Raw genomic sequence first — 57,671 nt, forward strand, 5'->3', positions numbered from 1 at the left:
CCGTCTCGTGATGCAGTACGCGACGTGAGCCCGGCCGCCTCGTCCTCCGGACGTCCGTCCGGTATCCGACCGCCCGCACGCACCCGGAACCGCAGCGCGCACCCCTGCGTACCCTGTCCCCGTGTCAGCCTCCCGCCTGCGTCGCGTCGCCGTTCTTGTGCTCGAAGGCGCGAAGCCGCTCGATGTCGGCATCCCCGCGCAGGTGTTCACGACGCGCGCGAGCATGCCGTACGAGGTGCGGTTGTGCGGTGCGGCGCCCGGTCTCGTGACCGGCGGCGACGGTCTTTCGTACCACGTCGCCCATGGCCTCGACGCGCTCGTGTGGGCCGACATCGTGTTCATCCCCGGCTACCGCTTCCCGGACCGTGACGATCCGCCGCGGGCCGTCGTCGACGAGCTGGTCGCCGCCCACCAGCGGGGCACCCGGCTCGCCGCCATCTCGACGGGTGCCTTCGCGCTCGCCGCGACGGGTCTGCTGGACGGCAAGCGCGCCACGACGCACTGGCACTACACGCGGGCGTTGATGGCGAGGCATCCGCTCGTTCAGGTGGACGAGAACGTGCTGTTCATCGACGAGGGCAGCGTGCTCACCTCGGCCGGCGCCGCCTCGGGCATCGACCTGTGCCTGCACATCCTGCGCGGCGACCTCGGAGTCGCCGCGTCGAACCACGCGGCCCGGCGCCTGGTCGCGGCCCCCTATCGCAGCGGCGGTCAGGCGCAGTACGTGCCGCGCAGCGTGCCCGAGCCGCTCGGCGAACGCTTCGCCGCCACGCGCGAGTGGGCGTTGCACCGGCTCGGCGAGCCCCTCACCCTCGAAACACTGGCGCGGCAGGCCGCGGTCTCGCCGCGCACGTTCTCCCGGCGCTTCGTCGAGGAGACCGGTTACACGCCGATGCAGTGGGTCATGCGCGCCCGCATCGACATGGCCCGCGAGCTGCTGGAGCGTTCGCAGCGCGGCGTGGAGCAGATCGCCGCCGACGTCGGCCTCGGCACGGGTGCGAACCTGCGGCTGCACTTTCAGCGCATCCTCGGCACCACGCCGAGTGAGTACCGGCGCACCTTCGCACAGGGCGAGTAGACCGACCACTGGCGAGACCTTTTGAACCGTGGCGATCACGCCACTGTCAGCGGGGCGAGCCGCGAGCGAGCCTGGTGGCAAAGGGAAGGGACACCACTGATGACTCGCATCGCCGTCAACGGATTCGGCCGCATCGGACGCAACGTGCTGCGCGCACTGCTCGAACGCGACAGCGACCTCGAGGTCGTCGCCGTCAACGACCTCACGGAGCCCGCCACCCTCGCGCGGCTCCTCGCCTACGACACGACGGCCGGCCGACTCGGCCGTCCGGTGACCGTCGACGGGGACGCACTCGTCGTCGACGGCCGGCGCATCACGGTGCTGGCCGAGCGTGAACCGGCACAACTGCCGTGGGCCGAACTCGGTGTCGACATCGTCCTTGAGGCGACCGGCCGTTTCACGTCGGCCAAGGCCGCCGGCGCCCACCTCGACGCGGGCGCGAAGAAGGTGCTCGTCAGCGCCCCGTCGGACGGCGCCGATGTCACGCTGGCCTTCGGGGTGAACACGGAGGCCTACGACCCTGCCGTACACGCGGTCGTCTCGAACGCCTCGTGCACGACCAACGCGCTGGCACCACTGGCCGCGGTGCTCGACGAACTCGCCGGGATCGAGCACGGCTTCATGACGACCGTGCACGCCTACACGCAGGAACAGAACCTTCAGGACGGCCCGCACCGGGACCCGCGCCGCGCCCGAGCCGCGGGTGTCAACATCGTGCCGACCACGACGGGCGCCGCCAAGGCGATCGGCCTGGTGCTGCCGAACCTGGACGGCAAGCTGTCGGGCGACTCGATCCGGGTGCCGGTTCCGGTGGGCTCCATCGTCGAGCTCAACACGACCGTCGCCCGCGACGTGACGCGCGACGACGTGCTGGAGGCATACCGCTCCGCGGCGCAGGGGCCGCTCGCCGGCATCCTCGAGTACTCGGACTTCCCGCTCGTCTCCTCAGACATCACCGGCAATCCGGCCTCGGCGATCTTCGACTCGGCCCTCACCCGCGTCGAGGGCCGCCACGTGAAGGTGGTCGCCTGGTACGACAACGAGTGGGGCTTCTCGAACCGCGTGATCGACACGCTCGAGCTCCTCGCCGCCCGCTGACCCGCGAACTCCGGGTCGCTGCAAGCCGGTTGACCGGGCTCCGGCTCTCGACACCGACCGGCACGATCGGGCACAGTCCTACAGCACGATGACGGATCCGGTCGCCGCCGCCGAGCACCGCACCGCGGGCGGGCCCTCCCGCAGGACCTCGATCCGAGGGCTTGACGGACGTCATGACGGCGCCTGGGCGGGGCACTCGTAGGCGCATGAAGGCGATGCCGACAAGGCGCGTGCTGCCGGCCACCGTCGTACTGACGGTCCTCTTCGTCGCCGTGGCATGCGGTGACCACGGACGCGGGGAGTCCAACGGCTCGGCCGCGGCCGGACTTCCCGGCCTTGTCGCATCCGGTCGTCACCTTGTCATCACGACCGACAACGGGCTTCTGTTACGTCCCACCGACGGCCGCCGAGTCACCGTCGACGACCGTGTCGCCGGTGACTGGTCGCGCCGTGACGGGACTTGGACCCTCGACCTGTCGTGCGGGGAGCGGGCCCGGAGCGAGGGCGCCTGCCCCCGCATGCCCCACGTGAAGGTCCCGGACGGCGTGCGCGTCACGGTCAGTGCCCGCAACGCGGGCGTCGACGTGGCGGGCATCGCCGCCGCGCTGGACCTGACGACCGTCAACGGCGACATGACGGTCACCCGCTCCGGACGCGACGACGCCGCGGTACGGCTGTCCACCCGCAACGGCTCGGTGCACGCGACGGCCCTCGACACGGACCGGCTCTACGCGGCGACCACCAACGGGGACGTGATCCTCGCGTGCGCCACCGCGCCGTCGAGCGTCACCGCGACGACCACGAACGGCTCGGTCGGCCTCAGCGTCCCGCACACAGCCCCTGCCTATGTGGTCACCGCGGGCACGGACAACGGTCGCGCCACGGTGGCCGTCCCCACGCGGGATGCCCGCCACGGCCCCAAGATGACCCTGACCACGGTCAACGGTGACGTGGACGTACGCCGGGACTGAACCGGTCGGCGCAGTGCCGCCATGGGCCCGGACGGGTGCTGGGTGCCCGCCACAAGCCCTCCACCTCGACCTGCGGATCACGGTGGCGGGTGTGGGTTCCGCATGCCTGGGCCGAGCGTGGTCAGCCCACGCACAGCACGAGGAGGCAGATCTGTGACGGCGAGGTCGCGGCCGGCTCCGTATTCGCCGGTGTTGTCCCCGAGTCCGTGCCGTCGGTGGCGGCGGGTGCGGGCGTCTGCGCAGGCGCCGTGTCGGCCGTGTCGGCCGTGTCGGCGGTGTCGGTGCGGTCGGACGCCGTCGCGGCGGACTGTGGCTGCGGGGCCGCAGGCGTCGCCGTACGAGGAGGAGCAGCGGCGTCCGGCTGCACGTTCGACGGCGTGGTGGGCAGCGACGAGGTGGCGTACTCCCGGTGCGGAAGGCCGGGCACGGGCGAGTGTGTGGGCGGCGTGGGCGAGGAACGGTGTGCGTCCGGCTCCGCCGATGTCGATCGCGCGTCCTGCGCCGCCTGCTGTTCGACGGCACTCGTTCCCGGGTCCGTCGCCGCTGTGGCCGTGTGCGCCCGGTCGCTGGACTGCCGGTGCGTCGAGGCCAGGGTCAGGCCGCCGCCGACGAGCGCGACGGCGGTCGCGACCACGGCCCGGCGTTGGTTCTTCTTCCACCGGGCACGCTGGCGACGCCGTGCCGCCCGCCCCTGCGGCACGGCCGGCACGCCTTCGAGATCACCGGTCTCGGTGGTCTGCGGGACCCTCTCCAGGTCGCCGCCGCCCGCCGCCTCGTCCACACCGCCACCAAGTCGGCCCTCGTGCCGCGTGTCCCAGGCCGCGGACTCCGACGCATCTGCCGCACCCGTCATCGCCGAGGCGAACAGACCCCGGTCGATGTGACCGTCGGCGATGGCCGGAGCGATGTCCGGCGCGTAGGCGCCGCACCCGGGGCACACCAGGGCGCCATTGAGATGCCTGCGGCACGTGGAGCAGTAGTCCATCTGCGGTCTTCCTGAGTCGGCATGCCGTCGACCCGACAAGGGGTCACGGCCCGGTCACGTTCGCACGTGGAATCGAGCGTTCAGTAACACTAACGACGCCTTCGAAAGGCAATGTGCAGACAGCGTGAGGCTCGTGCAGGGATTCTGGCGGTTTACGCGTGGGTGCGGTGGGGGCCGAGTCGGCGCGGCCCGTCGGTTCGTGAGGCGAGCCCCGTCGATGACCGGATGACGTGGAGGCCGTGGATGACCTGCCCGTGACCCCGCCCATGGCGACGGCGCCTGTCCTCGCGGCGTGAACGGCGAAGAGGCCACGGCCCCTCTGCAGCGGACCAACCGGTCAACGTGCCTGGCGCGCACCGCCGTCAGGATCACGGCAACACCGCCGATCAGTTACGTCTGGTCGCCGTCCGGAACCTGGATTCAGCCACCTGAGAAGAACACCTCGCTCGCACATTCAGTGGGAAAGTCGCAGCACTTGTGCCCGAATTCTGAATATCTCGCGGGCGTGTAACACGGCGGCCGATGCCTGACGCAGACGTAAACGGACCCGTGCGGCGAGTCGCGCTCGGGGCGCGGAAAACAGCGCTGTACTCCGCCTTGCACGATCATGCGTCAGATGGGAAACACGTGAGCAATCCCGACCCGATGTCCGGATACCAGTCCTACGACCAGCCCTCGACCCGGCCGCCGCGTCACCCCCAGCAGGACCGGACCGTCACACGACGCGCGGCCCTGGCTGTCCAGACGGTCGCTGACATCGCCGCCTGCTTCCTGGGCCTGTGGATTCTGCTCCATCTGCTCGGGGCCAACGAAGCCAATGTGTTCGTGGAGTTCGTGCATGGCACGGCAGATCGGCTGGCCTGGTGGTCGCAGGATGTTTTCACCGTGGACACAGAGGGCCTTCGTGTCCTCCTCAATTACGGCCTGCCCGCACTGCTTTATGTGCTGGTGGGACACGGGATCGCCGCACGGCTCAACCGCGAATGACCGCATGTCCAGTGAAAACGTGCGAGTGCACGACGACTTCCCTGCGCCGCCCAGGACTTCGGGCCTGGTCAAGCGGCCCAGAACCACAACACCGAGAAGGATCAGCGCTATGACACCCAACTCAGCCGAGAACGATCACCTGCCCGTGTACGAGAGCTTGGTGCGTGAACGCGGGGATGCCGTGGCGGAAGCTCGTCAGGTGGCCGAAGAAACGCAGCACCAGGTGACGCAGGCACTGAACTGGCATGGCCCGGTTCAGCCGGAGTCCGCGTCCTGAGCGAGTCGGAGGGAGGCCCAGGCGGATGCCCCGCGCCAGTAGCGTGGCGATCATGGCGGACTGGGAAATCCGGCCGGCGTCGCCGGCGGACGTCGAGGCAGTGGCCGAATTGCGCGCCGTGGTGTTACGGGCGGACCTGGAACGGCTCGGTCGGTACGACGAGCATCGAGTGCGGCAACGACTGCGCGACGGGTTCGACCCCGCGTACACCTGGGTGATCGAGGTGGGCGGCGTGTTCGCCGGCTGTGTGGCGCTGCGGCCGGCCAACGACGCTCACTGGCTGGAGCATTTCTATCTGGCGCCGCATCTGCAGGGCAGCGGTATCGGTTCGGGTGTGCTGCGCGAGCTGTTGGGGTGGTGCGACCGCGACCGGGTCCTTGTCCGGCTGAACGTACTGCAGGGCAGTCCGGCCCGAAGCCTGTATGTGCGCCACGGGTTCACTGTCGAGTCCGAGGACCCGGTCGACGTGTACATGGTGCGCAAGCCGGCATGAGAGGCCGGTCTCATCGCCGGTTTTCCGGCGAACTGCCCCATGCCCATGCCGGCTGAGAGTTGAGCGAGCTCACGGGAGTCAGCGCGGTCGGCGTAGTCCCGCGATGTCGCGGGCCGCCATCGGTGACGCGACAGCCGCCGGATTCCGGCACATCGTCCTCGGATGCCGGCGCCCTACCCCGCCGACGTCGCACGGTGGGTCACCGACGAGCTCATCAGCACGCCGGCCTGACCACCTCCGTAGTGAAGCGCCGGGAATCCGAGGATCCGGTCCGGGATCAGAGGTCGAGCACCAGCCGGGGCCCGCACGAACGCGAGACGCAGATCAGCATGGTCTCGCCCGCGGCGCGCTCGTCCTCGTCGAGCAGGGAGTCCCGGTGGTCCGGGGTGCCCTCCAGCACGTCCGTCTCACAGGTGCCGCAAGTGCCTTCCCGGCAGGAGAACAGCACCGGGACACCCGCCTCCTCCGCCACTTCGAGCACCGAGCGGTCCGGCGGGACGGTGAGCGTGCGGCCCGACCGGCTGAGCACCACCTCGAAGGCGCCGGCCGGAGCCACCTCGACCGCCGGCGGGCGGACCGGGGCGAACCGCTCGATGCCAAGGGTCCCGGAGGGCCAGCCCGCACACTGCTCCTGCGCGGCCCGAAGCAGCGGCTCCGGACCGCAGGCGTGCACCAGCGTGCCCTCGCGGGGCGAGCCGATGAAGGTGGCCAGGTCCAGCAGGCCGTAGGTGTCCTGCGGCCGGATCAGCACCCGGTCCCCGTAACCCTCCAGGCGGTCCACGAACGCCATGGACCCGCGGGTGCGGCCGCCGTACAACAGGCGCCAGTCCGCCCCCGCGGCCTCGGCGGCCTCCACCATCGGCAGGATCGCGGTGATCCCGACCCCTCCGGCGATGAAGAGATGGTGCTCGGCCGCGCGGAGGGGGAAGTTGTTCCGCGGCCCGCGCACCCGCAGGGCCGAGCCCTCGCCGAGACGGTCGTGGACGTACGACGAACCACCGCGGCCGTCCGGTTCGCGCAGCACCGCGATCTGCCAGGCCGCCTCGTCGGAGGGGTCTCCGCACAGCGAGTACTGACGGATGAGGCCGTTGTCCAGCAGCACGTCGATGTGGGCACCCGGCGCCCAGGTGGGGAGCGGTTCGCCGTCCGGGGCCCGCAGGACGAGCGAGACGACACCGTCGGCGGCCTCGATGCGGGCGTCCACGACGAGGGTTGTTTCGCTGGGGTCCGGCTGGGACCGCGGTGCCTCGGTGCCCCGGAGGACCTGGAGCGGTGGGTTGGTCATGTGCGTCAACCTGAGTCTCGTACGGGTGGGGGACGAGGGCGGGAGGTCAGGAACCTCAGACGCCCGGTACGTGCAGCAGCAGTGCGTCGCCCTGGCCGCCGCCTCCGCAGAGCGCGGCGGCCCCGGTGCCTCCGCCGCGTCGGAGAAGTTCCTGGGCGAGGGTCAGGACGAGCCGGGCGCCGGTCATGCCGACCGGATGACCGAGGGCGATCGCTCCGCCGTTGACGTTCACCTTCTCCAGGGGGACGCCGAGTTCGCGTACGGAGGCCAGGGCGACCCCGGCGAACGCCTCGTTGATCTCGAAGAGGTCGAGGTCGGCGGCCTTCAGCCGGCCGTCGCGTTCCAGCGCGTCGCGGACCGCCCCGGCCGGCTGCACGAGCAGCGAGGGGTCGGGGCCCGCCACGGTGCCGTAGGCGCCGATCTCGGCGAGCGGTGTCAGACCCTCCCGGCGGGCGCGGTCCGCGCTCATCACGACGACGGCCGCGGCTCCGTCGGACAGCTGTGAGGCGTTGCCCGCGGTGATCGTGCCTTCGGGGGAGAAGGCCGGCCTCAGGCGCCCCAGGTTCTCCGCGGTGCTCTGCGGCCGGATGCCCTCGTCGGCCGCCACGACCGTCTCGCCCCGTCGCCCGGTCACCGTGACCGGGGCGATCTCCGCGGCGAACGCGCCCGACTCCTGGGCGCGGTGGGCCCGCTCGTGCGAGAGCGCGCTGTACTCGTCCTGCTCCGCACGCGTGAACGCGAAGGGCCGCTGGTAGCGCTCGGTGGCCGCACCCATGGACACCCCGTCGAAGGCACAGGTCAGCGCGTCCCGGTCGAGCGCGTCCTCGACGGTCGCCGCCCCGTACTTCCACCCCGTGCGGGACCCGCGCAGCAGGTGCGGGGCCCCGGACATGGACTCCATGCCGCCCGCCACGACCACCTCGTGGCGCCCCGAGGCGATCATGAGATCGGCCAGGGCGATGGCGTGCAGCCCGGACAGGCACAGCTTGTTGACGGTGCTCGCCGGGACGGAGAAGGGGATGCCGGCGGCCACCGCGGCCTGCCGGGCCGTGTTGGGGCCCGCCCCGGCCTGGACGACATGGCCCATCACGACGGCCTCCACGTCGGCGGGGTCCAGCAGCGCCGCTGACAGCGCGGCGCGTATGGCGTGGGCGCCGAGGTCTGCGGCGGACAGGCTGCTCAGCCCGCCCATGAGCTTGCCGACGGGCGTTCTCGCTCCGGCGACGATGACGGATCCGGGCATGTCCGGGACCTCCTGTGGGTGTGGGTGGGTCAGAGGACGGCGTCGACGGAACGTTCCGCGACCAGGTGGGCGGTCTCGTTCACCGAGTGCAGAACGATCCGTCCCCCGGGCATCCGCCGCACCCTGCTGACGGAGGTGTAACCGGGGTGGAACCAGAACATCCGGGGTATGTCGAGCACCGTCGCGAGATAGGTGTTGGTGATCCCGCCGTGGCACACGGCCGCGATCCGCTGTCCGGGGTGGGCGTCCAGCATGGTGTTCATGGCGCCCACCGCCCTCGCCCGGAAGGCGTCCCAGTCCAGGTCCGGTACGAAGTCCTCGTAGCGTCCCTCGGCCAGCGCCACCGAACGGGGGTCGTCCGCGTTGATCTGCTCCGGCGGCGTATAGGGGTGCGAGACGTCGGTGTCCCACTCGCGCAGGTCCTCCAGTACGGCGGCGGTCATGCCCGTCAGCCGTTCGAGGGGCGCCGCCGTCTCACGGGCACGCTGGTAGGGGCTGACGTAGAGGGCGTCGATGCCCTCGGCGGCCAGCCAGGGGGCCAGGCGCTCGGCCTGGGCGATGCCCTCGGGCGACAGGCCCGGGTCGAACACGCCTGCGCGGGGGAGGCCGTGCCGGACGAGCAGGAGTTCCGTCATGAAGGGTCCTTCGGCATGCGTACGAGTGAGTTCGTACGAGAGTGAGTTCGCACGAGGAGTGAGTACGTGTGAGGGGTCAGGGGGTGGCAGCGGTGCTCAGCCGGCGATCGTTCGGTCGGAGTCCCAGTAGGGGCGGCGCATCGCCCGCTTGTCGAGCTTGCCCATGGCGTTGCGAAGGAGTTCCGGGACGACCTCGTAGGTCTTCGGGCACTTGTACGCGGCCAGCCGCTCGCGGCAGAACGTGTGCAGTTCGCCGTCGGCCGGCCCGGGTCCGTCGGTCACGACGACCAGGGCCCGCAGCGATTCACCGAAGTCCGGGTCGGGCACGCCGATGACCGCGACCTCGGCGACCTGCGGGTGCTCGCGCAGCACCGCCTCGCTCTCCGCCGGATACAGGTTCACCCCGCCGGAGACCACGACGTCCGAGGCCCGGTCGGTGATGAAGATGTAGCCGTCCGGGTCGACAAAGCCGATGTCACCGAGGGTGAAGACGCCGGGCGCGACGTAGGCGGCCTTGGTCTTCTCCTCGTCCGCGTGGTAGCGCACGCCGCGGCCCTCCGGAGCCCGGAAGGCCAGCAGCCCGAGCTCCCCGGCGGGCAGCGGGCGGCCGTCGTCGCCGGTCACCAGGACGTCGAAGGGTGACTGGACGCGTCCCACCGAACCGGGGTGCTCCAGCCACTCGGTGCTGTTGATGCGCGCGACCGTGCCCGCTTCGCTGGCTCCGTACGACTCGGTCAGCACCGGACCGAACCAGTCGATCATGGCGCGCTTCACCTCCGGAGGGCACGCGGAGCCGGTGTGCGCGACCTGGATCAGGCTGGAGACGTCGTAGCGTTCGCGTACCTCCGCCGACAGGGCCAGCAGGCGGGTGAAGTGGGTCGGCACCATCACCGAGGAGGTGACCCGCCATCGCTCCACCCGGTGCAGGAAGGACTCCGCGTCGAATCGGCCGAGGATCACCACCGGCTGGCCGGCCGCGAGGTGGCGCAGTGAGGTGAGCGGCCCGTTGTGCTGGAGCGGGCCGCACACCAGGTGCGGTCCCGGGGGGAAGCCGGGCCGGGCGGCCACTGCCTCCAGGTAGGCGGCGCTGTCCGGCACCGGGCCCTGCACCCAGCGCACCTCGGTGCCGCGGGCGCGTCCCGTGGTGCCCGACGTGTAGACCAACGGCGGGCGGGCGGGGCGGCCGAGGGGCACCGGCACCGGCTCCGCCTCGGCCAGCCACTGGGTCCAGTCCAGGGCGCCGTCCTTGGCCGGCGTCCCGTGGACGACGACGGGGAGGCCGAGTTCCGCGCCCGCCTGCCGGGCGGCCGACTCGCCCGCCGGTCCGCTGATCACCGCCTTCGCACCAGCGTCGGTGAGCAGGTCGACCAGCTCCCGGGCGGTCAGCTGCCGGGAGACGGCCACCGTCCCGACGCCGGCCCGCAGACCGGCCAGATGGGCCACCAGCGTGGCCACGGCGTTGTCGCCCAGGACGGCGACCCGGTCCGCCGGCTCGGGCGCGACCTCCAGGAAGCGCCCGGACAGGCGTGCCACCTGGTCGGCCAGTCCGGACCAGGACAGGCTTTCCTCGTCGTCGGCCAGTGCGGTCGCGTTCGGCAGTTCGCGGGCACGCAGGTCGAGTGGCTGTAGGGACATGGATCCTCCGGCGCTCCTGGTTCGCCCTCTCCCTCGCTCCACCGGGTGCACCCCGTCTGCCCAGCGGCCGGGCAGCGGGAGAGGCGACGCCAAGACTGTAGCGTTTATCAAGAAAGTACGGAACACTCTGACCCGAGACGGAGGCACCCACCCTTGTTGGGCAGGTGTGCAGCTCTGATCCGAGTCTCCCTTACTGAAGCAGTCATCTGGTAAGTGCCGTCTGGACCCGTGTGCCGAGGAGGTCACCATGCCCCAACCGAACGTGGACGAGTGGCGGGGCGAGGTCCGGCAGTGGCTGACCGCGACCCTCCACCCCCGACGGGCAGCGGAGACCACCGGTCACACCGCCGCCGATCTCGCCGTGTTCCACAACCTCACGGACGAGGAGGAGCGACAGCTGCTCGACCGCTGCCGCGCCTACCAACGCGCCCGGCACGAGGCCGGCTACCAGGCCCTCACCCTCCCCGAGGAGAACGGCGGCCAGGGGCTGACCGCCGCCCACGCGGCCCTCTTCGCACAGGAGGAGTCGGCGTTCGACGTACCGCCGTCCACCGAGCTGATCAGCGTCACCGTGCGGCTGGTCGCCATGTCGGTCTCCCTGTTCGGGACCCCGGAGCAGCGCGAGACCTACGCCCGCGCCTTTCTCCGTACGGACCTGCTGGCCTGCCAGCTCTTCAGCGAACCCGGTGCCGGCTCCGACCTGGCCGCCCTGCGCACCCGCGCCCGCCGGGACGGCGAGGACTGGGTGATCGACGGCCAGAAGGTGTGGACCTCGGGGGCCCAGTTCGCCGAGTACGGCCTGCTGCTCGCCCGTACCGACCCGGACGTCGTCAAGCAGGCCGGCATCACCGCCTTCCTGGTCCCCATGGACAGCCCGGGTGTGGAGATCCGCCCGATCCGCCAGATGAGCGGCGGCGCCTCCTTCAACGAGGTGTTCCTCAGCGGCGTACGCGTGCCCGACGGACTGCGGATCGGCCGCCCCGGCCAGGGCTGGGAGGTGGCCAACGCCACCCTCGCCTTCGAGCGCACCGCCTCCGGCTCCGGGAACCGGCGCAAGGGCGGCACCTTCGACGACGTACTCGCCCTCGCCCGCTCGCTGAACCGGACCGGGGATCCGTTGGTACGCCAGCGGCTCGCCGACCTGTACGTGCGCAGCGCGCTGCGCGCCGCCACCGTGGACCGCGTCGCCCGGGCGAGCGCGGCCGGCGGACGGCCGGGACCCGAGGCCTCGCTGACCAAGCTCATGGCCTCCGATCTGCTCACCCGCACCGGACAGGTGGCCGCCGAACTGATGGGCGCCCGCATCAGCGCCGACACCGGCGAGCCCGGCACCTTCGCCTGGACCGAGCACCTGCTCGGCGCCCCCGGCTACCGGCTGGCCGGAGGCACCGACCAGATCCAGCGCAACCTGATCGGCGAGCGGGTGCTGAAGCTGCCGGGGGAGCCGCGGGTCGACAAGGTGCCGTTCTCCGAACTGTCCGGCAACTGAGCCGCGGGTGGACACCACCCGCAACGGCGAACACCCGTAACTAGCGACATCCGCAACAAGCGACATCCGCAACAACGACACCCGCAACGACCGAGGAGTGACATCGATGGATCTGGGACTGACAGGTGCGAACGCGCTGGTGACCGGTGCGAGCCGGGGCATCGGCCGGGCCATTGCGGGAACCCTCGCCGCCGAGGGCTGCGCCCTGGCGCTGTGCGCCCGTGGTGAGGAGGCGCTGGCCAAGGCCGCCGCCGAACTGCGCGGCGAGGGAGCGACCGTGTTCGCCGAACCGGTCGACGTCACCGACCCGGCCGCCCTCGCGGGCTTCGTGGAGCGGGCGGCCGCCGAACTCGGCGGACTGGACCTGCTGGTCTCCAACGTCTCGGCGGGCAACGTCAAGGGCCCCGAGTCGTGGGAGGCCAGCCTGCGCGGCGACCTGATCCCGTTCGCGGGACTCGTCGAGGCGGCCCTGCCGTATCTGGAGGCCTCCGACCGGGCCGCTGTCGTGGCCATCGGCACCACCAACGCGTCCGACACCGCCCGCCCGGCCGGAGCGAACTCGTACTCCGCCCTGAAGGCGGCCGTCGTCCAGCACGCCTCCGCCCTCGCCCACGCGCTCGCCCCGAAGGGCATCCGCGTCAACACCGTCTCGCCCGGACCCATCGACTTCCCCGGCGGCGCCTGGGAGACCATCCGCACCAGCCGCCCGGAGGTGTACGAGGAGGTCCTCGCCAAGCTGCCGATCGGCCGCTACGGCACCGCGGAGGACGTGGCCGCGGCAGTGGCGTTCCTGCTGGGCCGTACCGGCTCCTTCTGCGTGGGAGTCAACCTCGTGGTGGACGGCGGGCTGCTCACCCGCGTCCAGTACTGAGTCGTGGCGGGCCCGGCCGGCCGCCTGGACGCCGTGCTGGTATGCGGCGGGAGGTGGCACGACTTCGACTACGCGCGGCTGAGGCTGCTTCAGATGCTGGGTGAGCACCCCCGGGTGCGCACCACCGTCCATCAGGACTACGACTGCCTGCCGGCACTGGAGCAGGCCGACCTGCTGGTCACCTACACCTGCGATGTGCGGCCCCGCCCGTCCCAACGGGACGCGCTGGCACGGTTCGTGGCGCGGGGTGGGCGCTGGCTCGCCCTGCACGGCACCAACTCGGTGATCGAGGCGCCGGCCGACGGTGGGCCGAGGGTCTTCACGACGCCCCGGCTCCTCGGGGAACTGGCCGGGGTGCTCGGCAGCCAGTTCCTGGCCCACCCGCCGATCGAGCCGTACGAGGTACGGGTGACCCGGCCGGAGCATCCGCTGGTCGCCGGCGTCGAGCCGTTCACGGTGACCGACGAGCTGTACGTGTGCGAGCTGCACGGGGAGCTTGAGGTGCTGCTGCACGCCGAGTACACGGGGCCGTGCCGCGGGTTCGCCGAGGGTGACTCGGCTGCGCTCGACGAGGAGCCCCGTCCTGTCCTGTACCTGAAGCGGCACGGGCTGGGCGAGGTCTGTTACTTCACCCTCGGGCATTGCCGTGGCCGGTACGACGTGCAGGACCTGGGCGTGGACGACACCGGGCGGGTGGACCAGGGGCCCTGGGAGACGCCGGAGTTCCTGACGGTGCTCGGGCGCTGCGTGGAGCGGATGGTGGGCGAGCGGGCGCAGCCCTAGGATCTCGCCCCCGCCGCCCCCTTCCCGTCCCTGGGGGCTTCGCCCCCAGACCCCCATGTCGCGCTTCGCGCTCGTCCTCAAACGCCGGAGGGGCTGAAATCAGCCCCTCCGGCGTTTGAGGAGCGGGGGTTTGGGGGCGGAGCCCCCAAAGGTCGGGACCCCCCGTTCACCCGTGGGGCAGCACGACCGCACGGCCGTTGATCTCCCCCGCGTGCAGGCGCTCGTACGCCAGCGGGGCGTCCTCGATCGAGAAGGTCTGCACGTGGGAGGAGACAAGTCCCCGCCGCGCGAGTTCGACCACGTCGATGAGCTCACCCCGGCTGCCCCAGTAGGGCGCGGAGGCGGACACCTCGAACGGCAGACCACCGCCGAAGCCGACCGCGAGCGTGCCTCCCCCGATGCCGACGACGGTCACATCGCCCTCCATCGCCACCGCCGCGGCGGCCACCGCGAGCGTCGCCTCGGCCCCCACGAAGTCCAGCACCACCTCGGCCCCGATGCCGCCGGTCAGCTCCCGCACCCGGGCCGCCGCCTCGCCGTCGGAGAGGAGCGTCTCGTGCGCGCCGACGGACTGCGCGAGCTCCAGTTTCTCCTTGCTGACATCGAGCGCGACCACCCGGGCCGGCGTCAGGGCACGCAACAGCTGTACCGCGAGATGGCCCAGGCCACCGACGCCGATCACCACCGCCGTACTGCCCGGCACGAGCTTGGGCAGGGACGCGCGGATCGCGTGGTACGGCGTCAGGCCGGCGTCCGTGAGCGGGGCGGCCTGAACCGGGTCCAGCCCGTTCAGCGGCACCAGATGGCGCGGCGAGTCCACCACCATGTACTCCGCGAGAGCGCCCGGCGAGCCGAGCCCGGGCGGCATGATGCCGAGGCCGGCGGCGTGCGGGCAGCAGTTCTCCTTGCCCTCGGCGCACTTGCGGCAGCGGCCACAGCCCCATGGGCCGTACACCGCCACCTCCTCGCCCTCGGACACGCCGGTGGCCCCGCTGCCCAGGGCCGCGACGATGCCGACACCCTCGTGACCGAGCGTCATCGGCAGCGGGTAGGGGAACTGTTCCTCCGGCCAGCTCATGACCGCCAGGTCCGAGTGGCACAGCCCGGCGGCCGTGACCTTCAGCAGCACCTGGCCCGGTCCCGGCTCGGGCATCGCAACCTCGACGACCTCCGGGGCGCTGCCCACGGCGCGGTACTGAATCGCCTTCATGTCAGGCCTCCTGGTCCGGGGCGGGCACTCTGGGAGCCTCGGCGACGCCACCCGGCTTCCGACGGCGAAGCACGGCCGGCAGCGCGATCCGGCCGCCCGTGAGGACGAGCGCGACGATCAGGACCGAGCCGGTGAACAGGCTCGCGGCCCACTGCGCGCTGGTGGCGAGCCCGAGCCCGGTGATGCCGGTGCCGAGCAGGAGCACCGCGATCACGGTGCCCCAGGCGTTGAAGCGGCCCGCGCGCAGTTGGGTCGCACCGACGAAGGCCGCCGCGTAGGCCGACAGCAGGTACGGCGTTCCCGCGGTCGGCGACCCGGATCCCACGGAGGACACGAAGACGACTCCGGCGAGACCGGAGAGCAGCGCGGACGCCACCAGGGTCAGGAATCGCAGCCGGTCGGTGCGTACGCCCTGCAGCCGTGCCGCGTCCGCGTTGAAGCCGGTCGCGTACAACCGGCGTCCGGTGGCGGTGTGTTCCAGCAGGAACCAGATGGCCGTCGCGGCGAGGACCAGATACAGCACCGGCAGCGTGATGCCGCCCGCGTCGAGCTGGGCGATGCTCGCGAACGGCTTGGCCAGCAGCTTCACGCCGGTGATGGAGCTGTCGTTGGTGACCATGGTGATCAGGGACTGGATCAGTGCGCCGGTGGCCAGAGTCGCGATGAACGAGTCGACCCGCAGCACCACGACCACGATTCCGTTGATCAGCCCGATCAGCAGGGCGGCGGTCATCGCCAGGGCGATCGCGGTGCCGGCGCCGAGACCGGTGGTGACCATGAAGTAGGCGGTCAGCACACTGGTGAGGGACATGGTGAAGGCGACCGACAGGTCGAAGACGCGTGCGGCCAGCGGAAGGACGACGCTGAGCGCGACCAGCCCGGCGACGGCGTTGCCGTTGAGGACCTGCTTGACCGTGGTGACGGTCGGGAACGTGTCCGGCGCCCACACGGAGAAGAGCACGGCGATCAGCAGCCACACGTAGACGGCGCCGATGTTCCGGAAGGACAGGGCGGCCACTGCGCGCCGGCCCAGTGCGCCCGGTGCCGCCGCGGCGGACACCGCGGGGACGTCCGGTCCGGTCGGCCGGAGCTCCGCGGGCCGGGTCGGGGTGGATGTCATGTCACTCGGTTCCTTCCATGGCGTGGACCAGCGCGGGCTCGGTGATGTCCGGGCCGCTGATCTCCCGTACGATCCGGCCGTCCCGTATCACCAGGACACGGGTGCACAGCGCGAGCAGGTCCTCGGTGTCGGAGGAGGACACGATCACGCCCATGCCGGCGTCGGCCTGACGTTCGATCAGGTCGTACAGCTGGAGGCGGGTGGCGATGTCGACGCCCGCCGTGGGTTCGCACAGCACGAGCACCGGCGGCTGCTGGGCCAGGCAGCGGGCCATGACGACCTTCTGCTGGTTGCCGCCGCTCAGCGTGGTGATCCGGGCCCCGCGCCCGGCCGTTCGCACGCCCACCCGCTTGATCCATTCCTCGGCGAGCGAGGATTCGCGGCGGCGGTGCAGCCGTCCGGCCCGGGCACGCAGCCGGTCGAGCAGCGGGAGGGTGAGGTTCTCCCCGACGGAGAAGTCGCCGATGACGCCCTCGCCCGCCCGGTCCGCGGGGACCAGCGGGATACCGAGCCCACCGGCGTCCTTGGCGCCGGCCCACCGCTGGGAGCGCTCCGGCAACCGCACCTTGCCGCGCACCGGGCCGGTGTACGCCCCGCACACCGCGTACGGCACGACTTCGTGGCCGGAGCCCACCAGACCGGTGATGCCCAGCCGTTCCCCCTTGGCCAGGGTGAAGCCGATGCCGCGCAACGGGCCGGCCCACAGGTCGCGGACCTGCAGGACGGGCTCGGGGGCGGCGGAAGGCAGCCGCGGCCGGTAGGTGGTCTCCATCTCCTCGCCCGCCATCAGTTCCGCCAGCGAGCGGGGGGTGAGTTCGGCGACCCGGCGGGTGGCGATCCGGCGTCCGCCGCGGATCACGGTGACCCGGTCGGCCAGCGCGAAGATCTCGTCCATGCGGTGCGAGACGTACAGGACGCTGGCCCCGGTGGCACGGATCTCCCGCACGATGTCGAAGAGCCGGGCCACCTCGCCGGGCGGCAGCACGGCGGTCGGCTCGTCGAGGACCAGGACGCCACGGCGGCCCTCCCAGCCCTGCAGGGCGGCGGCGATGGCCACCACCGCGCGTTGGACGGGCGTGGCCGTCGACAGGGGGCGTCGTACGTCGATGCCGAGGCCGAACCGTTCGACCAGCGCGGTCGTCCGGCGCTCCATCTCCGACCAGTGGATGTTGCCGAGGGCCGTGCGGGCGAAGCCGCGGCTGAGGGCGAGATTGTCGGTGGCGCTCAGCTCGCCCACCAGTCCCAGCTCCTGGTGGACGAAGCGGAGCCGGTCGTGCCGGGAACCGGTGACCTGGCCCAGGCCGAACGGCTCACCGTCGAGTTCGGCGACCGCCCCGGGCTCGGCGTGGTGGTAACCGGCGAGGATCTTGATGAGAGTGGACTTGCCGGAGCCGTTGGGCCCGATCAGCGCGTGGATCTCGCCAGGGGCGATGTCCAGGTCGACGTCCTCGAGCGCCTGGGTGCCGCCGAATCGCTTCGACAGCCCGGACACCCGCAGGACGGGTCGGTCGCTCTCATCGGTACCGGCCGACCCCCGCGTGGTCTCCTGTGACGTGTCAGCGTGCACCGCTGTTCCCTTCGTCGAATGGCGCCGCCGCCGGCACGTCGCCGGCGGCGGGGGCCGGGTCGGTCAGTTCAGGCCCCAGAGCGCCTTGAACTGCGCCTGGTAGTCCTCGACGAGCGGGAAGTCGTCGAGAGTGGCGACGAGATTGTCCTTGGTGATCAGCATGTTGGGCAGCACGGCCTTCTGGTTCACGTCCATGGACTGGCCGGTGAAGTGGCGGGCCAGCGCGTCGACCTGGAGCCAGGCGGTTTCGTGGGAGTTCAGGGCCATCGCGCCCTGGCTGAGGCCGCTCTCGATGTACTGGTAGTTCTGCGCGTCACCGACGTTCACGGCGATGCGCTTGTCGGTCACGCCGGCGGTCTTCAGCGCGGTCGGCACACCCACGTTGAGCAGGCCGAGCGAGAAGACGATGTGGGTCACCTTCGGGTGCGAGCGGACGTACGAGACCACACGGTCGGGCATGTCCTTGCCGATCGCGGTGATCGGCACGTCGACGGTGTCGAGCGCGCAGCCCTCGCACCACTTCTTGTACTGGGCGGCGAACGAGTCCTTGACGGGCTTGAGGATGCTGTAGGTGGGCAGGTCGAAGTAGACGGTGTTGGCCTTGGCGCCGCTGTCGGACACCACCCACGAGGCGAGCATCTCGCCCTGGACGCCGACGTCCTTCGGCCCGTTGTTGAGCAGTTCGATCCCGTCGCCCACCACGTCGTCGGCGTTCGACTGGATGACCGGGATACCCGCTGCCTTCAGCTTCGCCAGCTGCTTCGCGTACACCGCGCGCGGGAATCCGGAGGCGACGACGGCGTCCGGCTTGTTGCGCAGTGCGTGCTCGTAGGCGGCCTGGACGGACTCCGGCGTGCCCTGGGTGGGGAGCAGCTCGACCTTCCAGCCGAGCTGGTTGGCCCCGGCGGTGAAGAACTTGGCCAGGTCGCTGCAGGACTGCACACCGCACAGGATGAAGTCGATCTTCTTTCCCGTGGGGATCGGCTTGCCCACCGGTTCGGTGACCGGGATCTTGTCCGGACGCTTGGAGTACTTGGCCAGGGCGGTCCGGGCCGCGGTCAGGCCGGGGGAGTCTGAGGTCGCTTTGGCGGAGTCGGCGGCCGGAGTCGTGCCGGTGCCGCCGCAGGCCCCCAGGGCGAGCAGGGCGGAGACGGAGACGATCGCGGTGAGCGCGCGACGGACCGCGCGTGCGGGTCTGGAACTCATCGTTGAGTACTCCCGTGGTGTGGCGCCTGCGCTGCGGCGGCACGCGACGACGCTCCCGCGTCCGCGGCGGCCGGCTGTGTGCAGGCGGATTCTGTGCCGCCCATGCCGGGACGGCACGCTCAGGTGATCGAGCGGGCAGTGGGATCGCCGTCGTGGGGTACGACGCGGGCCGCCTGGGCAGGCGGGCGGCGCTGTGGCCGGGACGGGACGAACACTGTCCCAGGCCGGAGAGAAACTTGTGAGGCTCTACAGCCTCGGGTGCGACGGAGTGTGGCACGCGCTGTCGGCCTTGGGGAGGGGTCGGTCGTAACAAATTGGAGAGGGACCATGTCGATCCCCTGGGGATGGGGTTCTGTGGCGTCCTGGCGGAGCCGCGAGTATTGCTCCGAGCCCTGACTAATAACTACACTCACTCTAAAGTTTCTGGCTGAGGAGAGAAGATGGACGAAACGTCGGAGTTGGGCACGGCGCGGTGTCCCGGACCCAGCGTCCAGGACTACCTCGACCGGGACAGCCGACCGGTTCCCCCCGCCTTGAGGTACGTCAACAACGACTACCTCGGCAGCGAGGACATCGACACCACCCGCTTCACCTCCCGCGAATGGGCCGAGCGCGAGATGCGCCAGGTGTGGCGCCGCGTGTGGCAGTTCGCCTGCCTGGAGAGCGAGATCCCCGAGGTCGGCGACCACGAGGTCTACGAGATCGGCGACGACTCACTGATCATCGTGCGCACGGCGCCGGACGAGATCCGCGCGTACGTCAACGCCTGCCTGCACCGCGGCCGCAAACTGCGCACCGGCGGCGGCAACGTCGGAGAGTTCCGCTGCCCCTTCCACGGCTTCGCCTGGAACCTCGACGGCACGATGCAGACCCCGCCCTGCGCCTGGGACTTCCCCCATGTCACCCCGGAGAAGTTCGCGCTTCCCGAGGCCAAGGTGGCCACCTGGCGCGGCTTCGTCTTCATCAACATGGATCCGTACGCGGAGCCGTTCGAGAGCTACTGCGGCACCTTCGACGAGTACTACATCTGGCCGCTGCAGGACCGCTACAAGTCGCTGCACGTCGCCAAGGTGCTGCCCTGCAACTGGAAGATCGCCCAGGACGCGTTCATCGAGTCCTTCCACGTGATCGCCACGCACCCGCAGATGCTGCCCTGGCTCGCCGACGCCAACTCCCAGTACGACGTCATGGCGGACCAGCCCAACTGGAACCGCATGATCAACATCCAGGGTGCCCCCAGCCCGCACGTGGCCGACTCGGTCACGCAGGAGGACGTCCTGGAGACGTTCTACGGCTCGCGCGCGTTCTACGCGGCGGCCCAGGGCCGTGACCTGGTGATCCAGGAGGGCGACGAGATGCCCGCGATCCCGCCGGGCAGCACCGCCCGCCAGGTCCTCGCCGACCGGATGCGCGAACAACTGGCCACCACCTCGCACCAGGACTTCTCGCAGACCGCCGACACCGAGCTGATGGACGCCATCAACTACCTGCTGTTCCCCAACTTCAACCCCTGGGGCGGCGCCAAGTCCAACATCATCTACCGGTTCAAGCCCAACGGCCTCGACCCCGACTCCTGCACCGCCGAGATCATCTTCATGTCGGCCCCCAAGGAGCCCGGCAAGATGCCGCCCCCGGTCAAGATCCGCTGGGTGCCGGAGGACGTGCTCTTCGCGGACATCCCCGAACTCGGCGTTCTCGGACCCGTCTTCGACCAGGACTGCGAGAACCTCCCGTACGTCCAGCAGGGACTGAAGACGATGCGCAAGCCGGGCATCACCCTGGCCAACTACCAGGAGAGCCGCATCCGCCACTTCAACCAGACGCTCGACCAGTGGATGAGCAAGTGACCGAGACCCACCGGGTGGCGGTCCGGCCCTCAGGAGTCGAGCTGGAGGTGCGGGACGGCGAGGACCTGTTCAGCGCCGCCCAGCGGCTCGGCTACCGCTGGCCCACCGTCTGCGGGGGCAAGGCCACCTGCCGCACCTGCTTCGTGGAGGTCGAGGAAGGCGCCGACAACTGTTCGCCCGTGGGCCCGTTGGAGCGCGAGGGCATCGAAGCCCTGCGCAAGCCGGTGGACGGCTTGACCCGGCTCGCCTGCCGGCTCCAGGTCGAGGGCCCGGTGACCGTGACCAAACGCGGCGTACGCCGCAGACCGCAGGAGTGAGCCGTGAGCGCCAAGCAAGTGACCCATCCGCTGACCGGGCAGGTGTACCGGCTCACCGAGGACGGGCTCGTGGAGGTGACCGACCCCAAGACCGGGGCGCAGGGCATCTTCGACTTCCAGGCCCGCTGGCAGTCCGGCGAACTGCGCCACGCAGACCTCCAGATGGCCGGCTGGGTCGGCCGCCTCGCCCAGCGGCGCGGCACCCGACCGCCGGAGGCGTGAGCGGTGCCGCCCCGTACCACCCGGGTGGTCTGCCTGGTGCGCCGGCCCGAGGGAGAGCCGACGCTCGGGGACTTCGCCGTCGAGGAACGCCCGCTCCCGCCGCTCGGCGAGGGACAGCTGCTCGTCCGCAACCTCTACATGAGCGTCGACCCGTCGATGCGCGGACGGCTGGAGAGCACCGAGAAGCACTACACGCACAACTTCACCCCCGGATCACCGCTGGACGGCCGGGCGCTCGGCGTCGTGGAGGAGAGCCGCTGCCCCTCCGTGCCGCCGGGCACGTTCCTGCGCCACCAGCTCGGCTGGCGGGAGTGGGCCGTCCTCGACCCGGCCGACACCGACGCCGCGGGCCGCATCGACCCGGAACTCGCCCCGCTGCCCACCTGGTTGGGGCTGCTCGGACAGACCGGCTTCACCGCCTACGTCGGCCTCGCGCGGATCGCCGGGGTGCGGCCCGGCGACACCGTCTTCGTGTCGGCGGCGGCCGGGGCCGTGGGCACCGCCGCCGGACAGTTCGCCCGGCTGCTCGGCGCCGAGTACGTCATCGGGACGGCCGGTGGAGCGGACAAGTGCGCCCTGCTGGTCAAGGAGTTCGGCTACGACGCCGCCGCCGACTACCGCGCCGGGCCGGTGCGCGACGCCCTGGCACAGCTGGCGCCCGAGGGCGTCGACGTCTACTTCGACAACGTCGGCGGCGAGCAACTGGCCGCAGCCCTGCACGCGTTGCGGACGGGCGGCCGTGTCGCTCTGTGCGGCATGATGTCGCAGTTCGGCGGCGAGCGGCGGTCCACCGACATCAACCAGCTGATCCAGGCGGTCCTCAAAAGGCTCACGCTGCGCGGCTTCATCGTCCGCGACCACGAGGACCTGCGGCCGGAGTTCGAGAGCCGCGTCGCCGACTGGCTGCGCTCGGGCCGCGTCACCGCCCGCGAGACGGTGACGGACGGCCTGGACAGCGCGGCACAGACCCTGCTGTCCCTGCTGGCCGGTGGCAACGTCGGCAAGATGCTGGTCCGGCTGGCCGAGGATCCGTACAGCCGCTTGCGCGCGTAGAGGGCGTAGAGACGACGGGAGACGCAGGATCCGGTCACGCACGACGCGTGACCGACGGCTCTCACCTGCCCCAGATCCTCCGGTACGCCTCGCGGTAGCCGGGTGGGTCCCAGGTCGTCGCTCCGCCGCTGTTGGCGGCCGTGGAGATGTGGACCGGGGCGACGTATCCACTCGCGGGCTCGCCGGCGAAGGCGCGGTTGAACTCGTCGACGATCTGCCAGCCCTGTTCGGCGAGCGGTTCCGGGACGGTGGCTGCCTGGAACTGCTCGCTGTTGATGCGCTGGAAGGCCGACGGGTCGCCGTCTCCGGCGCCGATGTTGAAGGGGGGACCGGAGCCCTTCCTGCCGGCCTCGCGCAGGGCGGGCGCCGCGTCGGCGAAGTAGAGGTCGTTGATGGCCACGGAGTATGTCCACCTGCTGCCGAAGCGGGAGATGAGGGAGGAGACCTCTTGGGGGGTGCGGCTGCTCGCGTCCGGGATGGGGATGTTCTCGGACGCCAGGAGACGTACGTCGGCACAGGTGGCCAGGTGCTTCTCGATCAGTTGGGACTTGTTCCTGGCGAAGGGGATCGAGGCGTCGGTGAAGACGACGACCCCCGCCCGGCCGCCTGAGTGCGCGATGACCCAGTCGGCGCTGATCTGCGCCACGTCCTCGACCTTGGTCGTGACGTTGGTGAAGAGCTTGGGCTGCCTGCTCGGCCCCGGGGAGCCGACCGCGTGCCAGCCGATGAGCGGGATGCCCGCCGCGTCGGCCCGCGCGAGCTGGGCCGACGTCGCATTGGGGTCGAAGCCGCCGAGGACGATGCCGGAGGGCCTGACGCCGACCGCCTGGCTGAGGGCCGCCTGGATGCCGGCGGGAGTGCCCTGCCCGTCGATGACCCTGACGTTCCAGCCGATCACCTTCGCGGCCTCCCGCAGCCCGCCGGCGACGCCCGCGACTCCGGGGTTGGTCATGGTCTGTGCGACGTAGACGATCGTTTTGTCCGGCACGGCCGCGGGACCGGTGGTGGGGCCGTTCCAGGAGACGTCCGCCTTCTCGGCCCGCCGGACGGCGGATCTCGCCTCCGCGAGGGCGGCCGGGCAGCCCGCCGTGACCCCCTCGGTGGGGCTTTCCGGGCCGGTGGACGAGCCTCGCTCACACCCGACGACGGTGACGACGACCGTGGTCAGGGCCACGAGGGCCGGGGCGGTCCTGCGGTACGAGATCACGGGTGCTCCTTGCTGTGGTGACGGCGACGGGCGGAGGCGTCCGCAGGTCAGGGAGGGACGCGGAGCGGGCCACGGGCTACGGAACGTCCTGGGCCTCCTGGGAGGTGCCCGCCACCTTGCCGCCCCGACGGTTCGCGGCGGCGCCGGAGCGCAGCCGTCGGCGGGCGGAGTACCCGGCGAAGCCGACGGCGAGCAGCAGGGTGGCGCCGTTGAACAGCGGGGTGACCCAGAACTGCGCGCCGAGCTGGCCGATGCCGGCCAGCCCGATGGCGAGGATGGCGACCGCCACGAGGGTGCCCAGGGCGTTGGGGCGCCCGGGTCTGACTGCGGTGGAGCCGAGCAGGGCCCCGACGAAGGCCGGCAGGAGGTAGTCCAGGCCGACACTGGGGTTGCCGATCTGCTGCTGCGCGGCGAGCAGGACGCCGGCGAAGCCGACGATCAGACCGGACAGGGCGAAGGCGTAGACGCTGTAGCGGCGCGTGGGGATGCCGACCAGGTCGGCGGCCCGGGGGTTCGAACCGATGACGTAGAGGTAGCGGCCCAGCGGCAGGCGCTCCAGCAGCAGCCAGAGCACGACGACCAGCCCGAGGACGTAGAACGCGGGCACCGGCAGACCGAGGAACGTGGAGTCGTAGAGGTCGGTGAAGGCCGGCGGCAGTCCGTTCGGCCCGGAGACGATGCGGGTGCCGCCGGTGACCCAGCCGGTGACGGCGTACAGCACGCTGCCGGTGCCGAGGGTGGCGATGAAGGAGTCGATCCGGGCGAACTCGACGACGACGCCGTTGAGGACGCCGACGACCGCTCCACCGATGATCACCATCGCGCAGGCGAGCGGCCAGGACCAGCCCTCGCTGACGATCAGCTGGAGCACCATGACGTGCGCGAGGCCGAGACCGTAGCCGATGGACAGGTCGAACCGGCCCGTGACGATGGGGACCATCGCGCCGAGCGCGAGGATCGCGGGGACCGACTGGTTGGACAGGATCGAGGAGATGTTGTCGAGGGTGGGGAAGGTGTCGGGCAGTGCCAGGGAGAAGACGAGGAAGAGCAGGACGGTGAGTGCGAGCAGTCCGTACGCGCCGATGAAGTGTCCGGGGGAGCGCCGCGGCCGTGATCGGGGAGCCGGTGACGCGGACGTCGGCCGGGCCGTCCGGTCGCCCGTCGGTTCCCCGCTCATCCGTCCGTCTCCGTCCCGGTGAGGGGCGGCACGGCGGACGCGGCGTGGGTGAGCCGGGTGACGGTGAGGGCTTCACCGGTCAGCTCGGCCGCCACGGTCCCGCGGACGAACACCAGGGCGCGGTGGCACACGTTCGCGACCTCCTCGAAATCGGTGGAGATGAGCAGGACGGCGAGCCCGGCGGCCAGCTCCTCGTCCAGCAGGCGGTAGATCTCCGCCTTGGCGCCCACGTCCACGCCGGCCGTCGGCTCCTCGAGGATCAGCAGCCGGCGCCTGCTGCGGAGCCACCGGCCGAGCATGACCTTCTGCTGGTTGCCCCCGGACAGGACGGCGATCGGTGTCTCGCTGTCGTGGGGGTGCACCCGGAAGCGTTCGACGAGAGCCGTGGCCCTGGCGCGCTCGCGCCGGGGGCTGATCCAGCGCGGCCCCGGCAGGCCGTGGGCGCGGGGGTTGGCGAGCAGGTTCTCCCGTACGGTCAGTTCGGCTGCGCACCCCTCCTCCAGCCGGTTGCTGGTCACGAAGCCGACACCGGCACCGACGGCGGCGGCGACCGTACGCGGACGGTAGGGCCGCCCGTCCAGCAGCACGTGCCCGCCCACGAGGGGCCGGACCCCGGCCAGCGCCCTGCCCAGGTCCATGTGTCCGGCGCCGATGAGGCCCACCATGCCCAGGATCTCGCCGGGGCGCAGTCGGAGGTCGACCGGGCCGGCGTGCTCGGTCCGTACACCGTCGAGGCGCAGGACGGCGGGGGCCTCGGGGCCGGGAGCGGCGGCGGCGGGTGGTCGGCGAGCCGGGTCGCGGCCCACGATGTCATGCACGAGGCGAGCGGGACTGTGGCCGGCGAGTGGGCCCTGGCTGATGATCCGGCCGTCGCGCAGGACGGCGAAGGAGTCGGCGACCTGGTACACCTCGTCGAGCCGGTGGCTGACGTAGACGATGCCGTGACCGCGGTCGCACAGCTCGCGCAGGACGCGGAAGACGCGGGCACAGTCGGCCGCGGGGAGGCTGGCGGTCGGCTCGTCGAGCACGAGGAGTTCCGCACGGGTCGACAGGGCCCGCGCGATGGCGACCAGCGAACGTTCGGCGCGGGTCAGGTCGGCGATGCGGGCCTCGGGAGCGAGATGTCCGGCGACGATCTCCAGGGCCTCCACGCAGCGCTTGCGAGCCGTCCGCCAGGAGATCAGCCCCCGGCGGCGCGGGTAACCGGTGCCCAAAGCGATGTTCTCGGCGACCGTCATCCACTCGACGAGACCGAGGTCCTGGTGGATGAAGGCCATGTGCCGGGAGGCCGCGGCCGTGCCGAGCGGGTGGCCGGCCACGGTCACCTCGCCCTCGTCGGCGCGATGGACACCGGCGAGCACCTTGATGAGGGTGGATTTACCGGCGCCGTTGGGGCCCAGAAGGGCGAGGACGGCACCGCGCCGGACGTCGAGGTCGACCTCGGCCAACGCGCGAGTACCGCCGAACCGCTTGCCGAGACCCCTGATCCGGACCAGAGGGTCCTGGCCGCGGCCCACGGATCGGCTTGTCGGGGCGTCGGGAGCGTCGTGCACAGACTCTCTCCGGGGATCGGCTTCCGTGTTCCTTCCCGACTGCACCGGATCGGCTCACCTATTCGATGTCGGGAATATCATCCCAATCTATCCCGGCGACCGTCGGCATTCCTGTAGGGACATCCAGAGCGCACTCGGCCCAGATGACCTTGCCGCCGTCGGTGTAGCGGGTCCCCCAGGCCTGAGCGAGCTGGGCGACGAGGAACAGGCCGCGACCGCCCTCGTCGGTGGCGGCCGCGTGACGCAGCCGGGGAGCGGTGCTGCTGGTGTCGGAGACCTCGAAGATCAGGGCGCGGCCGTGGATCACGCGTACCTGCAGGGGGCCGCTGGCGTGCCGGATGGCGTTGGTGACCAGCTCGCTGAGCAACAGCTCGGCGGAGAAGACGGCCTCGTCGAGCCCCCAGTCGGTGAGCCGGCGGGTCACGTCGGCGCGCACGCCGGAGACGCGGGCCGGGTCGGCGGGGAGGTCCCAGGTGGCGATCCGGTCGGGGGCGAGGGTCTGGGTGCCGGCGACGAGCAGCGCGATGTCGTCGGCGGGGTGGTCGGGCACCACGGCGTCCACCACTGCCTGGCAGGTGTCCTCAGGGGAGGGACCGGACCGGGCGAGGGCGTCCCGCAGCTGGTCGAGGGCCGTGTCGATGTCGCGGTGGCGGTCTTCGATGAGCCCGTCGGTGTAGAGGACGAGCCGGCTGCCTTCGGGGACGTGGATCTCGGCGGTCTCGAAGGGCAGGCCGCCCAGTCCGAGGGGCGGTCCGGCCGGCAGGTCGGGAAACGTCACTGTGCCGTCGGGGTGGACCAGCGCGGGTGGGGGGTGGCCGGCGCGTGCCAGGGTGCACAGCTGCGAGGTGGGGTCGTAGATGGCGTACAGGCAGGTGGCGCCGATGATGCCGGTGCCGTCGGTGCCCGGTTCCTCGCCGCCTTCGTCCCGGTCGAGGCGGGCGACGAGGTTGTCGAGCTGGGTGAGGACCTCGTCCGGTGCCAGGTCCAGCTCGGCGAAGTTGCGTGCGGCGATACGCAGTCGGCCCATGGTGACGGCGGCGTGCAGGCCGTGGCCGACGACGTCGCCGACGACAAGGGCGACGCGGGTGCCGGACAGGGGAATGACGTCGAACCAGTCGCCGCCCACTCCGGACTCGGCGGGCAGGTAGCGGTGGGCGACCTCGACGGCGTCCTGCTCGGGCAGGCGCTGCGGAAGCAGACTGCGCTGCAGGGCCAGGACCATGCTGTGTTCGCGGGTGTAGCGGCGGGCGTTGTCGATGCAGACGGCGGCACGGGTGGCGAGTTCCTGGGCCAGCGAACGGTCGTCGTCCCCGAAGGGGGCGCGCTCTCGCGTGCGGTAGAAGCTGACGATGCCCAGGACGACGCCGCGGGCGAGCAGCGGGGCGCTGATGAGAGAGCGCAGCCCGTACGAGAGAAGGCCTCCGGTGCGCTCCGGGCCCTGGGAGAACCGGCCGGCGGTGACCCTCAGGTCGGGTTCCAGTACTGCCTGTCCGTCGGCCAGGCAGCGGAGCTGGGGAGTGGCGGGACGTAGGTGGATCCGTTCGCCGAGCGCCTGGAAGGGGCCGTCGTCGCGGATGCCGTGGATCACCCGGCGGTGCAGGTCGGTGCGGGGATCGGCGGACTCCTCGCCTCGCAGTACCGCCTCGGGCAGGTCGATGGTGACGAAGTCGGCCAGGCGCGGCACGGCCATCTCGGCGAGTTCGCGGGCGGTGCGGGGCAGGTCCAGTGTGGTGCCGATGCGGGCGCTGGCCTCGGACAGCAGCTCCAGGCGCTGCCGTGCCGCGACGGCGTGCATGCCCACGCCCGGTTCGCCCAGCAGCACCAGCCGTCCGCCGGGCACGCCGTCGGTGCCGCCGTCGATGCTGCCCGGCGCGCCGGCCGGCTCGGCCGTGCGGGCGGTCGTGAGCGGCGCCTGCGCCCCGGTCTGCGCGTGGGTGGTCCCGAAGGGCGTGAGGTCGGCCAGGCGTCCGGTCGGCGGGACGGCGGGTGTGACGGCTTCCCGTGCCGCGGGGCCTTCCTGCGCCGGGTGGCCCAGTTGCGCACCCGGGTGCGTGAGTGCCGCGAGCCGTTGCCCCGGTGCGTCGTCGGTGAGGACCGCCTCGACGGCGACGCCCGCCACACCGGCGGCGCTCGTCACGACATGGCTGAGCAGGACGACCCGCCGGCCGTCCGAGAGGGTCACCTCGACGCCGGCCCGCTGGGCCGAGGCGATCAGCTCGGCGGCCTTCTCCGTGAGGACCGTCTGATCTCGCCGGTTGAGGCCGCTGTGGACCAGCTCGTCCACCGGGACCAGGTGCCCGTCGCCGCCCGCCGCGCCGGCCCGCACCCGGCGCCTGGCGTCGAGATACGCGCTCAGCAGCCCACGTTCTCGCGCCGAGTTCTCCGCCAGGAGCCGCCGCTCGATGGCGCCTGCCGCCTCTCGTATCACGGTGTCCATCGCGGGATCCACGTCGGTGCGCGGACAACCGAGGGAGAGGATGCCCTCGACGCCTCCGCTGAGCAGATCACGCACGGGGATCGCCGAGCAGGCATTCGCCTGTGAGCGCTCCGCGAAGTGCTCGGCGCCGTAGACCTGGCACAGCCGCCGTTCCGCGAGCGCGATGCCGATGCCGTTGGTTCCGGCGACCTCCTCGGCGAACACGAACCCCGGAATCCTCTGGATGGGGGCGAGTTGCCTGGCCATGGACGCCTCACCGAAGCGGCGCTGCAGCACCGTCCCGTCGGCGTCGGCCAGAGCCACGTTCATGCGGCGGCCAGCGAACCTGGACTGCAGCCAGTCGAGCACCGGACCGGCCGCGTGCACGAGCCGGCTGTCCAGATCGACGTCCTCGCGGTAGGGGAGCTCGGTCTGGTCCGGGGAGAGCCCGAGCAGGACGGAGCGCTGCCAGGAACTCAGGATCAGGTCCCGCACGCCTCCCTCGACCAGTCCGCCCTCCAGGAATCGCTCACGGGCACGTGAAGGACCGCTGGAATCCCCCACAAACCCCATGCGGATCACTTCCCTCATCGGACCGTGGTCGGCTACCGCCCGGTCGCTCGCCGTTCGAGAAGCCGCCCGCTCTCATGTAGATATTAGAACTATGTCCATGAGTAAGAGTATTTCGCCCATTTGAAGAAGAATTTCCAGGGGGCGGCTAGCGCATGGACCGCGACGCCGCGACGCTGAAGATCTTCAGGGAGACCCCCACCCGGGTCAGCCCGGACGTGGCCGCGCGGAAGTCCTTGATGTGCGCCGTGGTGAAGTGCTCGTCCAGAGACTGCTGGGACACCCAGCGCTCGAAGACCCGGATCCGGCGTTCGTCGGAGGGGTCCGCGGCCATGGCGTAGTCCAGACAGCCGGGCTCCTCCTCGCGGGTGCGCTGCCCGACCTCGACGAGATGCCTCAGCATCGGGTCACGATCCGACGGCTCGTAGTCCATCCAGCCGGCGACGATGATTTCCTCTGCCACGGTGGTCCTTTCCGTACTCATGCCCGTGGGCCCGCCGCCCTCTGTCAGGAAGGAACGACGGGCCCGCGGGCCGTTCAGATGGCGAGTGCCGCCGGGACGCTGTCCACGGTGACCGTGCCCTTGGTGCCGTCGACCGTGATCACCATGCCGTCCCGCAGCCGCTGCGTACCGCCTTCGACGGAGATGACGGCCGGGATGCCGAGCTCGCGGCAGACCACGACGGCGTGGCTGTTGAGCGCGCCCACATCCACGACGGCCGCTCCGGCCACCAGGAACAGCGGGGTCCAGGCGGCGTCCGTGATCGGCGCCACCAGCACCTCGCCCGGCTCCAGCGCCTCGCACGAGGCAGGGTCGGTGACGACCCGTACCCTGCCGGTGTACGTGCCGTGGCTGCCACCGACGCCCTTGAGGACATCGCCCCCGACAGCGGCCGCGGTGTGCTCGTCGCTGCGCCGCGGCCAGCTGTCGATCTCGGTCCGGGAGTCGTCCGCGATGAAGAACGGCGGTTCCAGTTCGCGGAGCTCGCCGTACTCCTGAAGCCGCTGGGCGATGACGGCGCCGAAGCGGTCCGGATCGGCGACATAGTCGTCGAGTTCGGTGTCCAGCAGCATCATCACGTCTTCGGGGTGCGCGAAGCGTCCTGCCTCGACACCGCGGCGGCCGAGCTCGCGGATCGCCATCCGGATCTCGTTGATGACGGTGACGCAGTTCGCCTTGGTGCGCTCGCGCGCCGGGATCCACACGTTGGACGCGTGCATCCCGGCGTCGAACATCGGCTGCGCGTCCGCGGGCAGGGCACCACGGACCTCCGCGGCAATCGCCTGACGGTGTGCCGTGAGCCGCTCGTGCCGGGCGGCCGGAGAATCGCCGTCGGAGCTGTGCCGGATCCGGTCGACCAGGGACAGTGCCTGGATCGGGGCGGCCTCCCACGACAGCGCGTGGATGTCCCACTCGTTGGGGCCGCGGTCGCCGGACTCGGCGAGGAACTCGTCGAACGAGTCCCGGAACGCCTTCACGTCCCCGGTCCCTCCTTCGAGCGCCTGCTCCACAGCGGACGGACCCTGGTCGAACAGTGCCGTCAGTTCGGCGGAGGCCGCCACCTGCCGGGACAGCGTCCACAGACCCGCCGAGGGGCCGGCCGAGTCCACGTCCCCCAGACCGCTGATGAGGTCCAGCATCGCGCCGGGGCGATCGATGCTCGCGCACAGCGGGCCGAGGATCGCCGGTCCGACCGAGGCGGGCAGCGTCGACTCGACATGCCGCTGGAAGGTCGTCTCGACGTCGTCGAGCATACCGCGGGCACGCGCCGTCAGTTCGGCGTCGGACAACTGCGTCAGGTCGGGCCGCTCGCGGCGGATCCGGCGCAGCCGCTCATGGTCGGCGTCGCCCTCCGGGTAGCCGGTCTGGCCGAGCATCTGCTGGAGAATCCCGCCTGCCTTGGCCGTCAGCTCCGCGTCCTGGTCGTCGGGGTGCGCCACGTACACCGGGGTGTCGGAGCGCTGGCCGACGAAGGCCGTGTCGATATCGGCCGCGGTCTGGCCCATGCGGATGCCGAACAGCCGCAGGTGCGAGAGGTTGAGGTAGAAGTAGCCGCCGAAGATTCCGACGAACGGAGGCCGGGTGCCGGCGATCTCCTCCTCGCGGTAGATGCTGAAGTCGATGAAGCCGCGGCGCCAGCCCTGCAGACCGCGCCCCCAGACCAGGCTCCAGCCCAGCGGACTGGCCGGCTCCGGCAGGGTCTCGCCCGCGTTGGCCCGGGTGTAGTGGGGCAGTCGCTCGCTGCGCTGCCAGTCGGTGATCCAGTGCTTCATGGCGATGGGTCTCCCGCCGTCCGTTCCCTCGCTCACCACTGTGACGTTCCACCGTCGACGCTGATCAGCGTGCCCGTGATGCCCGCTCCCGCGTCGCTCGCGAGCAGCGAGGCGACGCCCGCGATCTGCTCCACGGTGGTGATCTTCTTGGTGGCGGCGTGCTCGGCGAAGCGGCCCAGCCACTCCCCGTACGAGATGCCCTCGGCCTCGGCCGCGGCGGGGCCCGCGGCCCGCATCAGGTCGGTGTCGACGGCGCCGGGACAGATGGCGTTGCAGGTGATGCCCTGCGTGCCGTACTCGAAGGCGGTCGCCTTGGTCAGGCCGTGGATGGCGTGCTTGTTGGTGATGTAGTGGCTGATCGCCGGCTTGTTGGCCTGCTTGCCCTCGACCGAGGAGATGTTGATGATGCGGCCCCAGCCGCCCTCCAGCATCTTCGGCAGCGCCCGGCGGGTGCCGTAGAAGTAGGCGTTGAGGTTCAGGTTGAGGGCGTTGTGCCAGGCCTCGTCGCTCAGCTGGTGGACCGGGGCGAAGCCCGAGGTGCCGCCGACGTTGTTGACCCAGATGTCGAGCCGGCCGAAGCGCTCGGCCGCGAAGTCCGCCAGCCCCTCGATCTCCTCCTGGCTGTTGGCGTCACAGGGGTGGAAGACGGCTCGGTCCCCGGCTCCCAGCTCTTCCAGGGCCTGCTTGCCCTTGACTTCCGAGCGGCCGCTGATGACGACCGTGGCCCCGTCGGCCAGGAAGGCTTCGGCGATGGCGCGGCCGATACTGCGTGTGCTGCCCGTGATCACCGCGACACGTCCGTCGAGGCTGCCCGTAGCCACCATGCTGTTCTCCTGCGAGTGCTGTGGATTCGTCACTTGGACGCTTCGTCCAAGAGGCTGTGGATGGTGCGGTGGAAGTGCTGGAGTCCGGGCTCGTTGCGTCCGAAGACGAAGTCGGTCCCGTCCAGGGCCTTCAGGCCCCGCTGGACGCCGTAGGTGGTCGCGTAGTCCTCGTCGCGGACCACCTCGTAGAACCACTCGCCGAACTCGTCGGCGGCGTGGCGCTCCTCCTCGGTGACGGCCGGCTCGCGCAGCAGGATGATCTGCTGGGTCACCGACTCGGTGGCCGTACGGGGGATCACGATGGAGACGGCGATCTTGTTGCGCCAGGTGCCGGCGATGGCCAGGCCGGGGAAGAGCCAGTAGATGGCCCCGACGAGGTCACCGGGGTCACGCTGGTCGGCCGGCACGTCCACCGCGTCGGCGATGGGCCGCAGCGCCGACGCGAGGCGCTGGTGAGGGCCCCAGGTGTCGTGGGCCATCATGTTGGAGAAGTTCGTCTCGAAGACCGTCTTCGGGTGCAGCGACGCGAAGTGGTACGTCTCCAGGTACCCGTCGAGGGTGACCTTCCAGTTGGGGCTGAGCAGCTCACGGCTCGCGTAGTGGTGGCAGTCCGCGAAGCGGAGCCCCTCGAGCAGCGGCTGCAGATCTCCCAGCCAGGCGTCCAGGTCGGGCTCGGCGGCCGGGTCGAGTGACACGAAGACGATCCCGGCGCGTTCACCGGCGGGAAGCCGCACCAGGCTGCGTCCCTCGCGCGGCACGTCACCGAAGGTCTTTTCGGCGTACACGCCGCGCAGCTCCCCCGCCAGGTCGTAGGACCAGGAGTGGTACGGGCAGGTGATCCGCTTGGACACACCGCATCCCGGTTCGACGAGCTGGGCGCCGCGGTGGCGGCAGGCGTTGATCATCGCGTGAACGACGCCCTGCCGGTCCCGCGTGATCAGAACGGGGATGCCGAGCACGTCCAGGGCCTTGTAGGTGCCCGGTCCGGGAAGCTCACAGGACATCGCCAGCGGCAGCGGAACACTCCGGTGGACGGCGTCCATCTCCCGATGCCAGCGGTCGGCGTCGAGGTAGTTGGCGACCGGTTCCGTCCACTGCTCCTCGGCCTCGTGCGTCGTGTTGTCACGGTAGTGCTTCATGACACGCTCGACGAGTTCGGCCGCCTCCCGCCGCATGGCCGTGCCTGCGGCGTCGGTGGAGCGGTCCTGGCCGATCCACGAGTTGTATTCCGGCGCCGGAGGTGGCTGACGATCGGCGTCTGTCGCCCGGATCTCCGGTGAACTGGTCTGGACCACGGTGTCCTCACAATCCTCCCAGCCGCGAGCTGATGAGGGGCTGATGCCGCGGCGGCTGGGCTGTGAGCGACACGACAACAGGGGTAAGTGTTGTCTGTCAATAGAAAGTGCGGAAGTGGCAGCTCAGTGCCCCGCAGGTCACATCGCCTTCGCCCGGGACAAAAGGGTCCAGGCGTGAGGCGATCTTTCTATTGACCGGCTCCAGTTGCCGGAGTGTGATGGCCGCACACTCGACGGAGAGGCGGTGCGATGGCCGACGACAGGACCGATCCGGGGCCCGCGGCGCGGGCGCGTATGACCGAGCCGTTCGAGGCGGGAGTCGTCGTACGGGACCTGGAGCTGATGGAGCGCTTCTATCGCGACGTGCTCGGCTGTGTCGAGGTGCACCGCTCCCGCGTCCCGGCGTCCATCGGCATCCCGGCGGGGCTCGGCGACGAACTGCTCGTCGTCTGGCTCCAGGTGCCCTCCGGGGGCACCGTCAAGCTGATCCGGCCTCGGTTCGCCCCGGCTCCCGTCCAGTCCGCCCTGTCGCTGACCGCGCGCCGGGGGCTGTCGTACCTCACCTTCCATCTGGACGACATGGACCCGCTCGTGACGGCTCTGGCGGCCGGGGGAGCCCGACCGCTCTCGGACCCGGTCGTCGTGTGGGCGCGCGGTCGCCGGATCAGCTTCTGGGCGGATCCGGAGGGCAACGCGCTGGAGCTGGTCGACCAGCGCGGAGGGGTTCGGAAGACGGTCGGCCCGGGCCGTAGTAATTAGAGAACCTCTTCAGTAAGGTGCCCCTGCTGGTTACTGTAGACCGGCACAACAAAGTCCGATTGCTGTGATCACCTCGCTCGGGGCGAAGGGGCGGACGATGGCTCAAAGGGCATCGAAGAAGTCGGCCGATCCGGTCGCGAACCAGGCATCCGCGCAGGTCGTCAGGGATCTGCACGAGCGCATGGTGCGCATCCGCCTGTTCGAGACCGAAGCCGGAAAACTCATGGAGGCCGGCAAGCTGCCGGGCTTCCTCCACCTCTACGTGGGTCAGGAGGCCGTTGCCGCGGGCGTGATGGCAGCCCTCCGCGACGACGACCAGATCACCTCGACGCACCGGGGACACGGCCACGCCGTGGCCAAGGGCGTCAGCTTCAAGCACATGTACTCCGAGTTGTACGGCCGCGTCACCGGCGCCTGCCTCGGCCGCGGCGGCAGCATGCACATCAACGACGTCACCCTCGGCATGCTCGGCGCCAACGGCATCGTCGGCGCCGGCATCCCGATCGCCGTCGGCGCCGCCTTCGCCGCCCAGTACCGGGGCGAGGACAACATCGCCGTCACCTTCTTCGGCGACGGCGCCACCAACATCGGCAGCTTCCACGAGGGCGCCAACATGGCCGCGATCCTGCGCCTGCCGGTGTTGTTCATCTGCGAGAACAACGGCTACGCCGAGTTCACACCGCAGTCGAAGCACATGCTGATCACCGACGTCGCCGACCGGGCCGCCTCCTACGGCATGCCCAGTGTGATCGTCGACGGCATGGACGCGCTCGCCGTCCACGAGGCCACCCTCGAAGCCGTCGCCCGCGCCCGGGCCGGCGAGGGCCCCATGTTCATCGAGGCCAAGACCTACCGCTACTACGACCACCAGGGCGTCAAGGGACTGCGTCACCCCTACCGCTCGGACGCGGAGGTCGAGGAGTGGAAGGCCCGCGACGCGATCGACCTGCTGGAGGCCCGGGCCATCGCCGACGGCACCGCCACCCGCGCCGAGCTGGACGACACCTGGCAGCGCACCCGCGACGAGATCGCCGAGGCCATCGCCTACGCCGAGGCCAGCCCGCTGCCAGACACCGCCGACCTGCTCCTCAACGTCTACTCGGGATGAGCGCCATGACCACCATCACCGAAGCTCCGGCCCCCGCTCCGGGCGGCACGGGCCGCAAGCTCAGCTACGTCAAGGCCTTCAACGAGGGCCTGGCGCAGGTCATGCGCGAGGACGAGAACGTCTTCGTCGCCGGCGAGGACGTCGCCGGGTACGGCGGTGTCTTCCGTATGTTCGACAACCTGCTCGACGAGTTCGGCCCCCGCCGCATGATCGACACCCCGATCTCCGAGGCCGCGCTCGTCGGCCTGGGCGTCGGCGCCGCCGCCCGGGGGCTGCGCCCCGTCGTCGACCTGATGTTCATGGACTTCATCGGCGTCTGCCTGGACCAGATCGTCAACCAGGCCGCCAAGATGAAGTACATGTTCGGCGGCTCCGTCTCGGTGCCGCTCACCATCACCACCGCCTCCGGCGCGGGCCTCGGCGCCGCCGCGCAGCACAGCCAGAGCCTGGAGGCATGGCTCGCGCACGTGCCCGGCCTCAAGGTCGTGATGCCGTGCGACGCCTACACCGCCAAGGGCCTGACCGTCTCCGCGATCCGGGACAACAACCCGGTCGTCGTCATGCTCAACAAGGTCCTGCTGGGCAGCAAGAGCGAGGTGCCCGAGGAGATCTACGGCATCCCGCTCGGCCAGGCCCACACCGCGCGGCAGGGATCCGACGTCACCGTCATCGCCCTGGGCCGCATGGTGGGCGAGGCCCTCGCGGCGGCCGAGGAACTGGCAGCCGAAGGCATCGAGGTCGAGGTCATCGACCCGCGCACCGTGCAGCCCCTGGACACCGAGACGATGATCGCCTCCGTGCGCCGCACCAACCGGGTCCTCGTCGTCCACGAGGCCGTCACCTTCGGCGGGCTCGGCGGGGAGATCGCCGCCCAGATCCAGGACGCGGCCTTCGACTACCTGGACGCTCCGGTCCTGCGCATCGGCGCGCCCTTCTCCCCGGTGCCGTTCTCCCCGGTGCTGGAGAAGGCCTATGTGCCCGACCAGGCCCGCATCGTGCGGGGCTGCCGTCGGCTCCTGGAAAGGTCGTGACGTAGTGGCGGTCGAGGTTCTGCTGCCGAAGATCGGCCTGACCATGCAGGAAGGCACGATCGACGAGTGGCTCGTGCCGACCGGCGGCTTCGTCGCGGAGGGCGAAGCGCTGCTGCGGCTGGCGACCGACAAGGTCGACGTCGATGTCGAGGCGGAGGCCGGGGGACTGTTCCACCCCGCCGTCCAGGCCGGGGCGACCCTTCCGGCCGGGGCGCTCATTGGCTGGCTGCTGGCCGAAGGCGAGCAGCCGCCGGGCCCGGGGGGCGCGCCGATGCCCGCCGGGCCCGGGTCCCTGGGCTCGGAGGCGGTGCCGGCCGCCGAGGGTGTCGCCTCCGTGGCGCCGTCGCCGGTCGGCACCACTGCTTCCGTTGGCCCGACAGGCCGGCTCCTGGCCTCCCCGAACGCCCGCCGGGTGGCGGCCGAGACCGGTGTCGACCTCACCGCCGTGCGCGGGACCGGGCCCGGCGGCCGGATCGTCTCCGAGGACGTGGAGGAGTACCTGCTCAGGCAGGCGGCACAGCCGCCTGCCGTCCTCGGGGCGGACCCGGTGACTCCGACCTCCCCCCTGGTACGCCGGCTGGCGAAGGAACGGGGCATCGACCTCGCGGACGTACGCCCCACAGGTGCCGGCGGGCGGATCAGGCGGGCCGACCTCGACGCCCTCACCCCGGCCGAAGCACCGGCACCGACTCCGGCGGCGGCCCGCCAGGCCAGCGCGTCGCCACGGCCCGGGGACGTCATCCCGCTCACCGGGATGCGCGGCGTCATCGCCCGCCGGATGCACGCCAGCCTGCAGGAGATGGCGCAGCTGACGCACGGCTACGAGGTGCGGATGGACGCCGTCGTGGCTCTGCGGGCCCAGGTGAAGCAGGAGTGGGCCGGCGGCGACCTGCCGGTGCCGAGCCTCAACGACTTCCTGATGAAGGCCGCCGCGCTGGCACTGCGGGAACACCCGCTGCTCAACGCGGGGGTGTTCGAGGACGGCGTTCACCTCTACGAGGGCATCCACCTCGGGTTCGCCGTAGCGGTGCCGAACGGCCTGCTCGTTCCGGTGATCGAGGAAGCGGTGGAGCTGCCGCTGCCCGAAATGGCCCGGAGATCAAGGGAGTTGGCGGAGAACGCCCGATCCGGCCGGATCTCCCCGGTGCTGCTGGAAGGCGCCACGTTCACCGTCACCTCGCTGGGCGGCTACGGCGTCGACTTCTTCACCCCGGTGATCAACCCCGGCAATGTCGCCATCCTCGGCGTGGGCCGGCTCAGGGACGGCGTCGAGTGGGTCGACGACCAACCGCGACGCACCCAGGTGCTCACCCTCAGCCTCACCTTCGACCACCGTGCCGTGGACGGGGCGCCGGCGGCCGAGTATCTGCGCACGGTCGGTGAGCTGCTGCGGAAACCGCTGCGGCTTCTGGTCTGACGGCCTCCCCGACCCGACTCCGCGCCCGTCGACCGTTTCCCACCCATCCGGTCGGCGGGCGCGGCCCGCTGTGTCCGGGCCCTGTCCGCGTCGGCTACTCGGCAGCCGGATCGGCGATCCGCTCGGCGAGACGGCCGACCTCGCGGAGGAAGGAACGGTGTCCGAGGGAGCGGTAGACGTCGTCCCCGCGGACCTGCGAGACCGCCGCGGTTTCGAGCAGTGCCAGCACCCCCAGGCCGATCACCGCCGCCTCCGCGTCCGTGACCGGTTCACGGCCCTTGCGGATCAGCCGTACCAGTTCCTCCAGCAACTGCGTCCGGATCTCGTGCCGCAGCGTCTCCGCCTCCTGGCTCATGCCGGCCGAGGAGACGAAGAAGACGGTCGCGGCGGACCGGTGCTCACCCAGCCAGACCACCAGCGCCGTGACGGTCGGGCCGATGTCCGCGCCGGGTTCGTGCGCCTCGGTGAGCGTCTCCACCTGCTCGCGCAGCGCGGCGGCGAACACCCGCATACCTTCCACCAGAACCTGGTCCTTGGAGGAGAAGTGGTAGTACACCGCGGCCGACGTCATCTCCGCCCGAGCCGCGATGTCCGCCACGGTCACCTCGTCCGGAGGCTGGGTGGCGAAGAGCTCCGTGGCTGCCTCGATCACCCACTGCCTGCGCGACGGGCGGTGAGCTGCGCGGGTTCCGGATGTAGTCATGGTGTCAAGTATGCCGTGACCTTGGTACTCCAGAGCCACGCGGTAGCAGGGTTTACGGGCTCGACCTGCGGGAGTAACTGGATAGCATGGTCAGTACACCGGGGCTCACAGGCACCGGTCGCGGCAACCGCCAGGGAGCATGATGGCCACCACGAACGGCAAGCAGCCCGCCCACCGTCCCTCACGACGTCAGCACATCATCAGCGCCGCCGTCCGGGTGTTCGGCCGCAACGGCTTCGCGGAGACCAGTGTGCAGGACATCGCGGACGAGGCACAGGTGGTGCCCACGGCCGTCTACTACCACTTCGCGGGCAAGGAGGAGCTGCTCGAACTCGCCATGCGGCGGGTCTTCGACCAGCTGAACACCGTAGTGGAGACGGCCCGTCCGGACACCGAGCCGGGAGACGCCGAGGGCCTGATCCGCACCATCGACGCCGTGTGGGACTGGGTGGAGAAGAACCCGGACGAGGCCCGGCTCTACCAGGTCCAGATCGCCTCCGCCAACGGCACCATCAAGCTGTTGCGCGACGAGTTCGAGCAGCGGCACATCCAGCGTGCGTACGACTATCTGCCCGAGAGCACCGCCCGAAGTCCTCGGGCGGCCAAGGCGCGGCACGCCTCGCAGGCGCTCGCGGTCCGCACGTTCATCAGTACGACCATCCTCGTGACCGCGCTGCGCGCCGAGGGCGGGCCGCTGTCCCGGATGCCGTCCGGGTCCGTCCAGGAGGCGGTCAGGTCGCTGGCACTGCGCATCGTCGCGGCCGACCAGAAGACCGAGTCGGCGGCCACGGCCTGACGCGAGCGGGCAGGGCCGGCGTCCCCCTGGTTCACCAGGGCAGTGGCCTGCGTTCCGCGAACAGCCCGCCCGTCGTCCCGTCGCCCTCCGGCAGCGTCGCCAGCCAGACGGGCGTGTCCGCGCCCTCCTCCGGCCCGCGCGGGGCGGCCGGGCCGCCCATGCCGCTGCGGGTCCAGCCGGGGTCGGCCGCGTTGACCAGGACGCCCGTGCCGGCCAACTCGCCCGCGAGCATCCGGGTCAGGGCGTTGAGCGCGGTCTTGGAGACGCGGTAGGCCGGGCGCCGGCCGGAGTCCATCAGCGCCAGCGAGCCGTACGAGCTGGTGAGGTTGACCACCCGCCCGTAGCCGGCCCGCACCATGCCCGGGACGACCGCCTCGGCCATGCGCCAGGCACCCACGAGGTTGATGTCCAGCGTGGCGCGCAGGACGTCCTCGTCGAGGTACGGCGGCCGCAGGTCGCCGTCCAGGGACACCCCGGCGTTGTTCACCAGTACGTCGATTCCGCCCCCGCCGCCGACCAGTTCCCCGGCCTCGCGCACCGCTTCGCTCACACTCCGCGCGGAACCCACGTCCAGGGCGAGCGGCAGCGCCGCAGGGCCGATGGACCGGCACACCTCCTCGGCGGCCTCCCGTTTCCGGGCCCCGACCAGGACCCGCAGCCCCCGGCCCGCGAGCTGTCGGCAGATCTCCGCGCCGATCCCCCGCGCACCACCGGTGACCAGGGCGGTTCTGTTCTCGCTCATGGCGGTTCTCCTCGGTTCTCCGTCTGCCGGCACGGGAGGTGCGCCGTTCAGACCGTCAGTACCGCGCACGCGCTGATCCCGGGCGCCCCGTACACATGGGTGAAGCCCACTCGGGGACCGCCCGGCACCTGGACTCCCGGAGCGCGGCCCTGCAACTGCCGTACGACCTCATGGAACTGGCGCAGCCCCGAGGCGCCGACGGGTTCGCCGCCCGCCAGGCACCCGCCGTCGGTGTTGACCGGGATCCGACCCGTGGGGTCGGTGTCTCCGGCGGCCAGCAGTCGCTCCTGCTCGCCGTGTCCGCACAGCCCGGTCTCCGCCAGGTGGATCAACTCCGAGCCGCTGTCGGTGTCCTGCAACTGGGCCACCTGCACATCGGCGGGCCGCAGACCGGCCCCCTGGAACACCGCCTGGGCCGCGTCGACGCTGGGGCTGCGGTGCGGTCCCGGCGGAAGCCAGGGCGAGAACACCTCGAACGAGCCGAACCGCCTGGTCCGGAAGGCCAACGAGGCCAGCTTCACCGGCCGTTCGCACAGGTCGAACGCGCGGTCGCCGCGGGCCAGCACCAGCGCGGCAGCGCCCTGACCCGGGGAGCAGAACATGTACTGGGTGAGCGGCGGGCTCACCTCGGCGGAGTGGAGGATCTCCTCCTCCGTGAGCTCCTTGCGCCGCCAGGCCAGGGGATGGCGGGAGCCGTTGCGGAAGGCACGCGCGGCCACCATCGCCAGCGCCCGCTCCGGAATTCCGTGCTCGTGCAGGTAGCGCTGCGTCTTCAGGGCGAAGAACTGGGTCGTCAGCATCATCCCGGTCTCCGCGTACCAGTCCGGGAGACCGTAACGGGCCGCCGACACATGGAACGCGCCCCGCTCGTGCTTGTCGAAGCCCACGGCCAGCCCCAGCGACGCCTCGCCCGCCCGCAGCGCGTTGGCCACCGCGAGCACCGTCGAGGCGCCGGTCGCGCAGCCGTTCTGCACGTTGACGAACGGCACACCGGTCAGCCCCAGTCGGCCCACCAGCGTGTCGGGTTTGCCGGACACGTCGGAGCCGCCCGCCGCGTAGCCGATGTCCTCCCAGGCGACACCGGCGTCGGCCAGCGCCTCCCGTACCGCCCGTACCGCCATGTCCATCCCGGTGACGGACTCGTCGCGGCCGAAGGGGTGCATTCCGCATCCGACCACGTAGATGTCGTCGTCCCGGCTCATCGCTGTCCTCCCGACCGCACATCCGGACAGAACGCGAACGTCAGCACGTCGGTCCCGTCCTCGTCCTGATACGCGGGCACCGTGGTGAGCCGGACCGGGAGCCCGATCCGTACCTCCGGGCGGGACACCTCCAGCCGCGCCTCGACCAGCACCTCACCGAGGTCCACATAGCCGACGTGATACGGCTCGTGGCCACCGGCCGGCTGCCGGTACGGCGGCTTGGGCGGGAACGCCTGCAGCGTCCACGACCACACGCGGCCCCTTGTCGGCAGGGGGTGCGCGGACATGGTCCCGTCCGAGCACCTGGGGCAGGAGTACTGCCGGGGAAAGACGACGGTGCCGCATCCGGAGCAGCGCGCCCCCACGAGGCGCGGGGGATCGGCGCCGTCGAAGAGACCTTCGCCGATGAGTCTGGTGGTCACGCTGACGTCCTGTCCTCTTGTCGCCAACGGGCAACGGCTACGGGCAACGGCTACGGGCAACGGGCTACGGGCATCCGGCTACTGGTTGCGGGCTACCAGCCCAGCAGTCCGGCGAGCCGTTCCCGGTGGTGCGCGGCACCGCCCAGCAGTACGGCGTCGGACTGCGCGCGCCGGAAGTACAGGTGCGCGTCGTGCTCCCAGGTGAAGCCCATGCCGCCGTGCAGCTGGACGCATTCCGCCGCGACGAAGGTGAACGCCTCGCCGCACCAGGCCTGAGCCACCGCGGCGGCCTCCGCGAGCGCTTCCGGGGACGACCCGGCCGCACGGACCGCCCGGACCACCGAAGACCGTGCGGACTCCACCTGGAGCAGCATGTCAGCGCAGGTGTGCTTGACCGCCTGGAAGCTGCCGAGCGCCCGGCCGAACTGGGTACGGTCCCGCACATGCGCCACGGTCATGTCCAACGCCGCCTGCGCACCGCCGAGTTGCTCGGCGGCCAGCGCCACCAGGGCGGTGTCCAGGGCGCGGGTGACGACCTCCGTCCCCTCGCCCCCGGCGGTCAGTGCACGAGCCCGGGCACCGGTGAAGGTGACCACCGCCTGGCCGCGGCTGAGGTCCAGGGTGGGCACCCGGCGGACGGTCACGCCCGGCTCGCGCGGGTCGACGAGGAACAGGTCCACGCCGTCGGGACCGGCGGCCGCGACCACCAGAACCTCGGCGTCGGCCCCGGACAGGACGAACGGCGCGGTGCCGTCCAGCACCGCGACGCCGCCCCGCCAGGTGACCCCCACCGGTACGGCGCCCGGCCGCCAGACGCCGTCGGGCGCGACCACCGCGAGTGCGTGCTCGCGGCCTTCGGCCAGTTCCGTCAGCGGCTGTGCGGCGGTGCCGCAGCCGGCCAGCACCTGCCCGGCCAGCACGGTGGAGGACAGCAGGGGCACCGGCGCCAGGGTCCTGCCGAGTTCCTCGCAGACCACGGCGATCTCCGCGAGGCCGCCGATGCCTCCGACGTCCTCCGGCAGGCCGAGGGCCGCGAGGCCGACCTGCCGCCCGAGGGTGTCCCACAGGTCGGCGTGGGTGCCGGGGGAGTGCTCGTCGAGCGAGCGCACCGCCGCGATGCCGCCCGCGTCCGCGCACACCGACCGTACGGTCTCGCGCAGGTCCTCCAGTTCGGACTCGGAGGTCTCGGTCACTTCGCCGGCGGGGCCGGTCACTGTGGTCATGTCGCTGTCCTGTTCCGCTCGCTCCCACGCCCGCGCAGCACGCTGTGCGCCGCCGCCATGCGGGCGACCGGCACGCGGTGCGCGGAGCAGGAGACGTAGTCCAGTCCCAGGTCGTCGCAGAACGCGATCGACTCGGGGTCCCCGCCGTGCTCACCGCACACGCCGAGCTTGATGTCCGGTCGCACCCGCCTCGCCCGCTCCACGGCCAGGGCGATCAGCGCGCCGACCCCGTGCGGGTCGAGCCGGGCGAACGGGCTCGCGGTGAGGAACCCGCGCTCCTGGTACGAGGCGAGCACCTGGCGTTCCACGTCGTCCCGGGAGAAGCCGTAGGTGAGCTGGGTGAGGTCGTTCGTGCCGAAGGAGAAGAACTCGGCGTGCTCGGCGAGTTCGGCGGCCATGAGGGCGGCCCGCGGAGTCTCGATCATCGTGCCCAACCGGTACGGCACCTCGATGCCGGTACGGGCGGCCACCGTCGCGGCGGCGTCACGGACGAAGGCGGCCGCCGCCTCCAGCTCCTCGGGCATGCTGACCAGCGGGATCATCACCTCCAGCTGGGGCCGGACGCCGGTCGCGGCGACATCGGCCCAGGCGGAGAAGAGCGCTTCGGCCTGCGCCGGGTACAGCCGCTCGTGCAGCAGCGCCAGACGTACGCCGCGCAGCCCGAGCATGGGGTTGGCCTCCCGCAGTGACGCGGCGCGCTGCTCCGCCGCCGTGTCACCGGCGGCCTCGGCCTCGCCGGGAGCGGGCAGGAACTCGTGCAGCGGCGCGTCCAGCAGGCGCACGGTGACCGGGCGGTCGCCGACCGCGGCAAGCAGCGCCTTGAAGTCCTCGTGCTGCGCGTGCTCCAGGGCGAGCAGCGCCTCGTCGCGGGCCTCCGGGTCGGCGGCCAGGATGACACTGCGGATCAGCGGCAGCCGCTCGCCGAGGAACTGGTGCTCCGTACGGCACAGGCCCACACCCTCCGCGCCGAGGGCGACGGCGGTGTTCACCTCCGCCGCGGTGTCGGCGTTGACCCGTACTCCGAGCCGCCGTACGTCGTCGGCCCACTCCAGCAGGGTGGACAGTTCCGGCGGCGGTCCGGCGACGCTGACGCTCAGCGTTCCGGCGTAGACGGCGCCGGTGCGGCCGTCGAGGGACACCGGGTCGCCCTCGCGCAGAAGCCGGTCCCCGATCCGTACCGTGCCCGCCGTCCGGTCGACCCGCAGGCCCTCGGCACCGCACACCGCCGGTGTGCCGGCGCCCCGTGCCACCACGGCCGCGTGCGAGGCGATGCCTCCGCTGCCGGTCAGCACCGCGGTGGCGGCCAGCATGCCGGGGACGTCGGCCGGTGAGGTCTCGTGCATCACCAGGACGGCCCGGGTGCCTTCGGCGGCCAGCTCCAGGGCGCGTTCGCTGGAGAGCGCGACGACACCGGTCGCGGCGCCCGGGGACGCGGGCAGGCCGCGGACCAGAAGGTCTTCGTCGCCGGTCAGCTTCAGCTGCGGGTGCAGCAGTTCCTGCACCTGCGCGGGAGAGATCCGCCGTACCGCGTCCTCTTTCTCCAGCGCCCCGTCCCGGGCCAGGTCCGCGGCGAGGCACACCGAGGCGCGCAGCGGCGGACGGCTCTGCACGGAGGCCGCGAGCAGGGAGATCTCGCCGTCACGCACCTCGAAGTCCACGGACACCGGTGCGTGCAGATGGCGCTCGAGGGTGAGCAGCGAATGTTCGAGGAGGGTGGTGCCCGCCGTCAGCTTCTTGAGTGGTTCGCCGGTGTGCGGGGGCGGTGCGCTGCGCCGTACGCCCCGGAAGAACAGTCCTTCGGCCGCGAAACGGCCGGTCTCGGGGTGGCGGCTGACCGCCGTGCCGTAGCCGGAGCGGTCCGAGGGGCCGATGCGCAGCGCCTGTACGTGCAGGGCGATGCCCAGGTCGGCCGGGAGCTTCTGGGCCCTGCGCGACCTTCGGGCGCGCGGTGAGTCCCAGCGGGCGAGGACCGCCCGGGCGGCCAGGGCGAGCTGCTCGGCCGGGTCGTCGGGGAAGGGCCGCTCGGCGTGCCGTGCGACCAGGGACAGCAGTGCCTCGACCCGGTCGCGGGGCTCGGGGGCGTCGAGGAGGGCGTCGTCCAGCACGGCGGCGGGGATGTCGAGGGCGTACTCCGCGATCATCCGGACCGTGGCGGCCCACGCCTCGTACAGTCCCTCCGCGCGGCCGATGACGGCGCACAGGTCCCCGGCGTTGCCCGGGGTGGCGCCGAGGCAGGCGAGGTCGGGCGGAAGCCCGGCGACCTCGCCGGGCGCGCTCGCCGACAGCCGCAGCAGCAGCGGCCGGGCGGCGTCGCCGACCCGGCGTCCCGACAGCTGCTCGACGAGTTCGACGGCCGCCCGCGCGGTGCCGGGCTCGCCCAACGTCTGCGCGGAGCCCGCGGGCACGGTCAGCCCCGGGACCACCGGCAGCCCGAGGGCCACCAGCCGGTCCATCGCGAGGCCGTGCGCGCCCAGCCCATCGGCGTCCAGTCCCCGGATCCGTCCCTGGCCGTACGGCACCAGGGTGAGGCCGGGGACCTGCGTCGGCTGGGGGTGGGCCTGCGGCTGGGCGACAGTGCCCGCGGGTCGGTCGGTGACGCTCAACCTCGGCTCCTTCGAACCAGCTTTTCCTCGAGGGCCTCGTCGTCGGCCCGGCTGATCCCGAGGACCAGCAGCAGTTCCTGGTGCAGCCGCATCCACACGGTGTGGTACGAGTCGCACAGCGGGGAGGCCAGCCACTGGGCGCCGCCGTCGTCGAACCGGTCGAGCGCCTCCTCCAGGCCGGTGAAGTACCGGCCGCTGCCCGCGAGCAGCCGTTCCAGCCTGCGCAGCACCGGCTGGATGGCCTCGTGCACGTCCTCCAGCATCTCGCGCACCTCGGCGTCGTAGACGCTGTCGGTGTGGTCGTTGACGCTGCCGTCCGGGCGGCACTGCCAGGCCGTGCAGACCTCGCGCACCTTCCGGTTGACCGGCAGGAACGCCTCGTAGACCGCGTTGATCTGGTCCTGGAGCTCGGAGCCCGCCGGGATGCGCAGCATCTTGGCCGCGGAGGTCTTGGCGTACTCGGTGGGCAGGACCATCGGGCCCTTCACCATGGCGAGCCCGGCGTCGACCAGGGGGCGGTACCGGTCCTCCGGCACACCGCGCCACATGCCGCGCAGGACGAGGTCGATAACGGCGTCGGTGAGGGACTTGTCGAGCGTGTCTGTCCGCTCCGCGGCAGCAGAATGCATCTCCACACCTTCTTGTGGGGCGCGGGCTCAAGCCGCGCGGCGACAGTTGCCGGGTCGCAGGGACTGCGATGGGTGGGACGTCGCAGGGAACCGCGATCTGTGTTGCCCGGAGGTTACGCCCGAGCGGCCCTGTTAGTGAAGAGGTACTCAAGAAACACTTTGCGAGTTCTCCGGTGCCGACAGCGGGGAAGGTGCCCTGCCGCGAGACCGGGCGGCCAGGAACGACTCCATCGCGCCCTGGGCCTGCGCGCCGCCCGCCAGAGTGGCGATCGAGCGGGCCTCCTCGGCGAGCTGCTTCTCCAGCGGCGCCTCGGCGCCCGCCCGCAGCAACGCCTTCGCGGCCCGCAGTGCGGCACCGGAGCCGGCGGCCAGTTCGGCGGCGGCCCGGTACGCCGTGTCGTCCAGCTCGGCATCCTCCACGACCCGGGACACCAGCCCCCACCGCTCGGCGTCCTCGCCGGTCAGGACCCGGTTGGTGAGGATCAGGTCCGCGGCCCGCCGCGGGCCCAGCAGCCGCTGGAGGATCCACGAGGCGCCGCAGTCCGGGGTGAGCCCGATCGCCGTGTACGCCAGCCGGAAGCGCGCCGACCGGGACGCCACCACGAGATCGCCCGCCAGGGCCAGCCCGATTCCGCCGCCCGCGGCCGCGCCGCGCACGGCCGACACCACGGGTACGGGGAGCTCGTGCAAGGCCAGCACGGCCTCGTGCGCGGCGGAGGCGACCGCGTGCACATAAGAGGCGGTGTCCGCCCCTCGTCCGGCGAAGGCGCGCAGGTCACCGCCCACGCAGAAGTTCCCGCCCGCCGCCCGCAGCAGCACGGCGCCGCCCGGATCCGCGGCGATGTCGGCGGCCGCGTCGCGCAGGGCTTCCGCGGTCGGGAGATCCAGGGCGTTTCCACGGCCCGGGTCGTCCAGGAACAGCTCGACGACTCCGTCGGAGTGGCGGACGACCCGGACCGGCTGGGTGCTCATCGGAGGTTTCTCCTGTCGTGGAGAACTGCTGGGGAAGGGCGCTCACATACTGGGCCCGCTCTACAGTTTCGGCAATGGGGTGCTCTCCGTTCTCGTCGAGTGACCCATGCCGCACAGCATTCTTCGCTCACAAGGTGGGCGAGATACTTGACCCGTTGTACAGTTTCGGCGATGCGACGGGCACTGGCGCCCGTACGCCTGTCGGCCGGAGGAACCATGCCGATCCAGTTCGATGTCGATCCGTCAGTCGCCCGGCTCGCCGAGGCCACGGCCGAGTTCGTCCGCGAGGTGGTGATCCCGGCCGAGCGTGAGTGCGGCGGGTCCGTCCATGACGCACCGCAGGCCCTGCGGGAGACCCTGCAGAAAGGGGCCCGTGAGGCGGGTGTGTTCGCGCCGCACGTCCCGAAGCGGTGGGGCGGACACGGGCTCGACCTGCGCGGGCAGGCGGTGGTGTTCGAAGCCGCCGGGTACTCCGTGCTCGGCCCGCTGGCGCTGAACTGCGCGTCCCCGGACGAGGGCAACATGCACCTGCTCGAGAAGGTGGCCACCGAGGAGCAGCAGGCCCGCTATCTGCGCCCGCTGGCCGCCGGCGAGTACCGCTCGTGCTTCGCGATGACCGAACCGGCGCCGGGCGCCGGCTCCGATCCCCGCGCGCTGCGGACCACTGCGGTACGGGTCCCCGGCGGCTGGCGCATCGACGGGCGCAAGTGGTTCATCACCGGGGCCAGCGGCGCCGACTTCGCCATCGTGATGGCCCGCACCGACGGCAGCCCCGGCGGCTCGGGCGGCGCCACCATGTTCCTCGTCGACGCCGGCAACCCGGGCATGCGGATCGTCCGGAACATCCACACGCTGGACGAGAGCCTCTTCGCCGGGCACAGCGAGGTGGTGTTCGAGGAATGCGTGGTGGGCGAGGACCAGGTCCTCGGCCAGGTGCACCGGGGCTTCGAGAACGCGCAGGTCCGCCTCGGTCCCGCCCGGCTGACGCACTGCATGCGCTGGCTCGGCGCCGCGACCCGCGCCCGGGACGTCGCCCTGGAGCGCGCCGGGACCCGCGAGGCCTTCGGTTCACTGCTGGGGGATCTCGGCATGGTGCAGCAGATGGTGGCCGACTCCGAGATCGACATCGAGGCGAGCCGCGCGCTGATCCTGCGTACCGCCTGGGAGCTGGACAACGGCTCGGCGAGTGCCGCGCAGTTCTCCTCGGTGTCGAAGGTCTTCGTGGCGGAGGCGGTGGGCCGGATCGTCGACCGGGCGGTGCAGATCTGCGGCGCGCTGGGCATCTCGGCCGAGGACGCCCCGCTGGCGCGACTGATCCGGGAGGTGCGGCCGTTCCGGATCTATGACGGCCCGTCCGAGACCCATCGCTTCGCCATCGCGCGCCGTGCGGTGAAGCCGTACCGTCGGCCGCGTCCGGCCGGAACCGCCGGCTCCTGACGGAGCGTCAGTGGTCGGTCCCGCCCTTGTTTCTTGTCATTGACTACAGCCAGTCGATGAGAAAGCGGCCGAATTACTAGGACGTCCTAGTAATTTACTAGGACGTCCTAGTAATCTCAGCCCCCCACCCGTCGCCCGTCCCCACGGGCAGGCCGTCCGGAGAACACACCGTGAGCGATGGCACCAGCACACCGCAGCTCCACCAAGCGCAGCACCCGGTGCGCCTCGTCACCGCGTCCAGCCTCTTCGACGGCCACGACGCCTCGATCAACATCATGCGGCGCATCCTCCAGGCGCAGGGGGCCGAGGTCATCCACCTCGGCCACAACCGCTCGGTGGGCGAGGTCGTCGACGCCGCGCTGGAGGAGGACGTCCAGGGCGTGGCCGTCAGCTCCTACCAGGGCGGCCATGTCGAGTACTTCGAATACCTCGCCGAACTCCTCCGCGAACGCGGGGCCGGTCATGTGAAGGTCTTCGGCGGCGGGGGAGGGGTGATCGTCCCCGAGGAGATCCAGCGGCTCGCCGACGCCGGAGTGCGCATCTTCTCCCCGGAGGACGGGCAGCGCCTCGGCCTCACCGGCATGATCAACACCATCATCAGGGAGTGCGACTCGGCGCCCTGGCAGGATGCCCCCGCCCAGCTCACCGCCGTACTCGCCGGTGAACGCCCCGCACTCGCCCGGCTGCTCAGCGCCCTGCAGACGGCCACCGTCCCGGACGAGGACCTTGCCGCGCTCCGCCGCGCCGCGGCCGCCCGCTCCGTACCCGTCCTCGGCATCACCGGCACCGGCGGCGCGGGCAAGTCCTCCCTCACCGACGAACTCGTACGGCGGCTGCGCGTCGACCAGCAGGACAAGCTGCGCGTGGCCGTGCTCGCCGTCGACCCCACCCGGCGGCGCGGCGGCGGCGCCCTGCTCGGCGACCGGATCCGGATGAACAGCCTCGACGGCGAACGGGTCTTCTTCCGGTCCCTGGCCACCCGCGGCCACCACGAACTCCCCGAAGGCCTCACCGACTCCATCGCCGCCTGCAAGGCCGCCGGATACGACCTGGTGATCGTGGAAACCCCCGGCATCGGCCAGGGCGACGCCGCCATCGCCCCCTACTCCGACGTCTCGCTGTACGTCATGACACCCGAGTTCGGCGCCGCCTCCCAGCTCGAGAAGATCGACATGCTGGACTTCGCCGACGTCGTCGCCATCAACAAGTTCGAACGGCGCGGCGCGGCGGACGCGATGCGCGACGTGGGCCGCCAACTGGTGCGCAACCGCGAGGCGTTCGGCTCACGTCCCGAGGACATGCCGGTCTACGGCACCAGCGCCGCCACCTTCAACGACGACGGCGTCACCGCCCTGTACCAGCACCTCCTTGGACTGCTCACCGAACACGGCCTGCCGGCCGGCCCCGGCACCCTCCCGGTGTCCACCGTGCGGCACTCCAGCGGCGCTGCGCAGATCGTGCCCACCACCCGGGTGCGCTACCTCGCCGAGATCGCCGAGACCGTACGCGGCTACCACGCCGACACGGCCACGCAGGCCGACGCCGCCCGGCGCGTCCAGCGGCTGACCGCCGTACGGGACGAACTGGCCGCCGTCGAAGCACCCACCGCGGACGTCGAGAAACTGCTCGCCGACGCCGAGGACGGTCTCCACGCGTCAGCGCGGAACCTCCTGGCGGACTGGCCGGAGACGGTGCAGGCGTACTCGGGCGAGGAACTGGTCACCGTCACCCGCGGCCGCGAGCAGCGCACCGCACTGGTCCGTGAGTCGCTGTCCGGCAACCTCGTGCCCCGGGTCGCCCTGCCCCGATACGTGGACCACGGCGAACTGCTGCGCTTCCTGCGCGCGGAGAACCTGCCCGGCCGCTTCCCGTTCACCGCGGGCGTGTTCCCGTTCAAGCGCGAGGGCGAGGACCCGGCGCGGATGTTCGCCGGCGAGGGCGACCCCCAGCGCACCAACCGCCGCTTCCGCTATCTGTCCAAGGACAGCGAGGCCACCCGGCTGTCCACCGCCTTCGACTCCGTCACCCTCTACGGCCACGACCCCGCCCTGCGCCCCGACATCTACGGCAAGGTCGGCACCTCGGGCGTCTCCGTGGCCACCCTCGACGACATGAAGGCGCTCTACGAGGGCTTCGACCTCACGTCCCCCACCACCTCGGTCTCCATGACCATCAACGGCCCGGCGCCCACCGTCCTGGCCTTCTTCCTCAACACGGCCATCGACCAGCGGCTCGACGCCTTCACCGCCGAACACGGCCGCGAACCGACCGCCGAGGAGAGCCGGGAGATCCGGTCCTACGTCCTGCAGAACACCCGGGGCACGGTCCAGGCCGACATCCTCAAGGAGGACCAGGGCCAGAACACCTGCCTGTTCTCCACCGAGTTCAGCCTGCGGATGATGGCCGACATCCAGGAGTGGTTCATCGAGCAGGGAGTGCGCAACTTCTACTCGGTGTCCATCTCCGGCTACCACATCGCCGAGGCCGGCGCGAACCCCATCAGCCAGCTCGCCTTCACCCTCACCAACGGCTTCACCTACGTCGAGGCGTACCTCGCCCGCGGCATGTCCGTCGACGACTTCGCGCCCAACCTGTCCTTCTTCTTCTCCAACGGCATGGACCCCGAGTACACCGTGCTCGGCCGGGTCGCCCGCCGCATCTGGGCGGTCGCCATGCGCGAGAAGTACGGGGCCGGGGAGCGCAGCCAGAAACTCAAGTACCACGTCCAGACCTCGGGCCGCTCCCTGCACGCCCAGGAGATGGACTTCAACGACATCCGCACCACCCTGCAGGCACTCATCGCGATCTACGACAACTGCAACAGCCTGCACACCAACGCCTACGACGAGGCCGTCACCACCCCCACCGAGGACTCCGTCCGCCGGGCCCTCGCCATCCAGCTCATCATCAACCGCGAGTGGGGTCTGGCGATGAACGAGAACCCGCTCCAGGGCTCGTACATCATCGACGAACTCACCGACCTCGTCGAAGAGGCCGTACTGACCGAGTTCGAGCGGATCAGCGAGCGCGGCGGAGTCCTCGGTGCCATGGAGACCGGCTACCAGCGCGGCCGCATTCAGGACGAGTCGATGCTCTACGAGCAGCGCAAGCACGACGGCACGCTGCCGATCATCGGCGTCAACACCTTCCGCAAGCCCGGCGGTGACAGCGAGCACTCGGTGGTGGAACTGGCCCGCGCCACCGAGGCGGAGAAGCAGTCCCAGCTCGCCCGCGTCGAGGACTTCCGCGGACGTCATCGCGCCGAGGCGGAGGCCGCCCTCACCGAACTCAGGCGTGCCGCCACCAGCGGCGAGAACGCCTTCGCCGTACTGATGGACGCGGCCCGGGTCTGCTCACTCCAGCAGATCACCGAGGCGTTCTTCGAAGTGGGCGGCGAATACCGCCGCAACGTCTGAACCAGGCCTGTCCGCAAGCCGGTTCACTCTTCGTCTCTCTACGCCCCAAGCAGTCCCCAGCACTCGTCTCTTCGTCCCAAGCAAAGGCCACCCGCATGGAAACTGTCTCGCGTCTCGGTGTCGTCGGCTGCGGTCTCATGGGCTCCGGCATCGCCGAGGTCGCCGCCCTCAGCGGCAGCGGCATCGACGTACTGGTCGCCGAGTCGTCCGCGGAGGCCGCCGAGGCCGGCCGCCGACGCGTCGAGGCCTCGCTCGACCGCGGCCTGCGCCACGGCAAGATCTCCGAGGCGGCGCGGGACGGCGCACGCTCCCGCCTGACCTTCACGGACGACCTCAAGGCCATGGCCGACCGCCAGTTCGTGATCGAGGCCGTCGCCGAGAACCGCGACCTGAAGACCGGCGTCCTCAAAACCCTCGACCAGGTCGTCACCGACCCCGAAGCCATCCTGGCCACCAACACCTCGTCGATCCCCATAGTCGACCTGGCGGTGGCGACCCAGCGGCCCGCACATGTCCTGGGCATCCACTTCTTCAACCCCGTCCCCGTGCAGGCCCTGGTCGAGATCATCCCGGCCCTCACGACAAGTCCCGACACCCTGGCACGGGCCCGGGCCTTCGCCTCCGAAGCCCTCGGCAAGGAGGTCGTCGAGGCGACCGACCGCTCCGGCTTCGTGGTCAACGCACTCCTCGTGCCCTACCTCCTCGCCGCGGTACGCATGGTGGAGTCCGGCTCCGCGACCCCGGAGGACATCGACCGCGGCATGGAACTGGGCTGCGCCCACCCCATGGGCCCTCTGCGCCTGCTCGACCTCATCGGCCTCGACACCGCACAGGCGGTCGCGGAGTCGATGTACGAGGAGTTCAAGGAACCCCTGTACGCGCCTCCCGCGCTCCTGCGCCGCATGGTCGCCGCGGGACGCCTGGGCCGCAAGAGCGGCCACGGGTTCTACGACCACACCGCGCGACGGTGAGGACGATGGACGCAGGCGGGTAGACGGGTAGACGGCAAGGCCTGGGCGCGACGTGCCGCAGCCGAGGAGGGGTGAGCGCCGTGGCCGAAGTGGTGGTGCTGGTCGGGCTGCAGGCTTCGGGGAAGACCACGTTCTACGAGCGGTGCCTGAAGGGCCGGTTCGCCCTGGTGAGCAAGGACCTCTTCCCGCGGGGCGCCCGCCGGAAGCAGGACCGCCAGATGCGGCTGGTCGAGGAGGCCCTGGCCGCCGGGCTGTCCGTGGCCGTCGACAACACCAATCCCTCACCCGAGGACTGGCGGCCACTGGTGGACGCCGGGCACGCCCGCGGTGCCACCGTCACCGCGTACTGGTTCCCTCCCGACCTGGCGGAGTCCCTGCGTCGCAACGCCGCACGCATGGGGCGGGCCAGGGTCCCCGAGATCGGCGTCCTCGCCACGATGAAACGGTTGCGCCGGCCGTCTCGCGACGAGGGCTTCGACGCGGTGTTCGATGTTCGATGCGACGGGCGCGGAGGATTCGACGTCCGGCCGGCACAGAGGTGAGCCCCGTCGGACCGGCGACGGGGCACGCGACGGCGCGCAGCGCCCGCGCCCGCGGTGTGGGCCTGATCCGTGAGCGGGCACGGCGGGCCGGGAAGGGAAGCCGTTCGCCCACTCGCGGGCGCCCGAGAAGGGCGGGACGGTTGCCGGGCCGGACGCGCTGGACACCGTCGGATCCCGCTCCACCGCCCGCTCGGAGGGTTTGCCGTCCGGGTCCACGGCAACCCAGCCGGTAGAGCAGATGCGTCCGCCGCGGCGGCGACGTGCCCCGACCTCGCATACCGTCGGGACCGGTACCCGGTCCCTGACCTCTGGACCGACGTCCGTACCGTGACCGACTCCGACGCGACGGGAGCCCACAGATGACCCTCCCCCACGAGCATCTGCGCCCGATCACCGGCGCACCGGCCCCACGCATCGGCGTGCTCGGGTCCTACGGCGGCTTCAACATCGGCGACGAATCGATCCTGACCTGCGTCCTGAGCTCTCTGCGCACCCACCGCCCGGACGCCCGGCTGGTCGTCTTCAGCCGCGACGCCGAGCACACCCGTCTCCACCACAGCGGTGTCGACGAGGTCGTGAGCTGGGAGGGGGTCGCGCAGAGCCAGGTGATGGACGCGGTGTCGGGGCTGGACCTGCTGGTGCTCGGCGGCGGTGGGATCCTCTACGACGGCGAGGCGCGCCGGTACCTGCGGGTGGTCCGCGCGGCGCAGTCCCGCGGCGTGCGGACGTTCGCGTACGCCGTCGGCGCGGGGCCGCTGCGGGAGGCCGAGGACCGCGAGGCGGTGCGTGACGTGCTGCCGAAGATGGACGACCTCGTGGTGCGCGACGAGGAGTCCCGGCTGGTCCTGGAGGAGGTCGGGGTCGAGCGGGAGGTCACCGTCACCGCCGATCCGGCGCTGCTGCTGACCGCGGAGCCGTTCACCGACCGGATGATGCGGAACGAGGGCATCCCGACCGACACCCGCCTGGTGGGCATGTCGGTCCGGGAACCGGGCCGGGCGGCCGAGAAGCTCGACGAGGCCGACTATCACGCGCTGCTCGCCGACGTGGCGGACTTCCTGGTCCGGCGCCTGGACGCCCACGTGGTCTTCCTCCCGATGGAACGCCACGACGTGCGTCACGCGCACGCCGTGCTGTCCCACATGACCGCCCCGGAGCACGGGCGCATCCTCAACGGCACCTACAGCCCCGGGCAGGTCCTCGGCTTCATGCGCCATCTGGACCTGGCCGTCGGCATGCGCCTGCATTTCCTGATCTTCGCCGCCCTGTCGGGGCTGCCGTTCCTGCCGCTGCCCTACTCGGGCAAGGTCTTCGACTTCGCCCGCCGGATGGGCGCGCCGGCGCTGGTCGGGGTGGCGCGCGAGCAGGCCGGACTGCTGCTGGCGGAAGTGGACCGGCTGTGGGACGAGTACCCCCAGCGGCACGACGAGCTGCGTTCCCGCGTCGGCGAGCTGTGCGAGCTGGCCCGGGAGACCTCCGCCCGCTGTGGGGTTCTGCTCGACACCATCGACGATCTGGGCAGCTCCTACGGCCTCAGGACCGTCGAGAGCGCGAGGGCCTGACCGACCCGGGCCCGGCCGCCTCTGTCCGCATCGGGAAGGCCGCCGACGGGAGCACCGCATGCCGATCCTGGAAGAACCCCGAGAACACCGCACGGTCACGCTGCCGCCCCGGCACGCCCGGTACGCGGGCCGCACCGATGTCCTCGTGGTCGGCGGCGGCCCCGCCGGCTGTGGCGCCGCGCTCGCGGCGTCCGAGGCCGGCGCCGAGGTGGTGCTCGTCGAGCGTTACGGATTCCTGGGCGGCAACGCGACCGCGGCGCTCGTCATGCCGCTGATGTCCTTCCACAACGAGCACAAACAGGCCGTCTTCGGGGACGGGGACGCCACCCGGCTGCTGCCCACCGACCACGGCGAGGGCGAACCGGTCGTCGCCGGGGTGCTGTGGCGGCTGCTCGACCGGCTGTCCGAACGCGGCGGTTGCGTCCCGCCCTCCGTCGAGACCGGCTACACCGTGCCGTTCGATCCCGAGATCTTCAAACTGGTGCTGCTCGATCTGCTCGACGAGGCCGGAGTGCGGATGCTGTTCCACTCCTTCGCCTCCTCGGCGCTGCCGCTCGACGACGGCTGGCGGGTGGTGTTCGAGACCAAGTCGGGACCGGTGGCGATCGACGCCGGAGTGGTCGTGGACGGAACCGGCGACGGCGATGTCGCGGCCGCCTGCGGAGCCCCGTACGAGATCGGCCGCGACGAGGACCAACTCGTGCAGCCGATGACACTCATGTTCCGGGTGGCGGACTTCGTACGCCCGCGGTTCGCCGAGTACGTCCGCACACACCCCGACCAGTGGCGCGGCGTGCACGGCCTGTGGGACCTGATCCAGGAGGCCACCGCGGACGGTGAACTCCGGCTGCCGCGCGAGGACATGCTGTTCTTCGCCACCCCGCACCCCGGCGAGGTCAGCGTCAACACCACCCGTGTCACCAAGGCACTGGGGGTCAACGTGTGGGATCTGAGCCGTGCCGAGTTCGCGGCCCGCCGCCAACTCGCGCAGATCGACCACTTCCTGCGCACCCACGTCCCCGGCTTCGAGGAGTCGTACGTCGTGCAGAGCGGCTCCCACATCGGTGTCCGGGAGACCCGCCGCATCCTGGGCGACTACAAGCTCACCGGCGACGACATCCTGGCCGCCCGCCCCTTCCCGGACGTCGTCGCGCACGGCGCCTACCCGATCGACATCCACAATCCCGAGGGCACCGGCACCCTCCTCAAGCGCGTACCCGCCGGCCGCTTCTACGACATCCCGCTGCGCTGTCTCCTGCCACGGGAGACGGACCGGCTCCTGGTCGCCGGGCGCTGCATCTCGGGCACACACGTGGCGCACTCCTCCTACCGCGTGATGCCCATCGCCATGGCCACCGGTCAGGCGGCCGGCGTGTGCGCGGCCCTGGCGGTGCGCCAGGGCCGCCCCCCGCGCGAGGTGGCTCATCCCCTCGTCCAGGACGAGCTGCTGCGCCAGGGCGCCCGCCTGCGCACCGGGACCGCGCCCGCTCCGCACCGGTAGCGCGGAGCCACCGTCCCAGGCGTCTTAAAGGGGGAGACGTGGGTCACACGCGTCCGTGTCACAGGGCGTCGGGCTACCTCGTCTCAGGGGTGTAGCCACTGACGACCACGGAGGAGCACACGATGGACGCGCGACTGAACTTCTTCGCCAGCCCGACCGCCGGCAAGGTCCTCAAGTACTTCATGTCGGCGGGCCAGGCGCTCAAGGAACTGCCGCTGCCGGCCGCGACCCAGGAGCTGGTGGCGCTTCGCGTGAGTCAGATCAACGGCTGCGCCGTCTGCATCGACATGCACACCAAGGAGGCCGTCGCCGCCGGCGAGGACCCGGTGCGGCTGAACCTGGTGGCGGCCTGGCGGGAGGCCACGGTCTTCACCGAGGCCGAACGCGTCGCGCTGGAGCTGGCCGAGCAGGGGACCCGGGTCGCGGACGCGGCCGAGGGGGTGAGCGAGGACGTCTGGGCGCGTGCCGCCGAGCACTACGACGAGGAGCAGCTCACCGCCCTGGTGATCCTGGTCTCCTTCATGAACACGGCGAACCGGCTGAACATCATCACCCGGCAGCCGGCCGGCGACTACAAGGTCGGGCAGTTCCACTGAACGACCGTCGGCAACCGGCCCGGGCCCGACCGCGGGCTCCGGGCCTCCGGCCCCGGGGCCTTGCTCCGCGCCGCCGGCGGACCGGAGGATCACCAGAACATGCCCGCGACGGCGAGCACGCCGGGCGGGAGGACCGCAAGGGGGAGACGGCGTGAGCAAGGTCGAGGAATTCGAAGAGCTGCGGCCGCTGCTGTTCTCGATCGCCTACCGGATTCTGGGCAGCGTGAGTGAGGCCGAGGACGCGGTCCAGGAGACCTGGCTGCGCTTCGACGCCTCGGTGACCCGGCCGACATCGACCAAGGCATACCTTTCCGCCACGGTGACGCGGATCGCGATCGACGTACTGCGCTC

General features: G+C 71.4%; 50 protein-coding genes (1 of these 50 cut by a window edge). 25 read left to right on the forward strand and 25 right to left on the reverse strand.

Features of this window, described 5'->3' with window-relative positions; all coding sequences use genetic code 11:
- Positions 1-121 precede the first annotated feature (121 nt).
- The 3 genes from KUM49_RS19245 (at position 122) to KUM49_RS19255 (ending at position 3,147) form a co-directional block, all read left to right on the forward strand.
- Entirely contained in the window at positions 122-1,078 is a 957-nt protein-coding gene (locus tag KUM49_RS19245; protein WP_217238084.1) for a GlxA family transcriptional regulator, read from the forward strand.
- Between the two features lie 99 nt (positions 1,079-1,177).
- On the forward strand, positions 1,178-2,176 hold the full coding sequence (gene gap / locus KUM49_RS19250; RefSeq protein ID WP_217238085.1) for a type I glyceraldehyde-3-phosphate dehydrogenase: 999 nt from the start codon (positions 1,178-1,180) through the stop codon (positions 2,174-2,176).
- A 215-nt stretch (positions 2,177-2,391) separates the two neighbouring features.
- Positions 2,392-3,147 (forward strand): DUF4097 family beta strand repeat-containing protein, encoded by a 756-nt coding sequence (locus KUM49_RS19255; protein ID WP_254401407.1) that lies wholly within the window; start codon positions 2,392-2,394, stop codon positions 3,145-3,147.
- Positions 3,148-3,268: 121 nt separating this feature from the next.
- Here the strand turns inward: KUM49_RS19255 and KUM49_RS19260 are convergent, their stop codons facing one another.
- Positions 3,269-4,132 (reverse strand): hypothetical protein, encoded by an 864-nt coding sequence (locus KUM49_RS19260; protein WP_217238087.1) that lies wholly within the window; start codon positions 4,130-4,132, stop codon positions 3,269-3,271.
- Between the two features lie 627 nt (positions 4,133-4,759).
- Here KUM49_RS19260 and KUM49_RS19265 point away from each other — a divergent pair.
- The gene (locus KUM49_RS19265) at positions 4,760-5,119 is read left to right on the forward strand and encodes a hypothetical protein (protein WP_217238088.1); all 360 of its coding nucleotides are present in this window, start codon (positions 4,760-4,762) and stop codon (positions 5,117-5,119) included.
- A 329-nt stretch (positions 5,120-5,448) separates the two neighbouring features.
- Complete coding sequence (locus tag KUM49_RS19270) at positions 5,449-5,889, forward strand: GNAT family N-acetyltransferase (RefSeq protein WP_217238089.1); 441 nt, start codon at positions 5,449-5,451, stop codon at positions 5,887-5,889.
- A 277-nt stretch (positions 5,890-6,166) separates the two neighbouring features.
- Here KUM49_RS19270 and KUM49_RS19275 read toward each other — a convergent pair whose 3' ends face one another.
- From KUM49_RS19275 to KUM49_RS19290, 4 genes are all read right to left on the reverse strand, one after another.
- Entirely contained in the window at positions 6,167-7,174 is a 1,008-nt protein-coding gene (locus KUM49_RS19275) for a PDR/VanB family oxidoreductase (protein ID WP_217238090.1), read from the reverse strand.
- A 55-nt stretch (positions 7,175-7,229) separates the two neighbouring features.
- Positions 7,230-8,417 (reverse strand): acetyl-CoA C-acetyltransferase, encoded by a 1,188-nt coding sequence (locus KUM49_RS19280; RefSeq protein WP_217238091.1) that lies wholly within the window; start codon positions 8,415-8,417, stop codon positions 7,230-7,232.
- A 29-nt stretch (positions 8,418-8,446) separates the two neighbouring features.
- On the reverse strand, positions 8,447-9,052 hold the full coding sequence (locus tag KUM49_RS19285) for a histidine phosphatase family protein (RefSeq protein ID WP_217238092.1): 606 nt from the start codon (positions 9,050-9,052) through the stop codon (positions 8,447-8,449).
- Between the two features lie 96 nt (positions 9,053-9,148).
- Positions 9,149-10,687 carry an AMP-binding protein gene (locus KUM49_RS19290; RefSeq protein WP_217238093.1) on the reverse strand — a complete coding sequence of 513 codons (1,539 nt, stop codon included), beginning with the start codon at positions 10,685-10,687 and terminating at the stop codon, positions 9,149-9,151.
- A gap of 247 nt (positions 10,688-10,934) precedes the next feature.
- Here KUM49_RS19290 and KUM49_RS19295 point away from each other — a divergent pair, with 247 nt between their 5' ends.
- The 3 genes from KUM49_RS19295 (at position 10,935) to KUM49_RS19305 (ending at position 13,830) form a co-directional block, all read left to right on the forward strand.
- Positions 10,935-12,176 (forward strand): acyl-CoA dehydrogenase family protein, encoded by a 1,242-nt coding sequence (locus tag KUM49_RS19295; protein WP_217238094.1) that lies wholly within the window; start codon positions 10,935-10,937, stop codon positions 12,174-12,176.
- 106 nt (positions 12,177-12,282) lie between these two features.
- On the forward strand, positions 12,283-13,047 hold the full coding sequence (locus tag KUM49_RS19300) for an SDR family NAD(P)-dependent oxidoreductase (protein ID WP_217238095.1): 765 nt from the start codon (positions 12,283-12,285) through the stop codon (positions 13,045-13,047).
- Between the two features lie 3 nt (positions 13,048-13,050).
- Positions 13,051-13,830, forward strand: coding sequence for a ThuA domain-containing protein (locus tag KUM49_RS19305; RefSeq protein ID WP_217238096.1), 780 nt, complete (start codon positions 13,051-13,053; stop codon positions 13,828-13,830).
- A 166-nt stretch (positions 13,831-13,996) separates the two neighbouring features.
- Here KUM49_RS19305 and KUM49_RS19310 read toward each other — a convergent pair whose 3' ends face one another.
- From KUM49_RS19310 to KUM49_RS19325, 4 genes are all read right to left on the reverse strand, one after another.
- Complete coding sequence (locus tag KUM49_RS19310) at positions 13,997-15,040, reverse strand: NAD(P)-dependent alcohol dehydrogenase (RefSeq protein WP_217238097.1); 1,044 nt, start codon at positions 15,038-15,040, stop codon at positions 13,997-13,999.
- A 1-nt stretch (position 15,041) separates the two neighbouring features.
- Positions 15,042-16,160, reverse strand: coding sequence for an ABC transporter permease (locus tag KUM49_RS19315; protein WP_217238098.1), 1,119 nt, complete (start codon positions 16,158-16,160; stop codon positions 15,042-15,044).
- A 1-nt stretch (position 16,161) separates the two neighbouring features.
- A complete protein-coding gene (locus KUM49_RS19320; protein ID WP_217238099.1) occupies positions 16,162-17,727 on the reverse strand; it encodes a sugar ABC transporter ATP-binding protein in 1,566 nt (521 codons plus the stop codon).
- 63 nt (positions 17,728-17,790) lie between these two features.
- Positions 17,791-18,933 carry a substrate-binding domain-containing protein gene (locus tag KUM49_RS19325; protein ID WP_217238100.1) on the reverse strand — a complete coding sequence of 381 codons (1,143 nt, stop codon included), beginning with the start codon at positions 18,931-18,933 and terminating at the stop codon, positions 17,791-17,793.
- 440 nt (positions 18,934-19,373) lie between these two features.
- Here KUM49_RS19325 and KUM49_RS19330 point away from each other — a divergent pair, with 440 nt between their 5' ends.
- From KUM49_RS19330 to KUM49_RS19345, 4 genes are read left to right on the forward strand one after another with little or no spacing between them, the layout of a single operon-like run.
- A complete protein-coding gene (locus KUM49_RS19330) occupies positions 19,374-20,780 on the forward strand; it encodes an SRPBCC family protein (RefSeq protein ID WP_217238101.1) in 1,407 nt (468 codons plus the stop codon).
- On the forward strand, positions 20,777-21,097 hold the full coding sequence (locus tag KUM49_RS19335) for a 2Fe-2S iron-sulfur cluster-binding protein (protein ID WP_217238102.1): 321 nt from the start codon (positions 20,777-20,779) through the stop codon (positions 21,095-21,097). The genes KUM49_RS19330 and KUM49_RS19335 overlap by 4 nt, the downstream gene beginning before the upstream one ends.
- A 3-nt stretch (positions 21,098-21,100) precedes the next feature.
- Positions 21,101-21,319, forward strand: a complete 219-nt coding sequence (locus KUM49_RS19340) for a transposase (RefSeq protein WP_217238103.1) — start codon at positions 21,101-21,103, stop codon at positions 21,317-21,319.
- Positions 21,320-21,322: 3 nt separating this feature from the next.
- A complete protein-coding gene (locus tag KUM49_RS19345; RefSeq protein ID WP_217238104.1) occupies positions 21,323-22,372 on the forward strand; it encodes an NADP-dependent oxidoreductase in 1,050 nt (349 codons plus the stop codon).
- A 61-nt stretch (positions 22,373-22,433) separates the two neighbouring features.
- On the opposite strand, the gene KUM49_RS19350 is transcribed toward KUM49_RS19345, so the two are convergent.
- From KUM49_RS19350 to KUM49_RS19385, 8 genes are all read right to left on the reverse strand, one after another.
- The gene (locus tag KUM49_RS19350; protein WP_374200176.1) at positions 22,434-23,576 is read right to left on the reverse strand and encodes a substrate-binding domain-containing protein; all 1,143 of its coding nucleotides are present in this window, start codon (positions 23,574-23,576) and stop codon (positions 22,434-22,436) included.
- A 79-nt stretch (positions 23,577-23,655) separates the two neighbouring features.
- Positions 23,656-24,756 (reverse strand): ABC transporter permease, encoded by a 1,101-nt coding sequence (locus KUM49_RS19355; protein ID WP_217238106.1) that lies wholly within the window; start codon positions 24,754-24,756, stop codon positions 23,656-23,658.
- The gene (locus tag KUM49_RS19360; protein ID WP_217238107.1) at positions 24,753-26,309 is read right to left on the reverse strand and encodes a sugar ABC transporter ATP-binding protein; all 1,557 of its coding nucleotides are present in this window, start codon (positions 26,307-26,309) and stop codon (positions 24,753-24,755) included. Before KUM49_RS19360 ends, KUM49_RS19355 begins: the two co-directional genes overlap by 4 nt.
- A gap of 58 nt (positions 26,310-26,367) precedes the next feature.
- Positions 26,368-29,298, reverse strand: coding sequence for a SpoIIE family protein phosphatase (locus KUM49_RS19365; protein ID WP_374200177.1), 2,931 nt, complete (start codon positions 29,296-29,298; stop codon positions 26,368-26,370).
- A gap of 145 nt (positions 29,299-29,443) precedes the next feature.
- Positions 29,444-29,758 (reverse strand): putative quinol monooxygenase, encoded by a 315-nt coding sequence (locus KUM49_RS19370; RefSeq protein ID WP_217238109.1) that lies wholly within the window; start codon positions 29,756-29,758, stop codon positions 29,444-29,446.
- 74 nt (positions 29,759-29,832) lie between these two features.
- Positions 29,833-31,605, reverse strand: a complete 1,773-nt coding sequence (locus KUM49_RS19375) for a PEP-utilizing enzyme (protein ID WP_308406663.1) — start codon at positions 31,603-31,605, stop codon at positions 29,833-29,835.
- Positions 31,602-32,393 (reverse strand): SDR family NAD(P)-dependent oxidoreductase, encoded by a 792-nt coding sequence (locus tag KUM49_RS19380; protein ID WP_217238110.1) that lies wholly within the window; start codon positions 32,391-32,393, stop codon positions 31,602-31,604. Before KUM49_RS19380 ends, KUM49_RS19375 begins: the two co-directional genes overlap by 4 nt.
- A gap of 29 nt (positions 32,394-32,422) precedes the next feature.
- The gene (locus tag KUM49_RS19385; RefSeq protein ID WP_217238111.1) at positions 32,423-33,688 is read right to left on the reverse strand and encodes an aromatic ring-hydroxylating dioxygenase subunit alpha; all 1,266 of its coding nucleotides are present in this window, start codon (positions 33,686-33,688) and stop codon (positions 32,423-32,425) included.
- A gap of 249 nt (positions 33,689-33,937) precedes the next feature.
- Here KUM49_RS19385 and KUM49_RS19390 point away from each other — a divergent pair, with 249 nt between their 5' ends.
- The 4 genes from KUM49_RS19390 to KUM49_RS19405 all read left to right on the forward strand — a co-directional run bounded on the left by KUM49_RS19390 (position 33,938) and on the right by KUM49_RS19405 (position 38,003).
- Positions 33,938-34,447 (forward strand): VOC family protein, encoded by a 510-nt coding sequence (locus KUM49_RS19390; protein WP_254401408.1) that lies wholly within the window; start codon positions 33,938-33,940, stop codon positions 34,445-34,447.
- 97 nt (positions 34,448-34,544) lie between these two features.
- Positions 34,545-35,555, forward strand: a complete 1,011-nt coding sequence (locus KUM49_RS19395) for a thiamine pyrophosphate-dependent dehydrogenase E1 component subunit alpha (RefSeq protein ID WP_254401409.1) — start codon at positions 34,545-34,547, stop codon at positions 35,553-35,555.
- A gap of 5 nt (positions 35,556-35,560) precedes the next feature.
- The gene (locus tag KUM49_RS19400) at positions 35,561-36,586 is read left to right on the forward strand and encodes an alpha-ketoacid dehydrogenase subunit beta (RefSeq protein WP_217238112.1); all 1,026 of its coding nucleotides are present in this window, start codon (positions 35,561-35,563) and stop codon (positions 36,584-36,586) included.
- 4 nt (positions 36,587-36,590) lie between these two features.
- Positions 36,591-38,003, forward strand: a complete 1,413-nt coding sequence (locus tag KUM49_RS19405) for a 2-oxo acid dehydrogenase subunit E2 (RefSeq protein WP_217238113.1) — start codon at positions 36,591-36,593, stop codon at positions 38,001-38,003.
- Positions 38,004-38,097: 94 nt separating this feature from the next.
- Here the strand turns inward: KUM49_RS19405 and KUM49_RS19410 are convergent, their stop codons facing one another.
- A complete protein-coding gene (locus tag KUM49_RS19410) occupies positions 38,098-38,706 on the reverse strand; it encodes a TetR/AcrR family transcriptional regulator (RefSeq protein WP_217238114.1) in 609 nt (202 codons plus the stop codon).
- 139 nt (positions 38,707-38,845) lie between these two features.
- Between KUM49_RS19410 and KUM49_RS19415 the strand changes: the two genes are divergently transcribed.
- On the forward strand, positions 38,846-39,502 hold the full coding sequence (locus KUM49_RS19415; RefSeq protein ID WP_217238115.1) for a TetR/AcrR family transcriptional regulator: 657 nt from the start codon (positions 38,846-38,848) through the stop codon (positions 39,500-39,502).
- A gap of 31 nt (positions 39,503-39,533) precedes the next feature.
- Here KUM49_RS19415 and KUM49_RS19420 read toward each other — a convergent pair whose 3' ends face one another.
- The 7 genes from KUM49_RS19420 to KUM49_RS19450 all read right to left on the reverse strand — a co-directional run bounded on the left by KUM49_RS19420 (position 39,534) and on the right by KUM49_RS19450 (position 47,295).
- Complete coding sequence (locus KUM49_RS19420; protein WP_217238116.1) at positions 39,534-40,244, reverse strand: SDR family NAD(P)-dependent oxidoreductase; 711 nt, start codon at positions 40,242-40,244, stop codon at positions 39,534-39,536.
- A 47-nt stretch (positions 40,245-40,291) separates the two neighbouring features.
- Positions 40,292-41,446, reverse strand: a complete 1,155-nt coding sequence (locus KUM49_RS19425; RefSeq protein ID WP_217238117.1) for a thiolase family protein — start codon at positions 41,444-41,446, stop codon at positions 40,292-40,294.
- Entirely contained in the window at positions 41,443-41,868 is a 426-nt protein-coding gene (locus KUM49_RS19430; protein WP_217238118.1) for an OB-fold domain-containing protein, read from the reverse strand. The genes KUM49_RS19425 and KUM49_RS19430 overlap by 4 nt, the downstream gene beginning before the upstream one ends.
- Positions 41,869-41,960: 92 nt before the next feature.
- Positions 41,961-43,091: an acyl-CoA dehydrogenase family protein gene (locus tag KUM49_RS19435; protein ID WP_217238119.1), complete on the reverse strand. Its 1,131-nt coding sequence runs from the start codon at positions 43,089-43,091 to the stop codon at positions 41,961-41,963.
- Complete coding sequence (locus tag KUM49_RS19440; RefSeq protein WP_217238120.1) at positions 43,088-45,694, reverse strand: putative PEP-binding protein; 2,607 nt, start codon at positions 45,692-45,694, stop codon at positions 43,088-43,090. Before KUM49_RS19440 ends, KUM49_RS19435 begins: the two co-directional genes overlap by 4 nt.
- Complete coding sequence (locus KUM49_RS19445) at positions 45,691-46,323, reverse strand: hypothetical protein (RefSeq protein ID WP_217238121.1); 633 nt, start codon at positions 46,321-46,323, stop codon at positions 45,691-45,693. The genes KUM49_RS19440 and KUM49_RS19445 overlap by 4 nt, the downstream gene beginning before the upstream one ends.
- Before the next feature lie 147 nt (positions 46,324-46,470).
- The gene (locus tag KUM49_RS19450; protein ID WP_217238122.1) at positions 46,471-47,295 is read right to left on the reverse strand and encodes an enoyl-CoA hydratase/isomerase family protein; all 825 of its coding nucleotides are present in this window, start codon (positions 47,293-47,295) and stop codon (positions 46,471-46,473) included.
- A 216-nt stretch (positions 47,296-47,511) separates the two neighbouring features.
- Here KUM49_RS19450 and KUM49_RS19455 point away from each other — a divergent pair, with 216 nt between their 5' ends.
- From KUM49_RS19455 to KUM49_RS19490, 8 genes are all read left to right on the forward strand, one after another.
- On the forward strand, positions 47,512-48,732 hold the full coding sequence (locus KUM49_RS19455; RefSeq protein ID WP_217238260.1) for an acyl-CoA dehydrogenase family protein: 1,221 nt from the start codon (positions 47,512-47,514) through the stop codon (positions 48,730-48,732).
- 170 nt (positions 48,733-48,902) lie between these two features.
- A complete protein-coding gene (gene icmF / locus KUM49_RS19460) occupies positions 48,903-52,148 on the forward strand; it encodes a fused isobutyryl-CoA mutase/GTPase IcmF (protein ID WP_217238123.1) in 3,246 nt (1,081 codons plus the stop codon).
- A gap of 95 nt (positions 52,149-52,243) precedes the next feature.
- Positions 52,244-53,119, forward strand: a complete 876-nt coding sequence (locus KUM49_RS19465; RefSeq protein WP_217238124.1) for a 3-hydroxybutyryl-CoA dehydrogenase — start codon at positions 52,244-52,246, stop codon at positions 53,117-53,119.
- Positions 53,120-53,199: 80 nt separating this feature from the next.
- Entirely contained in the window at positions 53,200-53,661 is a 462-nt protein-coding gene (locus KUM49_RS19470; protein WP_308406664.1) for an ATP-binding protein, read from the forward strand.
- 359 nt (positions 53,662-54,020) lie between these two features.
- Positions 54,021-55,223: a polysaccharide pyruvyl transferase family protein gene (locus KUM49_RS19475; protein WP_217238126.1), complete on the forward strand. Its 1,203-nt coding sequence runs from the start codon at positions 54,021-54,023 to the stop codon at positions 55,221-55,223.
- A gap of 58 nt (positions 55,224-55,281) precedes the next feature.
- A complete protein-coding gene (locus tag KUM49_RS19480; protein ID WP_217238127.1) occupies positions 55,282-56,724 on the forward strand; it encodes an FAD-dependent oxidoreductase in 1,443 nt (480 codons plus the stop codon).
- Between the two features lie 122 nt (positions 56,725-56,846).
- Positions 56,847-57,320, forward strand: a complete 474-nt coding sequence (locus tag KUM49_RS19485) for a carboxymuconolactone decarboxylase family protein (RefSeq protein WP_217238128.1) — start codon at positions 56,847-56,849, stop codon at positions 57,318-57,320.
- A 151-nt stretch (positions 57,321-57,471) separates the two neighbouring features.
- A protein-coding gene (locus KUM49_RS19490; protein WP_217238129.1) for an RNA polymerase sigma-70 factor crosses the window boundary here: on the forward strand, positions 57,472-57,671 show its beginning. It continues 724 nt past the right edge of the window; 200 of the gene's 924 nt are visible here — the first part of the coding sequence; it begins with the start codon at positions 57,472-57,474; its stop codon lies beyond the right edge, outside the window.

Origin of the sequence: Streptomyces sp. AC555_RSS877, assembly GCF_019049245.1 — a bacterium.
Lineage (GTDB): Bacteria > Actinomycetota > Actinomycetes > Streptomycetales > Streptomycetaceae > Streptomyces.

Excerpts from the sequence above, each read along its gene's own strand:
- gap (WP_217238085.1), top strand. The coding sequence starts at position 1,178 with ATGACTCGCATCGCCGTCAACGGATTCGGCCGCATCGGACGCAACGTG.
- KUM49_RS19255 (WP_254401407.1), top strand. The coding sequence starts at position 2,392 with ATGCCGACAAGGCGCGTGCTGCCGGCCACCGTCGTACTGACGGTCCTC.
- KUM49_RS19260 (WP_217238087.1), bottom strand. The coding sequence starts at position 4,132 with ATGGACTACTGCTCCACGTGCCGCAGGCATCTCAATGGCGCCCTGGTG.
- KUM49_RS19270 (WP_217238089.1), top strand. The coding sequence starts at position 5,449 with ATGGCGGACTGGGAAATCCGGCCGGCGTCGCCGGCGGACGTCGAGGCA.
- KUM49_RS19275 (WP_217238090.1), bottom strand. The coding sequence starts at position 7,174 with ATGACCAACCCACCGCTCCAGGTCCTCCGGGGCACCGAGGCACCGCGG.
- KUM49_RS19280 (WP_217238091.1), bottom strand. The coding sequence starts at position 8,417 with ATGCCCGGATCCGTCATCGTCGCCGGAGCGAGAACGCCCGTCGGCAAG.
- KUM49_RS19285 (WP_217238092.1), bottom strand. The coding sequence starts at position 9,052 with ATGACGGAACTCCTGCTCGTCCGGCACGGCCTCCCCCGCGCAGGCGTG.
- KUM49_RS19290 (WP_217238093.1), bottom strand. The coding sequence starts at position 10,687 with ATGTCCCTACAGCCACTCGACCTGCGTGCCCGCGAACTGCCGAACGCG.
- KUM49_RS19295 (WP_217238094.1), top strand. The coding sequence starts at position 10,935 with ATGCCCCAACCGAACGTGGACGAGTGGCGGGGCGAGGTCCGGCAGTGG.
- KUM49_RS19300 (WP_217238095.1), top strand. The coding sequence starts at position 12,283 with ATGGATCTGGGACTGACAGGTGCGAACGCGCTGGTGACCGGTGCGAGC.
- KUM49_RS19310 (WP_217238097.1), bottom strand. The coding sequence starts at position 15,040 with ATGAAGGCGATTCAGTACCGCGCCGTGGGCAGCGCCCCGGAGGTCGTC.
- KUM49_RS19315 (WP_217238098.1), bottom strand. The coding sequence starts at position 16,160 with ATGACATCCACCCCGACCCGGCCCGCGGAGCTCCGGCCGACCGGACCG.
- KUM49_RS19325 (WP_217238100.1), bottom strand. The coding sequence starts at position 18,933 with ATGAGTTCCAGACCCGCACGCGCGGTCCGTCGCGCGCTCACCGCGATC.
- KUM49_RS19330 (WP_217238101.1), top strand. The coding sequence starts at position 19,374 with ATGGACGAAACGTCGGAGTTGGGCACGGCGCGGTGTCCCGGACCCAGC.
- KUM49_RS19355 (WP_217238106.1), bottom strand. The coding sequence starts at position 24,756 with ATGAGCGGGGAACCGACGGGCGACCGGACGGCCCGGCCGACGTCCGCG.
- KUM49_RS19365 (WP_374200177.1), bottom strand. The coding sequence starts at position 29,298 with ATGGGGTTTGTGGGGGATTCCAGCGGTCCTTCACGTGCCCGTGAGCGA.
- KUM49_RS19380 (WP_217238110.1), bottom strand. The coding sequence starts at position 32,393 with ATGGTGGCTACGGGCAGCCTCGACGGACGTGTCGCGGTGATCACGGGC.
- KUM49_RS19390 (WP_254401408.1), top strand. The coding sequence starts at position 33,938 with ATGGCCGACGACAGGACCGATCCGGGGCCCGCGGCGCGGGCGCGTATG.
- KUM49_RS19395 (WP_254401409.1), top strand. The coding sequence starts at position 34,545 with ATGGCTCAAAGGGCATCGAAGAAGTCGGCCGATCCGGTCGCGAACCAG.
- KUM49_RS19400 (WP_217238112.1), top strand. The coding sequence starts at position 35,561 with ATGACCACCATCACCGAAGCTCCGGCCCCCGCTCCGGGCGGCACGGGC.
- KUM49_RS19410 (WP_217238114.1), bottom strand. The coding sequence starts at position 38,706 with ATGACTACATCCGGAACCCGCGCAGCTCACCGCCCGTCGCGCAGGCAG.
- KUM49_RS19415 (WP_217238115.1), top strand. The coding sequence starts at position 38,846 with ATGATGGCCACCACGAACGGCAAGCAGCCCGCCCACCGTCCCTCACGA.
- KUM49_RS19420 (WP_217238116.1), bottom strand. The coding sequence starts at position 40,244 with ATGAGCGAGAACAGAACCGCCCTGGTCACCGGTGGTGCGCGGGGGATC.
- KUM49_RS19425 (WP_217238117.1), bottom strand. The coding sequence starts at position 41,446 with ATGAGCCGGGACGACGACATCTACGTGGTCGGATGCGGAATGCACCCC.
- KUM49_RS19435 (WP_217238119.1), bottom strand. The coding sequence starts at position 43,091 with ATGACCACAGTGACCGGCCCCGCCGGCGAAGTGACCGAGACCTCCGAG.
- KUM49_RS19445 (WP_217238121.1), bottom strand. The coding sequence starts at position 46,323 with ATGCATTCTGCTGCCGCGGAGCGGACAGACACGCTCGACAAGTCCCTC.
- KUM49_RS19450 (WP_217238122.1), bottom strand. The coding sequence starts at position 47,295 with ATGAGCACCCAGCCGGTCCGGGTCGTCCGCCACTCCGACGGAGTCGTC.
- KUM49_RS19455 (WP_217238260.1), top strand. The coding sequence starts at position 47,512 with ATGCCGATCCAGTTCGATGTCGATCCGTCAGTCGCCCGGCTCGCCGAG.
- KUM49_RS19465 (WP_217238124.1), top strand. The coding sequence starts at position 52,244 with ATGGAAACTGTCTCGCGTCTCGGTGTCGTCGGCTGCGGTCTCATGGGC.
- KUM49_RS19475 (WP_217238126.1), top strand. The coding sequence starts at position 54,021 with ATGACCCTCCCCCACGAGCATCTGCGCCCGATCACCGGCGCACCGGCC.
- KUM49_RS19480 (WP_217238127.1), top strand. The coding sequence starts at position 55,282 with ATGCCGATCCTGGAAGAACCCCGAGAACACCGCACGGTCACGCTGCCG.
- KUM49_RS19485 (WP_217238128.1), top strand. The coding sequence starts at position 56,847 with ATGGACGCGCGACTGAACTTCTTCGCCAGCCCGACCGCCGGCAAGGTC.